The organism is Clostridium sp. 2218st1_F5_2218SCRN_220325 (assembly GCF_039062665.1).
Lineage (GTDB): Bacteria > Bacillota > Clostridia > Peptostreptococcales > Peptostreptococcaceae > Intestinibacter.
Genome location: NZ_JBCLNH010000017.1, coordinates 1 through 57671, shown reverse-complemented (window position 1 = coordinate 57671; position 57671 = coordinate 1). Strand labels below are relative to the sequence as shown.

The window sequence follows — 57671 nt, the reverse complement described above, 5'->3', positions numbered from 1 at the left end:
TTAAACTTATAAACTAAATAAAAATACATATAAAAAGTTTTAGAATTTATTAATTTTAAATAATAATTCTAAAATTATAGGAGGGTAATATGAGAGTTGGAATAGGATATGACGTTCACAAATTAGTTGAAAATAGAAAATTGATATTAGGTGGTGTAGAGATAGAGCATGATAAAGGTCTTTTAGGACATTCTGATGCTGATGTATTAGTACATGCAATGATGGATTCTATCTTAGGGGCACTAGCTTTAGGTGATATTGGTAAGCACTTTCCAGATACAGATCCAAAATATAAGGGAGCAGATAGTATAAAGTTATTAGAATTTGTAAATAATCTAATAGAAAGTAAAGGTTATAAAGTAAACAATATAGACAGTATAATTGTTGCACAAGCACCTAAAATGGCTCCACATATCTTAAAGATGAGAGAAAATGTATCAAAGGCTATGAATATAGATATTGACTGTGTAAGCATAAAGGCAACAACAGAAGAAGGCCTTGGTTTCACGGGGAACAAACAAGGAATATCATGCCAGTCAATCTGTTCTTTAATTAAAGTTGACAATAAATAATAAATAATATATTATAAAATAGATTATGAAAATCATTAAAATATAACAAAAGCAATGATTAAGAAATAGTAGAAAATTTGAGTCTTTACAGAGAGGGAGCGTTGGTGAGAGTTCCTATGATGATGTTTTTGAACCAGTCTTTTAGCATAAAAACGGTAAAAAGTTTTTACGGTAGGGACCGTTATATCCCCATGAGAGAGCTTCTTATTGTAAGCTAATTAGAGTGGTACCGCGGAAATATAACCTTTCGTCTCTTTTTATAGAGATGAAGGGTTTTTTTAATACAGAAAAAACTTAAGGAGGAATAATCAGAGATGAGAATGTCAAAAATGTTAATGCCAACATTAAAAGAAATACCATCTGATGCAGAGATAACAAGTCATCAGTTAATGCTTAGAGCTGGTATGATAAGAAAAATGGCATCAGGAATTTACAACCAATTACCAATGGGTATAAGAGTCTTCAGAAAAGTAGAAGATATAATAAGAGAAGAAATGAATGCTAAAGGGGCACAAGAAATATCATGTGCACTATTAGTTCCTGCTGAATTATGGCAAGAATCAGGAAGATGGGATGTTATGGGTCCTGAAATGTTCAGATTAAAAGACAGAAATGGTAGAGATTACTGTCTTGGACCAACACATGAAGAAACTTTCACACACATAGTAAGAAATGAAATAACTTCATACAAACAACTTCCTCTTAACTTATACCAAATCGAAACTAAATTCAGAGATGAAAGAAGACCAAGATTTGGTGTTATGAGAACTAGAAACTTCACAATGAAAGATGCTTACAGCTTTGATGCTGACCAAGAAGGATTAGATAAATCATACAACGATATGTTTGATGCATACACTAGAATATTTGCTAGATGTGAATTAGACAACAGTCCAGTTCAAGCAGACTCTGGTGCTATGGGTGGTTCTGCATCTGCAGAATTCATGGTTAAATCAGAAGTTGGTGAAGATGAAATAGTATTCTGTAGTGGATGCGATTATGCAGCAAATATAGAAAAAGCTACTTCAGTTAACCACGAAGCATCAACTGAAGAAATGAAAGAAATGAGTGAAATAGAAACTCCAAATGTTCACACAATAGAAGAATTACAAGACTTCTTCAAAATGGAAGCTGGACAATTTGCAAAAACATTAATATATTATGCAGACGGAAAAACAGTAGCAGTAGTTGTTAGAGGAGACAGAGATGTTAACGAAACTAAAGTTGCTAATGCTATAGGTGGAGCTGTTGAGTTTGAACTTGCAAGTGAAGACACAATAAAAACAGTTACTGGTGCAGAAGTTGGATTTGCTGGACCAATAGGAATAAAAACTGACTACTTATTCATAGACCAAGAAGTAGTTGATCAAAGAAATGTTATAATCGGTGCTAACAAAACTGGTTACCATATACAAAATGCTAACTTCGGTAGAGATTTCGAAGGGCAAGTTGGCGACTTCAGAAATGTTCAAGAAGGAGATAAATGTCCAAAATGTGGTGAATCTCTTGAAATAATGAGAGGTGTTGAAGTTGGACACATATTCAAATTAGGAACTAAATATTCTGAAGCTATGGGAGCTACTTTCTTAGACCAAAACGGTAAATCTCAACCAATGATAATGGGATGCTACGGAATAGGTGTTGAAAGAACTGTTGCAGCTGTAATAGAACAACATCATGACGAAAACGGAATAATATGGCCATTAGCATTAGCTCCATACCATGTAGTTGTTGTTCCAGTTAACGTTAAGAAAGAAGAACACTTAGAAAACGCTGAAAAAATATACAATGAATTACAAGCAGCTGGTGTAGAAGTATTATTAGACGACAGAAATGAAAGAGCTGGATTCAAATTTAAAGACTCTGATTTATTAGGTATACCAATGAGAATTACTGTTGGTAAAGATATAGTAGACGGAAAAGTTGAGTTCAAATTAAGAAAAGAAGCTGACAAAGAAATAATATCTGTTGATGAAGTATTAGACAGAGTAAAAGCTGAATTTGTTAAAAATAACGTAAAATTAGGATAAATTAATCTAAAAAATAAAGCTCAATTACTTTATAATATAGGGATTGAGCTTTATAATAGATAAAGTAGAAATTATAAATAATATTACTAAAAATGATAGTAGATCATAAAACTATTATCACTTAAAAATAGGAGGTAAAACATGAGTGAAGTAAGAGTAAGATTTGCTCCAAGTCCAACTGGATTTGTTCATATAGGTAGTTTAAGAACTGCTTTATACAACTACTTATTTGCTAAAAAAATGGGCGGAAAATATATATTAAGAGTAGAAGATACTGATAGAACTAGATTAGTTGATGGTGCTATAGAAAACATGCTAAATGCTATGAAATGGGCTGGCGTTAACCATGACGAAGGTGTTATGTTAGACGAAAACGGAAACGTAGTTCAAAAAGGTGAATATGGACCATACATACAATCAGAAAGATTAGATATATACCAACAATATATAAAAGAATTATTAGATAGCGGAAAAGCATACTACTGCTTCTGTACAAAAGAAAGATTAGACGAAGTAAGAGAAAAACAAAAAGAAGCTGGTGAAACTCCAAGATACGATGGTCACTGTAGAGATTTAACTCAAGAAGAAATAGACGCTAAAATAGCTGCTGGTGAACCATATGTAATAAGATTAAAATTACCAGAAAATCACGTAATAAGATTTACAGATTTAGTTAGAGGAGAAACTGAATTCAACACTAACGACTTAGATGATCAAGTATTAATAAAAACTGATGGATTCCCAACTTACCACTTTGCAGTTGTAGTTGATGACCATCTAATGAAAATAACTCACGTAATAAGAGGGGAAGAATGGGTTTCTTCAACTCCAAAACACGTTTACTTATACGAAGCATTCGGATGGGAAGCTCCAAAATTCGTTCACTTACCAAACATACTTAATAAAGAAAAGAAAAAATTAAGTAAGAGACATGGTGACGTTGCAGTAGAAGACTTCAAGAAAAAAGGATACTTACCAGAAGGATTAGTTAACTATGTTGCATTAGTTGGTTGGTCTCCAGAAGAAAACAAAGAAATATTCTCTATGGAAGAATTAGAACAAGCATTCTCTATAGAAAGAGTTTCAAAAAGTGGTGGAGTATTTGACACAGAAAAATTAAACTGGGTCAACCAACACTACATGAAAGATGGAGATGATGATGTTTTAACTAAATTAGCTATACCATTCATCGTTGAAGCTGGATATGTAACTGCTAAAGAATCTGAAGAAAAATACAACTTCTTAAAATCAATAGTATCTTTATTAAAAGAAAAATTACACTTTGTAAAAGAAATAACTGACCATATATCAATATTCTTTGGAGATAAAGTAGAAATTGAAACTGAAGAAGGTGCAGAATTCTTAAAAATGGAACACATACCTACTTTAGTTAATGCTTTAGAAGAAAAAATATCAGAAGTAGATGTTTTAACTGAAGAAACAGTACAAGCTATATTAAAATCTATCCAAAAAGAATACAAAATAAAAGGTAAAAACCTATACATGGGTACTAGAATACCTCTTACAGGGCAAATGCACGGTGGAGATTTAGCTAAAACTATGGTTATATTAGGTAAAGATATTTGCTTAAAAAGATTAGCATATGCTAAAGAAAATTTAATATAATTTATTTGTAAAAATAAATATTAATATAAAAAATCCAAATCAGATATTATATCGTAGATTTGGATTTTTTTATGTTTAAACTCGAAAACATAGTTAAATTAAATGATTTTATTTGTATAACTATATAATTTATTATTATATTCATGAGATTTTAAAATTTGTAAGTTCTACAAAAAAATATAACTATGAAAAAACAATTTAATTTGTTATCATATATTGTATGCATTAAATTATATAAAATTAGACAACAAAAAGGGAGAATATAGTTATGAAGAAATATGACATAGCAAAAGCTATAAAAGAGTATTTTATAGTGACAGTTGGTGTAATATTAGTTGCTTTTGGGCTTCAATATTTTTACTCACCTAACGATATAGCAGGAGGCGGGTTAAGTGGTTTATCATTAGTTATAAATCATTATGTACCAGCACTATCAATAGGAACTCTGGTATTTTTAGGTAATTTAATATTATTTGCAATAGCGTTTTTATTAATTGGTAGCGACTTTGGTGCAAAAACTATATACGCAAGTTTTGCATTATCATTTGTAATGGACTTTATGGAAAAAGTAATGCATAGTTATGCATTAACAACTAATTTAGCTTTAGCAGTTTTATGTGGGACTTTAATAATAGGAACAGGTCTTGCAATAGCATTTTCAATAAATGCATCTACGGGTGGAACTGATATATTAGCTAAAATATTAAATAAATATACAAACTTTAATATAGGTATAGCTTTATTAATGGTAGATTTATTTGTTGTTGTAGCTGGTGCATTTACTTTCGGACTAAACAAAGGATTCTATTCATTAATAGCTGTAATAGTAAATGGATTATTAGTAGATAGAGTAATAGATATGATAGCTAAACATAAAGAGAAAAAAGCTTTAGAAGAGTCAAATAAAGAGGAAACAGTAGCTTAATAATATATAATGTACACAGAATAGATTAAAAAAAAGAGAGTTTATTATAAAACTAAAAGAAAGGGAGTATTGCAAAATGGTTTTTATACTATTTTGCAACACTCCCTTTTTTATTAAAACTTTTATGCTAAAGCTTCGTATTCCTCTTTAGCAGCTAATTTTATTTCAGCTATTTTTTCTTGTACTTCTTTCATTTTTTCATCATCTAATTCATAGAATTTCATAGCTATTAGTGAAGCAATCCATCCTAACATTGGCATTCCTATGTATAATCCAACTGTCACCCAGAATACACCAGGAGTATAAGCATCTCCAACTTGAGGCATTGCAGAAGTATATCCTATATATGCAACAGCAAGACCAACTATAGTTGTACCAAAGGATGATATCATTTTATCAACGAATGAGAATAAAGTTCCCATCATACCAGGTACATATCTTCCTGTTAAATAAGTTTCATAATCTGCACAGTCAGCTATCATAGGTATAACTATACCACCAGATATTGAACCGAATCCTTTACCTAAGCACACTAAAGTTATCCATAAAACAGTCATCATTCCGAAGTTATCTAGAGAGATTTGAGTTGGATCTCCGAATACTAGTAAAGCAAATGCACCTATATAAGTTAAGATACATAACCATGTAAATCTAACTAATGCTTTTTTAGAACCAAATTTAGAAGCATATTTTGTTCCGATTAATATCATTATAAATGATGGAATCATTGTTATCATAGACATTTTACCATATAGTCCATAGTTACCCATTACTATACCATATAACATTACCATAACAGTTGAGTTATTACCTGCTTGTATTGCTAATTTATCAGTAGCTGCAGATACAACAAGCATTTGTAATGGACGATTTCCTTTTAAAACACTTACATAATCTCTAAATTTAACTTTAGGAGCTTTTTTACCAGTACCAAAGAACTCTATTCTATCTTTAGACCATATACCTGTAATTGCTAATGCAGTTAATACACCTGATATTAATATAAATGTTAGTGAGAATTCTTGCATTGCTTGGAATGTAAATCCACCATATTTAGGAGCTATATATCCAGATGCGTATTGAGCACCAGCTGCAAATATAAATAAGTTATAAATACTGTCGAATCTAGTGAATAAAGGTCTTTGAGATGGATCATTTGTTAAACAAGCTTGTCCAGCCTTAGTACAAGCTGTTTGGAACGTATATCCGATTATATATAGAGCGTAAAATACTATAAACCCAATCATTTTTAGATTTTCTGGGAATAAGTGTAGAGTATTATACATTGTCAATATACTTACTGCCATTATAGAATAACCTATAAGTATCATAGGTCTAAATTTACCAAATTTACCGTTTGTCTTATCAATTATAAATCCTATTATTGGGTCTGTGATAGCATCAAACATACGCATTGATGTTAGAAGTGATGATACTAATACTACTGATAATCCTACAACACCTGTTGCATAATAAGAAACATACCCCATTAAAAGCATTATTACATTTGTTGCTGTATTGTTGAATGCAAAGCACCCTATTTGCCATGTCTTGGCACGGTTATAGTTGATTTGTTTTGCTGTTTCCATTTTGTCCCCCTATTATTAAAGAATTGATAGTTTGTACTTTGTATGGATTGATTAATACTTAAATTAGTAAGATTTTAGAATTGGAATGATATAAAATTAACGATTGTGTATGAATAAAATATCCACTTCAATAACTTAAAAACGTTTTCTTGATATCGTTTAAAAAAAGTATTATATAATTAAGCTAAATTTTATTTTACACAATATAGAATGTGGATAAAAATTTAACATAAAAATATAAAAAAATATAACAATATATCTTTAATTCTAAAATTAACTTTTATTTAATTTATAAATTTAATTTCCATATCTTGTAATTAATAATAACATGTTTGTGACTTGCATGCAAGCGTTTTCTTAAAAATAAATTTTAGTTTAAAATATCAAATTAGAATATAAAAAAACTCCAGGCATTTTGCCTGGAGTTTATCTAATTGAATCAATAACTACAATTTGATTATGCAGCTAAATCATCACGATTATCTTTATTGTTTGATTTTTGTACAGCGTTGTATACAGGTAAACCTATTAATGTTATAACAACACCACCAAGTGATATCATTGTATTTGTTAAACCAGATAATAATAATTGGCTCACAACAACGAATAATCCACCAGCTATAGCCACCATTGGTATGAATGGATATAGAGGCACTTTATAAGGTCTCTCTAAGTTAGGTTGATCTTTTCTTAATTTGAACACACCTATGAATGTTAATACGTAGAATGACCATACAGCAAACATTGATAAGTCTGTTAATAAGTTGAATTGTCCTGTTAAAGCATATAATACAGATACTACACCCATTGTTAAAGTAGCGTTAGCAGGAACACCATTTTTGTTTATTTTTCCGAAGAAATCACTACATGGTAAAGATTTTTGTGCACCTAAAGTGAATAATATTCTTGGTCCAGTTAATAAGTATCCGTTTAAAGCACCGAATACAGATATTAATATACCAACAGTTATGAATTTACCACCGAATGGTCCAAATATAGCTTCTGCAACTGCTGATGCAGGAGAAGAATATTGAGCTAATTCGTTAGCAGGTAATACCCATAAGTAAGCAACGTTTATTAATAAATAAACAGCCATAACTAAAGATAAACCACCTACGATTGCTTTAGGTAAGTCTTTTCCTGGGTTTTTCATTTCACCAGCTATAGCACCAACGTTTATCCAACCATCATAAGCGAATAATATAGCAACTAATAAAGAACCGATAACACCACCAGTTGAAACACCTTCTCCAACCATTGGAGTTAATATAGCGTTATCCCCGCTTCCTTTAATAAATCCGAAAACTATTATTAAAGCAAGAGGTATTAATTTACCTATTGTTGCAAATGTTTGTATAAACCCACCAGTTTTAGAACCTAAAGAGTTTAAAACAGATATAAATAATATAACACCTATAGTTATAGGTAATACTAATGCATTATTTCCTATTAATCCTGCACTTTGTTGTCCAAACATAACAGCTAAAGCAGCTATAGTTGCAGGGAAGAATAAAACCGCTTGCATCCATCCTGTTAAGAATCCTAATTTTTTACTGTATATTTCTTCGATGTAAACCATCATACCACCAGTTTTTGGTATAGCCGCAGATATTTCAGCAGCAGTAAGACCAGCAGCTATTGTCATAACACCTGCTATAACCCAAGCTATCATACCTAATCCAGGTGCTCCACCAGTTAAAGTGTATACAGCTTGTGGTTTGAAGAATACACCACCACCGATTACCATACCAACAACAGTTGATAAAGCAGCAGCGAATCCTAAGTTCTTTTGTAACTTATTGTTTTCCATTTGTATAAATCCTTTCTTGTGTAAATATAAAATTTTAAATTTAAAAAGTCATCATTAATATAATATTACTTTTTTATAAAAAAAACACCACACAAAAAAAGGAAATTTTTGATGGAATTAGAATTAAATAAAAATAATCATTTTGCATAATAATGAAAAAGATAGGAATGAACCTATATACAGCCATGCTTTGGACGTTATAGGGGAAAACGTAAGCAAATGTATAAATAAATAAATTTTTATATTTGCAAAACCTTTCCAGTGTTTTGGCATAGTATCACACAATAAATGGCAAACAAAACACATCCCAATTATAAATAATAATGGACGTAGTATATTATTTAAAGGTGTTAATTCAAACATTATACATAGTTTTGAGGATATAAACACATAAATCAAAAATACAGGATTAAAAACTGAATGTGTAATAAAATTTCTATGACCCTTTGAACCACCAAATAAAAATGGAAATTGTTTCTCAAGAATATCTGCATTTCTATACATATAATCTAATAATTTTCTTAAAGATGGAATCCAACTTATAAATAATAAGAAGAAATCTATTAAATTTATTATAGCTGCAAATATATAATTTATAATAATTTCAATACTTTTAACTTTAAGTGTATTTGAATTTGGATTGCCATTAAACATATTTAATGAAGATGGCAAAAAAGATAATGTAAGTATATTTTTCTTTATTGGTTTAATGAAAAATATACTAGCTAATAAAAATATAGCGATAATATAAAAATTAATACTACCACCTCCTAAAATGAATTTATAAATTTTATTCTATAAATATATGACTTATTTTGTCAATATAAGCAGATAAATTGCGAATATATAAGAAAAAGATAATTAAAAATTTTTAGCAAAAAATCTAAATTAGACGACTAATTTAAAATAATGAACAATTTAAAAAAAATAAAATTAAAACTTCAGTTATACAAAAACTAAAGTTTAAAAAATTTGGTTTATAATATTGAAAAAAATTCGCCATAGTGCTAGAATTTTAGTAATTTTAATAAATGGAATATAGTGGAAAAATAATTCAAAAGAGGGATTATTTTAAGAGTGGTTTCATAAATATTTACTATTGAGTTGAGGAAGATAAGATTTGTAAAGTTTGATGAGAGGATTCTTTGAGATATATTTTAAAATTTATTAAAATTCGGCGGATAAACAAAAGGGGGAATTTTTTATGAAAAAAAGAATATCGTTATTATTAGTAATGGTAATGTCATTAGCAATGATGTTAACAGGATGTAGTTCATCAAATAATGCATCATCTAATGCTTCGAGTGGTTCATCTAGTTCAAACAGTGATGATGAATTTAGAGTAGGTATGGAATGTGGTTATGCTCCATTTAACTGGACTCAATCTGATGACTCAAATGGAGGGGTAAAAATCCAAGGAAATGATGAATATGCAGGTGGATATGATGTTCAAATAGCTCAAAAAATAGCTGATGGATTAGGAAAAAAATTAGTTATAGTTAAAACTGAATGGGATGGATTAGTTCCAGCAGTACAATCAGGAAAGATAGACGCAATAATTGCTGGTATGTCTCCAACTGCTGAACGTAAAAAAACTATAGATTTTACAGATGTATATTATACTTCTGACTTAGTTATGGTTGTAAAAAAAGGTGGAAAATATGAAAATGCAACAAAATTAAGTGATTTTAAAGGTGCTACTATAACAGGACAATTAAACACTTTCCACTATACGGTAATTGATCAAATTGAAGGTGCTAAAAAAGATACTGCTATGGATAATTTCCCAGCAATGAGGGTAGCATTAGAATCAGGAAAAATAGATGGATATGTATCTGAACGTCCAGAAGGTGTAAGCGCTACAGCAGCAAATGATAACTTTGCTATGGTTGAATTTGATAAAGGTCAAGGTTTTAAAACTTCTGCTGAAGATACAGCTATAGCTGTAGGTTTAGCAAAAGATAGTCCTTTAAAAGACAAAATAAATAAAATACTAGCAGGAATATCAGAAGATGAACGTAAAGATTTAATGGATCAAGCAATAAAAAATCAACCAGCATCAAAATAACTAGTAAAAATTTTAGTAAAGACCGGTTGTAGAAATGCAGTCGGTCTTTAGATGTGATTAAGGGGGAAAAATATGAGTTCGGAGTGGATTATACAAATTGCATCTCAAAACTGGAAAAGTTTTTTAACTGGTGCAGAAATGACATTATATATATCTTTAATAGGTACTGTGATAGGTTCTATAATTGGTATGTTGATAGGTGTTGTAAGAACTATACCAAAGGGAGACAAAGGGGCTAAAAAGGTATTTTTAACAATAATAAATGCAATATTAAATGCATATGTTGAATTTTTCAGAGGAACGCCAATGATAGTTCAAGCTATGGTTATTTATTATGGTTCTGATTTAGCTTTTGGAATTGATATGGATAGAACTTTCGCAGCAATATTTATAGTTTCTATAAATACAGGGGCATATATGGCAGAGATAGTTCGTGGAGGAATTATATCTATAGATAAGGGGCAATTTGAGGCTGCACAGGCTATTGGTATGAATCACATCCAAACAATGATAAATGTAGTATTACCTCAAGTTATAAGAAATATATTACCAGCTACAGGTAATGAATTTGTAATCAACATAAAAGATACATCAGTACTTAATGTTATAGGTGTAACAGAACTTTACTTTACAACAAAATCAATTGCAGGAAATAACTTCAGATATTTTGAATCATTCTTCATAACATGTATAGTTTATTTCATAATGACATTTACTATCACGAGAATATTACGTTTTGTAGAAAAGAAATTAGATGGACCTGAAAATTACAATATGACAGGAAATCAGATGCAAGTTCAAAAACCTGAAGATGCATTAAACAAAGCATAATAAATAGTGGAGGAAATAATATGGAAAATGTAATTGAAGTTAAACATTTAAATAAATCTTTTGGAACGCATGAAGTTTTAAAAGATATAGATTTTTCTGTTGAAAAAGGTGAAGTTGTTTGTATAATAGGTTCTTCTGGTTCAGGAAAATCAACACTTCTTCGTTGTATCAATTTATTAGAAATACCAAGTGGTGGAGAGATAATATATAACGGAGAAAATATATTAGACGAAAAACACGACATCTATAAATACCGTACAAAGTTAGGAATGGTATTCCAACAATTTAATTTATTTAATAATCATAATGTTTTAGGAAATTGCACTGTTGGACAAATTAAAGTATTAAAACGCTCAAAACAAGAAGCAGAAGAAGTAGCTATGAAATATTTAAAGATAGTTGGTATGGAGCAATTTATAAATGCTAAACCAAAGCAATTGTCAGGTGGACAAAAGCAACGTGTTGCCATTGCAAGAGCTTTATCTATGGAACCTGATGTTATACTATTTGATGAGCCGACTTCTGCGCTTGACCCAGAAATGGTAGGAGAAGTTTTAAAAGTAATGAAAGAATTAGCTGATTCGGGTCTTACAATGTTAGTTGTTACTCATGAAATGGGATTTGCAAAAGAGGTATCTGATAGAGTCGTATTTATGGATAAAGGAGTAATAGCTGAAGAAGGAAGTCCAGAACAAATATTTAATAATCCTGTGCAAGAGAGAACTCGTGAATTCTTAAAACGTACTTTAAACAAATAGTAATTTTAAATTTAGACTTATGCAATTATTCTATTAAGACTCGACTAGAAAAATGATTAGTAGTATTAAAGAAATAAATTAGATAAAATTTAATAGACTTGAAAAATAAAGATAAAATAGTATTAAGAAGGGCGTAAAATGTAGCGCCCTTTTTGCTATTTTTATATAAAAGTTAAATAAAAATAAATAACTATTTAAATGAATGTAAATTATAGTGAAAGAAATTGTGCATTTTTCTAAAAAAAATACACAGATAATTTTAATAATACAATAAAAATACTCCAATATATGGTATTATTAAAGTGGCGTTACTTTTAAACTCAATAAATTTTTATCCATAAGGGGGGAATAAAAAATGGAGTCAGTTTTAATTATGGGAGGAAGCGATTTTATTGGCAAATCACTTGCTAAATATTTTATAAAACATAGACATAAGGTTGATGTTTTGACAACTGGAAGTATTGATTATGAAGGTGTAAATAAACATTTATTGTGTGATAGAAAGAATTTAGATGAATTAGAAAATGCCTTAAATGGAAATGAATACACATATATTTATGATATGACAGCATTTTTTAAATCAGAAATAGAGGACTTATTTAAATTTGTAAATCGAAAAAACTTAAAAAAATATGTTGTACTGTCTTCTTCCGCAGTATATAAAAAATCAGAAAAATATATATCAGAAGATGATGAAAAAGGGATTAATCCTGCCTGGGGGCAGTATGGAATTGAAAAAGTACAAGCAGAAAGTTATATTATAAATAGTGATATACCTTACATAATAATAAGACCAACTCACATTTATGGACCAGAAAATAATTTATATAGGGAGACTTATTTTTTTGATAGAATAAGAGAAGGGAAGGCTATTCCAGTACCTAGTGATAAAAATGAACCTGTAGTAAATCAATTTATATATATAGATGATTTCGTAAGGATTTTATATAGTTTGATAAAAAATGATAAAGTTAGAGAAGTATATAATGTTGCAACTCCTCAACGTATCACGTGGAAGAAACTAATAGAAACATGTGGCGAAGTAGTCGGAAAAGAACCTATAATAAAATATGTAGATTCGGATAAAATAAAGATAAAAGAAAGAAGTTATTTTCCATTTAAAAATACTAGTTGCGTGCTAGAAATTGAAAAATTGATAGACCATGGTCTCTATATACCTAATATAATGCTAGAAAAGGGGCTCAGAAAAACATACGAATGGTATATCAAAAATAAACCTAAGATGGATGATAAAGAAATGCATGAAGTAGATCAGGTTTTAAAGATAGTGTAAATTAGTATTGAAATACCAGTTTTATTTACAAAAAATGGTAATTAATATATAATTTAAATATATTTGGATATTATAACGTCTAAAGAAAGTCTTTAGGCGTTTTTCTATATTAAAAACTATAAAAAAGGAGAGATTCAAATGGAAAAAGTAGAAAGTTTTAAATTAGATCATAATAAGGTAAAAGCACCTTTTGTGAGAAAATGCTGTGTATTAGAAGGTAAAATGGGGGATAAGGTAAGTAAATTTGATTTAAGATTTTTACAACCAAATAAAGAAGCTTTCGGAACAGCTGCTATGCATGGATTAGAACATTTATTAGCAACATATTTAAGAGAAGAATTAGATGATGTTATAGATTTATCTCCAATGGGATGCAGAACAGGTTTCTATTTAGTAATGTGGGGAGATGTCGATGCAAAAACAATAAAAGAAGGGCTAGAAAGAGCATTAGAAAAAGTTTTAAAAGCTGACAAGATGATAGCTGCGACTTCTGTTGAATGTGGAAACTATAGAGATTTATCATTATTTGGTGCAAAAGAATATGCTAAATATGTGTTAGAACAAGGATTCTCACTAAATATATATGGTGAATAATTAGAATATTTAAAATAAATAATACAAAGTTTGGAAAAAATATATCAATATGTATATGGAGAAATAAAAAATGATAGGAAGTCAAGAAAATATAATATCTAATGTATCATTAGACAAATTAGAGGTACTTAGATATTTAGGTCACAATGGTCAAGAAATTGATTCAGATTTAAATCTTAGAATAAATGAATGTATTAAAGAAACAAAAAAAGAGATTGATACAAAATATATTTATGAAATATATGATATAAAAAATGATTTAGATTTAAATACAATTGAATTTAAAAATACAAACTTAATATTAAAAAGTAAAGATGTAAGTGAATTGCTTAAGGATTGTGATAAATGTGTATTGATGTGTGCAACTCTTGGATTTAATATCGAAAAAAATATACGAAGATATAGCTATAATGACCTTACAAAAGGAATTATAGTAGATGCATGTGCTACGACTTCAATTGAAGAGATTTGTGATTTAATACAGGATAATATACTTCAACAAATGTCTAAGGAGGGGAAATCTCTTACTATGAGATATAGCCCTGGATATGGGGATTTAGATATAAGTGTTAATAAAGACATATTACAAGTATTAGATGCACATAAAAGAATTGGTGTAACAGTTACTAATACTGGAATAATGATTCCTAGAAAATCAGTAGTAGCATTAATTGGCATAACAAATAAAAAAATAGCAAAAGTTAAGCGAACATGTGAAAATTGTTCTAATAGATTTAACTGTGAATATAGAAGAAAGGCTGATGGTTGTGGAAGTAAGACAATATATACAAGATAATATATTAATATTTGACGGAGCAATGGGTACAATGCTTCAAAAAAAAGGCCTACAAGTAGGTGAAAATACTGAAGTATTTGGGTACGAAAATCCTGATATATTAGTTGATATACATAAAGAATATTATGAAGCAGGATCAAATGTTGCAACTACTAATACTTTTGGATGCAATGAGTTAAAGCTGCCACAAGGGTATGATTTAGAAAAAGTAATTGATTCAGCAGTAAAAGCTGCAAAAAAAGCGGCATCTTTAGTTAATAATGACAATGAAAAATATGTAGCTTTAGATATCGGTCCAATTGGTGAAATGTTAGAGCCTATGGGAACACTTAGTTTTGATAGAGCGTATGAAATATTTAAAAGACAAATGATTCAAGGGGAAAAATCAGGTGCAGATATAATTGTAATAGAAACTATGATGGATTTATATGAAATAAAGGCGGCTTTATTAGCAGCAAAAGAAAATACAAATCTACCTGTTTTCTGTACTATGACTTTTGATGAAAATGGAAGAAGTTTTACAGGATGTTTACCAGAAAGTATGGTAGTTACATTACAAGGATTAGGAGCAGATGCAGTAGGGGTTAACTGCTCACTAGGGCCAGATTTATTATTACCAATAGTAGAAAAAATACTTACAAGAGCAACTATACCAGTAATGGTACAAGCAAATGCAGGCTTACCATGTATCAAATGTGGTGAAGCTGTATATGATATGACGGCAGAACAATTTTTAAGCGGTGCATCTAAGTTTGTAAAAATGGGTGCAAAAATTATAGGTGGATGTTGTGGTACAAATCCTGAATTTATAAAAGCTTTATCACAAAATATAAAAAATGTAGAAGTCAAACCAATCGAAAAGAATTTAGAATGTGTGGTTTGCTCTCCATCAAAAATTGTTGAGATAACAGGACCAACAGTAATGGGAGAAAGATTAAATCCAACAGGAAGAAAACCGCTACAAGATGCATTAATAAGTGGAAATTTAGATTATGTTGTTAGTTTAGGTCTTGATCAAGTTGAGGAAGGCGCTGAAATATTAAACATGAATGTAGGTCTTCCTGAAATAGACGAAAAAGCTATGATGCCAAAAGTTATAAAGACGTTACAAGAGATTATAAACGTACCGATACAGATTGACTCATCTAACGCGGACGCATTAGAACAAGGACTTAGATATTATAACGGAAGAACAATTGTAAACTCAGTAAATGGCAAAGAAGAATCACTAAATAAAATACTTCCTCTTGCACAAAAATATGGAGCTGGCTTAGTAGGATTAACATTAGATGAAGCTGGAATACCTAAAACAGCAGAAGGAAGATTTGAAATAGCTAAAAAAATTGTTGAAAGAGCAGAAAGTTATGGAATAAGAAGACAAGATATATTTATAGACTGTTTATCTTTAACAGTATCAGCACAACAAGAAGAAGCTATGGAAACTATAAAAGCTATTAGAATGGTAAAAGAAAACCTAGGTTGTAAAACTATTTTAGGGGTTTCTAATATATCATTTGGAGTTCCAAATAGAAAAGCACTAAACTCAACATTTTTAAATTTAGCACTAGGTGCTGGGCTTGATTTAGCGATAATAAATACATCAGAACCTGTTATGATGGAATCTATGTATGCATATAGAGTGATAAACAATATAGACAAAGGTTGCGAAAAATATATAGAAAAATATATGGATAATACAACTATATCAATCAACAAAACATCTAACAATAACCAAAAAGATATGTCTTTAGATATGTTAGTTGAAAGAGGATTAAAAGAAGAAACGAAAGAATTAACATATAAGTTGCTTGAAGAATATGATGGACATTATATTTTAGACGAAATGTTAATACCTGCTCTTGATAAAATTGGAGTAAAATATGACAAAGGAGAAATATTCTTACCTCAAATGATTCAAGCAGCAGAAACAATAAAAGTAGCATTAAACATCATAAAAGATAAGTTAAATGCTAATATTGATAATACAAATGGAACAAAAGGTAAAATAATAATTGCTACAGTAAAAGGCGATATACATGATATCGGTAAAAATATCGTAAAAATCATGCTAGAAAATTATGGATATGAAGTTATCGATTTAGGAAAAGATGTTCCAATTGAGACAGTAGTAGAAACTGCTAAAAAACAAAACATAAAGCTAATCGGATTAAGCGCCCTAATGACAACAACTGTACAGAATATGAAGGATACAATACAAGCTATAAAAGATGCTGGCATTGATGCAAAGGTTATAGTTGGGGGTGCAGTTTTAACAGAAGAATATGCAAAAAAAATAAATGCAGACTACTATGCAAAAGACGCAAAAAGCTCTGTTGAGATAGCAAAACTCACTTTTTAAAAAATAATGTGGAAATCAAGTATAAAAGTATGTTAAAATATAAAAGATATTTAAGGGGAACAAATTTATTTTTTCCCCTTAAATAATGTAGCAAAATATGCTACTATATTGAATATAGGTCATTAATTTAGAAATTTATATAAATTTTAATTAATGATGTTAAATTAAAAATTTCTCGTCAACACAAAAAGAGGCTATATAATAGCCTCTTTTTGTTTTGCAAAAATTTAAAATGATAATAAAATACCAACTACTGCTGATAAAGCAATATATATAACTGGATGTTTATTTGTATATTTTATTAAGAAGAATAAAATAAATGCAAAAATAATTGATTTAAAGTTAAATAAATCGACAAATTTGGATGTAATATTATATTTATCTAAATAAAACATAGTTATTTCTACAACGCCCCAGCAAGCACCTACTATTAGACCAGTCGAAGTTGGTCTTATTGTATGAAAAACAGCCTCTACATATGGATTTTGTTTGAACTTCTTTAAGAATTTAGAAATAATAACTATAATAACTAATGCTGGACAAATTAATCCCAAAGTAGCAACTATTGATCCGACTACGCCTGATACTGAAAAACCTACATAAGTAGCCATATTTACTCCTAATGGTCCTGGAGTAGATTCTGATACAGCTATCATATTAGTTAAATCATTTTTTGAAAACCAACCAGTTGTTTCACTTATATTATATAAAAATGGCATTGTAGCAAGTCCGCCACCTACTGCGAAAAGACCTGTTTTAAAAAATTCGAAAAATAATCTCAAAAGTGTTAACATTCCTCTTTACCTCCCCTAAATTTATAAATTAGAGCTCCTATAAGACCAGAAATAATAATATAAATGATAGGAGATAGACTAGTTACTATTGATAATAGTGAAACTGCTATAAAAATTGCGAAAGTAAGTTTATCGACTACAGATTTTTTGCTAAGTTTAATTATGGCATTTAAGATTAATACACATACACAAACTCTAACACCATTAAATGCATGAATTACAATTGGTAAATCAGCAAAATTGCTTAAAAATGCAGCTATAAGAGTAATTATTACTACTGATGGTGTTACTACTCCTAAAGTTGCTATAACTCCTCCTATAAAACCAGCCATTTTATATCCTATAAAAGTAGCAACATTTACAGCTATAACACCAGGCGTACATTGACCGATAGCGTAATAGTCCATTAATTCTTCTTCTGTTGCCCACTTTTTATTTTCAGCAACTTCTCTTTGTAATATTGGTAACATTGCATAACCTCCACCAAATGTTAACCCTCCGATTCTGGCAAAGGTTAAAAATAAGTCGAGTAAAATATTCATACCTTAAAATCCCCTTCCTAAAGTTTATATGAAAATTTTAGCATAGTTATATATATATTAAAAATATATAATAGGTATATATAATATATTTTTTAAGTATAGATATAGAAATTTATATTTTATTTAGTTTTTGCATCGAATGTAAAAATATACTTATTAAAAAGAGGGGGATGGAGATGGATATAAAACAGCTTATAAATTTTATAACTATTGTTGAGGAAGGGAATATAACAAAAGCAGCTCAAAAACTACATATATCTCAACCACCTTTAAGTAATCAACTAAAAGCATTGGAAGAGGAGTTGGGAGTAAAATTAGTTGAGAGAGGGAGTAGAAAAGTTACACTTACTGATGTGGGAAACCTCTTATATAAAAGGGGAAAAGATATGGTAGATGTATTTGAATCTACATTAAATGAGATTGAAGATTTTAAATCGGGAATAGAAGGTGTATTAAAAATAGGTGCAGTGTCGACTTGTAATCAATTTATACCTAACAAGCTTATTTCACCGTATGCAAAACAATATCCAAAAGTAAAATTTGAATTATATGAAGGAAATACATATGAAGTTGTGGACATGATTGAAAGAGGAATTGTAGATATTGGAGTTGTTAGAACACCTTTTAATAGCCAAAACTTATGTTGTATAAATTTGAAAACAGAGCCAATGGTAGCAGTAGTAAAGAAAAATGATGATAAATTTAATTTTAATGAAAAAGACAAAATAAAGTTAAAAGATTTAGATAAAAAATCAATAATAATATATAGACGATATGAAAAACTAATTATGGAAACACTACATTCAAATAAAGTAAAAGCGAGTATATATTGCTTAAATGATGATTCTAGAACAACAGTTGCATGGGCAGAAGAAGGTCTGGGCATAGGTATTGTTCCAAAATCTATTATTGATAATTCAGATAAGAACATAGAATTTTATGAGCTAGATGAAGATGAATTAAAAACACAAATATCAATTGTTTGGATGAAAAATAAGTACTTACCTAGAAGTGCAAGAAACTTATTGGATATGATTAGAGATTACAAATTTTAAAAGTATTTATTATTTATAGAAAGTAATTTAAAAATATTTATTTAAAATAATCTATATTAGACAGATTTTTAGAAATTAAAAATAGCTAGACATATTGAAATAATCGAATGTCTAGCTATTTATATATATTTTAATTAAGTCAGCATTTTAGTTGTTTAGAAATAAATATTATTAATTAATAAGTATTACTAAAATGCCCAGTTTCCATCTTTGAATATTTGAATTTCTTCTCCATCATGAGTTATTCCGACGATATCTAAGTCAGCAGAACCAACCATAAAGTCGACATGAGTAAGACTATCATTTATTCCGTATTTATCGAAATCTTCTTCAGCGATATCATTTCCACCTTCTATACAAGATGAGTATGCAGAACCTATTGCAAAATGGCAAGATGCATTTTCATCATATAATGTATTATAAAATACTGTGTTAGTATCAGAAATTGGAGAAGAATATGGTACTAAGGCAATTTCTCCTAGATAGTGAGAACCTTCGTCAGTTTCAATTAAGTGTCTTAAAGTTTCTTCGCCTTCTTTAGCAGAAAAATCTACTATTCTACCTTTTTCAAATTTTAATACAAAGTCATTTATTATATTTCCACCATAAACAAGAGGTTTAGTACTAGCAAGTGTTCCATTAACTCCAAATTTATGAGGTAGGCAGAAAATTTCTTCTGTCGGCATATTTGGGTTAAATTCTATTCCATTTACATCTTTTTCGCTACCACTTTCCCAAATGTGACCTTCTGGCATTTCAACTGTTAAATCAGTTATTTTTGATTTATATTTTAAAGTTTTGAATTTTTTACTGTTTAAGAAATCTGTTTTTTCTTTAAGGTTGTTATTGTGTTCTTTCCAAGCTTGGATTGGATCTTCTGTAACTCTTGAACATTTGAAGATTAGTCCCCAAAGTTTGTCCATTGCTTCTTTTTCAGAGATATCTGGGAATATTTTTTTTGCCCAAGCAGCTGTAGGAATAGATACAATACTCCATCTACATTTATTTGTTAGAGTATATCCACGCCACTCTTTTAATGCTTGCCCTGATACTTTTTGGTATTCAGCAATTCTTTTTGGGTCAACATTTTTTAATAAATCAGGATCTTGTGCATATATTGTTAAGAAGGCACCACCTTCTTTTGCTATATCAAGATATTGCTCAGAAATCCATCTTGGGAATTCTTCAAAAGCCTCATCAGGTGCATTTAAATATTTTATTAAGTTGCATTTTTCGTCGGACCACTCAATATGGACATTTTTTGCTCCAGCTTTATAAGCTTCTTCAACAACGTATCTTACATATTCAGCACACTCAATAGGTGTTCTTACAAGTAGAGTTTGTCCAGGTTGTATATTTACTCCAGTTTTAACTGCTAATTCAGCGTATTTTTGTAATTTTGAATTAAAATCCATAAAAAAACTCCTTTCGATATTATGTATTTTTAAAGATATAATATTAAATTTAATTCTATAAATAATCACTCCTAAATTATACCATTGTATTTATACAAAATAATGGTTTTCTTGTTATTTATTTATTATTATATTTAATAAAAAATATATACGAAAACATGATATTTGAAAGAAAAAATATTTAGATAATTTAATATTTTGAACACTTTAATTTATGCATTAAAAAGCATATAATATTAACATATGACTTAGTTATAAATTGAATAATATAATACATTTAACAGGAGGTAATAGATGGAGTTATATGATGCTATTTTCTATAGAAAATCTATAGAGTTTTATTCAACAAAACCAATAACAGAATCTTTAATGAAAGAAGTAAAAAAATTATGCAGTAATATAACTTATCTAAATTCAAATTTAAATATAAAAGCTCATGTAATAGATAGAGGACATTTGATTAATTTTTCAACGAGAAATAAGATTCAAATAAAAGCTCCCCACTATATATTAATAACTAGTAATAAAGGGGAAAATTATCTAGAGAATATAGGCTATGCATTACAAAATGTCACGTTAGAAATGGCGTGCTTAGGTTTAGGAACGACATGGCTAAAATGTATGCTAACTAGAGATGAAGTAGAAGAATTTGTTAATTTAGATAAAATAAAAGATAAAGATGAATCTGAAATAGAATATCCGCAAGCAATAATAGCATTTGGATATCCACAAGAAGGGGAAGCATTATTTAGGTCGTCATCAGCAATACATGATAGACATAGAATGAAGCATATATGTAAAACATATGATGAAAAATGGTTTAATGCTTTAAATGCGCTAAGAGTTGCGCCATCAATCAATAACTGCCAACCATGGACATTAGAACAAAGAGAAAATGGATTTGATTTATTTGAAGACGAACATAAAAAAAGATTGGAATTAGATAAATACAGTAGAATAAGTATGGGTGTTGCATTAAGACATTTTGAAATTGCATGCAAACATGATGATATAGATATTGAATATAAAAAACTCGATGTAAAAGACAAAAGAAGAAAACTATATTTTCTAAGTGTTGTGGAAAAGGCTAAACAAGTCTAAAATATTATTCCATAAAAATCATATTTAAACAAAGGTTGACATATGGATAAATAAGTGTAATAATCTATATAAGCTATGCAAAACTTAAATAAAACTTTAAATTATTCCAGAGAGAATATAAAGTAATTTAGAATAGTATCGTATTAAGGGGACATATAGACAAACAAGGGCTAAGTGTACCTTTAAACATATATAATAAGATTATTTATACCTCTGGTTAATGACTAGAGGTTTTTTTATATATAAAATAAAAACATAATAAAGTCTTTTAAAATAGTCCAGAGAGGCTGATAAAGATACTTCATAGTTAACTCATTTAGTTTAGTTATTTATGTATACAAAGTCCTTATACCTCTATGGTGTAAGGGCTTTTTTTAAAGTAAGGCTTTATTAAGAAGGAGAGTATGAAATGATAAAAGGGAAAGAAAAGTTAATAGTAGCTATTGACACAGACGACTTTGATAAAGCTAAAGATTTAATTGATCAACTAGAAGATAGTGTAGACATATTTAAAGTAGGATTAGAACAATATGTTGCTACAAAGGGGAGAACAGTGGAATATCTAAAAGAAAAAGGTAAAAAAATATTCCTTGATTTAAAATTCCACGACATACCAAATACTATGAAAAGTGCAGTAAAGGCTGCGGTAAAAGATAATGTTTGGATGATGACGATACATGTTTCAGACTTTGAAGGAATGAGACAATGTGCAGAAATCGCAAAAGAAGAAGCAGAAAGATTAAATATAGAAAAACCAATAATAGTTGGAGTTACGGTTTTAACTTCATTAAGCAATGAAGATTTACAAGATATTGGTTGCAATATGACAACTGAAGAATTAGCTATAAAAAGAGCAAAATTAGCTGAAAAATCAGGCATAGATGGAGTTGTATGTTCGGCTAAGGAAGTAGATAAAATAGTAGAAGCTTGTGGAAAAGATTTCGTAACTGTATGCCCAGGAATAAGACCACAATCGGCAGCAGTAGGAGACCAAAAAAGAGTTGTTACTCCAGCTCAAGCAATACAAAATGGGGCGCATTACATGGTAGTTGGAAGACCAATAACACAAGCTGAAAATCCAAAACAATCAGCTATAGAAATAGTTAAAGAGATTGAGAACGCATAGGAGGTAAGTTATATGAAGGCAAGATTAATATTAGAAGATGGTACTGTTTTTAACGGTAAAGCATTTGGGTATTTAGAAGAATCTGTTGGAGAAGTAGTATTCAATACTTCTATGACTGGATATGGGGAAGTATTAACAGACCCTTCTTATTACGGACAAATAGTAACTATGACTTACCCATTAATAGGGAACTATGGAATCAACTTAGAAGATGTACAATCAAAAAATGTATGCGTCAAAGGATTCATCGTTAGAGAAAAAAGTGACACACCTAATAACTTTAGAAATGAAATGAGTTTAGATGTTTATTTAAAACAAAATAAAATAATTGGGCTTGAAGGAATAGATACAAGAGCATTAACAAAAATCCTTAGAAATGAAGGAACAATGAGAGGCATAATAACAATCGACGAAAATGCTACACTTGAAAGTGTTCAACCTAAATTAGATAAATTTGATAATACTTATGCAGTTTATGATGTTTCAAGAAAAGAAAAAGAATATTATCAAGGTAGTGGTGCAAAAGTTGCTGTTATGGATTACGGTGTAAAACAAAACATAATAGATAATTTTGTACAAAGAGGTTGTGATGTAACAGTATATCCAGCTACTACAACTGCAGAAGAAGTATTAAATGATGATCCAGATTTAATATTCTTATCAAATGGACCTGGGGACCCAGATGACTTAGATGAGATAGTAGAAAATGTTAAGAAGATGATAGGGAAAAAACCTATAGTTGGAATATGCTTAGGACACCAAATTTTAGCTAGGACATTCGGCGGAAAAACAGGAAAACTTAAATTTGGACACAGAGGTGGAAACCATCCAGTAAAAGATTTCGAAGAAAATAAAGTATTTATAACAGCACAAAACCACGGTTACTATGTGTGTGAAGTGCCAGAATGTATGGAAGTAACTCAAATCAACTTAAACGACAATACAGTTGAAGGAATGAGACATAAAGAATTACCGATATATAGTGTGCAATATCACCCAGAGGCTTGCCCGGGACCAAAAGACAGCGAGTATGTATTCGATAAATTCTTAGAGGTATTAAACAATAAATAATTAGAACGTTATAAGTATTTTGTGAAGGAGAAAAAATTATGCCTAAAATAGATAGTATCAAGAAAACATTAGTATTAGGGTCAGGACCGATAATCATAGGTCAAGCAGCGGAATTTGACTACTCAGGAACACAAGCTTGTGAAGCTTTAAAGGAAGAAGGAGTAGAAGTTGTATTAATAAACTCAAACCCAGCTACAATAATGACGGACAAAGAAGTAGCTCATAAAATTTATATAGAACCACTTACATTAGAGGCAATAGAAAAAGTAATAGAAAAAGAAAGACCAGATAGTTTACTTGCAGGTATGGGTGGTCAAACAGCTCTAAACTTAGCAGTAGAATTATCAGATGCTGGTATATTAGATAAATACGGGGTAAAAGTAATTGGTACTTCAATAGAATCAATCAAAAAAGGTGAAGACAGAGATGAATTCAGAGAAATGATGAGAAGTATCAATCAACCAGTAATCGAAAGTGATATAGTTACAAACTTAGAAGATGGTATTATATATGCTGAAAAAATAGGATATCCAGTTATAATAAGACCTGCTTATACACTAGGCGGAACTGGTGGTGGTATAGCTGAAAACAAAGAAGAATTAATTGAAATTCTTACTCATGGTTTACAACTTAGCCCAGTTACACAAGTTCTTATAGAGAAAAGTATAAAAGGTTGGAAAGAAATCGAATATGAAGTAATGAGAGACGGAAACGGAGACTGTATAACTGTTTGTAATATGGAAAATGTGGACCCAGTCGGTGTGCATACGGGAGATAGTATAGTTGTAGCTCCATCTCAAACTTTAAGCGATAAAGAGTACCAATTATTAAGAACAGCTTCAATTGAAATAATAAATGCAATAGAAGTAAAAGGTGGATGTAACGTACAAATAGCACTACATCCTCACAGATTAGAATATGCAATTATAGAAATAAACCCAAGAGTTAGTAGATCTTCAGCATTAGCATCAAAAGCAACTGGTTATCCAATAGCAAAAGTTGCAGCTAAAATAGCTTTAGGTTATACATTAGATGAAATAGAAAATGCAGTAACTAAGAAAACAAAGGCTTGTTTTGAACCAACGCTTGATTATGTTGTTGTAAAAATACCAAAATGGCCATTTGATAAATTTAAACAAGCGAACAGAAGACTTGGAACAAAAATGATGGCTACTGGAGAAATAATGAGTATAGGAAGCAACTTTGAAGCTGCTTTATTAAAAGGTATAAGATCTTTAGAAATAGGAAAATACTCATTAATACACAAACCATCTGAACAAAGAACAATAGAAGAATTAAAAGAAAGAGTAGTTATGCCAGATGACGAAAGACTATTCGACTTAGCAGAAATGATAAGAAGAGGATATAGTATCGACATGATAGAAAAAATCACTGGTGTAGATAAATGGTTCTTATATAGAATAGATTGGATAGTTAAACAAGAAGAAAAATTAAAAACTATGAAAATAGAAGATATAAGCAAGGATTATCTAAAAACTCTTAAGAAAAAAGGATTCTCAGATAAAGGTATAGCAGACTTAATGAAAATAAGCCCAGAAAAAGTTTATGAATTAAGATCTTTATATAACATACATGCAGCTTATAAAATGGTTGATACATGTGGTGGAGAATTTGATGCATTATCTCCATACTATTACTCAACTTATGAAGAGTATGATGAAGTTGTAGTAAGTGATAAGAGAAAAATAGTTGTTTTAGGTTCTGGTCCAATAAGAATAGGGCAAGGTATAGAATTTGACTACTGTTCAGTTCACTGTATAAAAGCCTTAAGAAAATTAGGAATAGAAACTATAATAGTAAACAACAACCCAGAAACAGTAAGCACAGACTTCGATACTTCTGACAAATTATACTTTGAACCATTAACAGAAGAAGAAGTATTAAATATAATAGAAAAAGAAAAACCAGAAGGTGTAATATTACAATTCGGTGGGCAAACAGCTATAAAATTAGCTAAATTCCTAGACGAAAAGAATATACCTATATTAGGAACTGACTTCAACGATATAGATGCAGCAGAAGACAGAGAAAAATTTGATGAATTACTAGAAAAATTAAATATAAATAGACCAAAAGGTATAGCTGTATGGTCTACAGAAGAAGGTGTAAAACACGCTAGCGAAATAGGATATCCAGTTTTAGTTAGACCTTCTTATGTACTTGGTGGTCAAGGTATGGAAATAACTTATAACGAAGCTAAATTAAAAGCTTACCTTGATAGTGCATTTGAAAGGGATAGTAAAAACCCAGTACTTATAGACAAATATTTAGTTGGTAGAGAAATAGAAGTAGACGCTATATGCGATAAAGAAGATGTATTAATACCAGGAATAATGGAACATTTAGAAAGAGCAGGAGTTCACTCTGGAGACTCTATAACAATGTATCCAAGCCAAAATATATCTGATGATATAAAAGAAAAAATCTTAGACTATACTAAGAAAATAGCATTAGAACTTAATGTTTTAGGTATGGTTAATATACAATTTATCGAATTTAAGGGTGAATTATACATCATAGAAGTTAACCCAAGAGCAAGTAGAACAGTACCATATATAAGTAAAGTTAGTGGGGTGCCAATAGTAGATTTAGCTACAAAATGTATGTTAGGTGCAAAATTAAAAGATCTTGGATATGGAACAGGAATCTACAAAACACCAGACTTAATAGCAGTAAAAGTACCTGTATTCTCAATGTCAAAACTTGCTAGAGTTGATGTAAGTCTTGGACCAGAAATGAAATCAACTGGAGAAGTTTTAGGTGTTGGTGAGACATTAGAAGAAGCATTATACAAAGGATTTACAGCAGCAGGTAAGAAAATGTCAAATGATAGAGGCGTGGTACTTGCAACAGTAAATGACCAAGATAAAGAAGAGTTCTTAGAAATAGCAAAAGACATGAAACGTGTAGGATATACTTTCATGGCGACAGAAGGAACAGCATCACTTCTAAAATCTAATGGAATAGACGCTATAATAGTTAACAAAATAGGAGAAGTTAGACCAAATATACTTGATGTTATAACTAACAACCAAGTTGATATGGTTATAAATACTCCAACAAAAGGTAACGATGCTACTAGAGATGGTTTTAGAATAAGAAGATTAGCAACTGAATACTCTATAGATGTTATGACTTCATTAGATACATTAAAAGCATTAGTAAAAGTAAATCAAAAACACATTAAAAAAGAACAATTAAAAGTATATAACTTAGCTGATTAATTATATACTGTTAAATAAAAAGGTTACTGTAACTAGTATTAAATTAGTTTACAGTAACTTTTTTTGTAAAGATAATAAAGCTAAGGTTAATTTAAGGTTTTGGAGTTATTATAATATCAACAGATAGGTAATAAAACTTATTTATACCCAAATAACTAGAAATTAGAATAATTTTTTTGATGATTTTTTTAGTAATAACTCCCTAAAAAAAGAATGTGGCGGCGCATTCTTTTTTTATTTTGCTTATATTTATTTTTACATTTACATTTATCTTCTTCTTTTTCTTCTAAGAAGATTTTCAGGATTACAATAAAATCTAGGATTTATATACTCGCCAAATTGTTCGAATGAAATTAAGAATTTTGGAACACCAGCTGATTCTTGTGCTATTTCATCAACTTCAAAATACAAAACAATACCTTTATCAGTTATGTAAAAAGCTTGAGAGTCAGGAATGTCTACAACAGTATTTTCATAAAATAGCTCTGGAGTTTTCGCTATTTCATCATTTACATATTGTGATAATAATGGTAGATAATCAACACCTTCATTAAACAAATCTTTTAAAGTAAGTGAATTTCCATTAAGTAAATCTATATTAAAATGGTATACGTCTTCGTATAGAGGGCCATAATTATCACTAATAGAATCTAAATTTAATACAAAACTTAAAATGTGATTTTTACTAAATGTAATATCAAAAGAAGTACTTACTTGATAAACTCTTTTAGGAAGGGCATTTTCTGCGGCTGTTTTATTATATTGGGCCATTTCTTCATAAAGACCATCTCTAAAAGTATTTATATTAGAATAAACGGTTTTATTTAAATTATCTAAAATTTGTTTGTCTACTTGAAAATATCCGTTTTTTACGTTGTAAAAGACAGGATACGCCAAATCATAATAGAAATATTCTTCTCTACCAAAAATCTCATTATATTGAATATATAGTAGATTATAAATACAGCTTGTGAAATTTGGATTTATTTGATTCATTATAATCCGTTGCAAAAAATCTATTTTAGATTGACTGCAACAATTCACCTCCTAATTAAATAAATTACTAATATTTATGATTATTTTTATAAAAAAAGAACATTTTAATTTAGCTGTATTATTAATTTATATAAAAGCTGATAGAAATAGTAAATAAAGTATATAAACTGGTGAAAATACCTAAAATAAAGCTAGTTAATATGATATAATACATAAGATTAGTAAGAAATTATAGGAGGTAATAACGTGTTATTATTAGCGGATCAATGGAAAGATTATGAACTTATAGACATGGGAAATGGAGAAAAACTAGAAAGATGGGGGAACTATGTACTTAGAAGACCGGACCCTCAAGTAGTTTGGCCAATGGAGGCAGAATGGTCTCTATGGAAAAATCCTCATGGACACTACCACAGAAGTAACAAAGGTGGAGGTCAATGGGAACACAAAAAGAAATACCCAGAACAATGGACTATAAGCTATAAAGACTTAAAATTCCACATAAAACCAACTGGATTTAAACATACTGGATTATTCCCAGAACAAGCGGCAAACTGGGAGTGGTCAATGGATAAAATAAGAAATGCAAAAAGACCGATAAAAGTATTAAACTTATTTGCTTATACTGGTGGAGCAACTGTTGCTTGTGCTGCAGCTGGAGCAGAAGTATGTCACGTAGATGCTTCTAAAGGTATGACTACTCAAGCAAAAGATAATATAAAATTATCAGGATTAGAAGATAGAAAAGTAAGGTTTATAGTAGACGACGTTGTAAAATTCGTTGAAAGAGAAATAAGAAGAGGAAATAAATACGATGCAATAATAATGGACCCACCTTCTTATGGAAGAGGACCAAAAGGTGAAGTATGGCAAATAGAAGAAAAACTTTTCGACTTTGTTAACTTATGTATGAAAGTATTATCAGATAAGCCATTATTCTTCTTAATAAACTCATATACAACAGGATTCTCACCAATAGTATTAGAAAATGTACTTCAAACTACTATAGGTAAAAAAGTAAAAGGCGGAAAAATATACGGAGGAGAATTAGGAATACCAGCTTCAAGAGACGGAAAAATTCTTCCATGTGGTATATTTGGTAGATGGGAGTCTAAATAATGCTTAACGTAATATTTGAAGACAATCATTTATTAGTAGTTGAAAAGCCTGTAAATATATTATCTCAAGGTGACAATACCAATGACGATGATATGGTAAATTTACTAAAAAAATATTTAAAAGAAAAATACAACAAACCAGGAAATGTCTTTGTTGGACTTGTCCATAGATTAGATAGACCAGTTGGAGGGATTATGGTATTTGCCAAAACTTCAAAAGCTGCATCTAGATTATCTGAGCAAGTTAGAAACAAAACGTTTAAGAAGACTTATAAAGCTGTTATACATGGCGATATGAAAAAGAGAGAAGACAACTTAAGCGATTATCTATATAAAGATAAAAAGACAAATATGGTAAGTGTAGTAAATAAAAATCACAAAGATGCTAAAGATGCTAAATTAAGCTATAAAACATTAGCATCAAATAATGGATTTAGTCTTGTAGAAATTGATTTACAAACAGGTAGACCACACCAAATTAGAGTTCAATTTTCAAGTAGAAATCACCCACTTTATGGGGACCAAAGATACGGAAAGAACGTAAATAAAAAAGGGCAACAAATTGCACTGTGGTCATACAAAATAGAAATAGAACATCCAACTAAAAAAGAAAAAATGGAATTTATTTGTGAACCACCGAATAAATATCCATGGAATATGTTTTAGTATTTTTAAGGAGAAAACATGGAGAGATATGTAGGTTTTTATATTGAAGAACCATTAGGAAACAATATATTTTCTTATGATGAAAGAACAAACAAGAAAATATTTGTACCTAAATTAATAAAGGGAACTTTAGATGATGTATCTTTAGGTGAAAATATAGTTTTTAACGAAATTGACGAAGATACAGAAATAAAAGCAATAGGACTTAAAAATTTAGTTCAATACGAAGTAGATGGAAAAGTCGTCTATATATTTGATAACCATAACCATGCCTTTTATTTCTGGATGAAAAGTTTACAACAGAGATTATTTAATAAAGGTTGTAAATTAATTCATGTAGATCAACATAAAGACATGAGAGAGCCCGATGATTATACAGTAGACTTAGAAAATTTAGACGATGTTTTTAGATATACCAATAAAGTTTTAAATGTAGGTAACTTCATACAGCCTGCACTTAAAAAAGGTGTATTCTGTGGTGTAGATATAATAGACAGTTCTTATGGATTTGATTTGAATGTAGAAGGCGAATATGTTTTAGACATAGACTTAGATATATTCTCTAAAGATATGGATTATATTCCATATGATTTTAGATTAAACAAAATCAAAGAGCTAATAAAGGGTGCAAAAGTGATTACAATAGCTTCGAGTCCTTATTTTATAGACCAAGAGTATGCCATAAAGGTATTAAAAGAATTGTTTAATTATGATATAATATAGAATTGTTAATAATAAGAAAAAACTTAGAATAAATATTAATTAGGAGGAACTTATAATGAGTTTATATGCAGAGTGGAGAAACCTTTGTGATAACCACGCAAACAATGATGAAGAAATAAAATTCTGGGAAAATTACTTAAAATCAGAAGCAGGAATATACAATGAAATATTAAACAACAAAACTGATGTTGTTGAAGGAACAGTTGCTGAATTAGCTGCTAAATACGGAGTATCTAATGAATTATTCATGGGATTCTTAGATGGAATAAGCGAAAGTGTTAAAGAAGAGTTAGACTTAGAAGCTATAGAAGCTGATACTAACGTTTCTATAAAAATAGACTGGGAAAAATTATACTACAATATGTTAGGTGCTGAAGCTCACTGGTTATATGAATTAGAAGGATGGAATGGAATATTATCTCCTGAAACTAGAAAAGCTATAACTAAAGATTACAACAGATCTAGAATAGTAGTTAAAGAAGATAAAGTTGGAAGAAATGATCCATGCCCATGCGGAAGCGGTAAAAAATACAAAAAATGTTGTGGAAAATAATATTTTTTAAATAAAATAAAGCATTTGAAAAACACAGTAAAAGTGTTATTTCAAATGCTTTTTTATTTGTAAAAATTTGTATAATTAAATAATGTTATTGACTTAGAGTCAACTCTAAGTGATATTGTATAAGAAAGTTAAATATATGTTTGAAATTTATATCATAATATTAACAATAAAATTAATAATTGTGATGTAAAATTTGAATTTAAAATGCTGACAATAAATATTGTAAGCATAAGTATATTTTTAACTAAAAAAATGGTATTAGGTAAAAATAGGAGGAACAATGTTAGACATTTTAAATAAGATAAATCAGCCAGAGGATTTAAGAAATATAGAAATTAATGATTTAGAAAAATTATCAGAAGAAATAAGAGAAGTATTATTACAAAAGCTAAGTAAAAATGGAGGACATTTTGGTCCAAACTTTGGTATGGTAGAAGCGATAATTGCAATGCATTATGTTTTTGATTCACCAAAAGATAAATTTGTATTTGATGTTTCTCACCAAAGTTATGCGCATAAGATTTTAACAGGAAGAAAAGAAGGATTTATAGATGAAAATTCTTATAGAACTGTTTCAGGATATACAAATCCAGATGAAAGTGAACATGACTTCTTTAATGTTGGACATACTTCAACATCAATAAGTTTAGCATCAGGATTAGCAAAAGCTAGAGATTTAAAGAAAGAAGATTATAATATAGTTGCTGTAATAGGTGACGGTTCATTAAGTGGTGGAGAAGCATTAGAAGGATTAAACTTCGCAGGTTCAGAACTAAACTCTAACTTTATAATAATCGTAAATGACAACCAACAATCTATAGCAGAAAACCACGGTGGTTTATATAAAAATCTAGATGAATTAAGAGAGACAAATGGTCAAGCATCAAATAATTTATTTAAAGCTATGGGATTAGATTATATATATGAAGCTGATGGAAATAATATCGAAAAAATGATTGAGTTATTCCAAAAAATTAAAGATATAGATCATCCTATAGTAGTTCATATAAACACTATAAAAGGTAAAGGATACAAACTTGCAGAAGAAAATAGAGAAGCATGGCACTGGTCATTACCATTTGATATTGAGACAGGAAATATAACAATAGATTTTGGTGATGCTGAAGATTATGGAGATTTAACAGCGAAATTCTTATTAGATAAAATGAAAAAAGACAATACTGTTGTTGCAGTAACTCCAGCAATGCCAATGACAATTGGATTTAATATTGAAAGAAGAAAAGAAGCAGGAGAACAATTTGTAGATGTAGGTATAGCGGAAGAACATGCTGTTGCCTTAGTTTCAGGAATTGCAAAAAATGGAGGAAAACCAGTACTTGGGACAAATGCAACATTCATTCAAAGAAGTTATGACCAAATCTCACAAGATTTATGTATAAATGGTAATCCAGCGACAATAGTTTTAAATTATACATCAGTAGCAGGATTAACAGATGTTACACATTTAGGTATATTCACAATTGCAGAGTTCTCTAATATACCAAACTTAGTTTTATTAGCACCAACAAATAAAGCAGAATACTTCGCAATGTTAGATTGGTCTATAGAACAACAAGAACATCCAGTAATGATTTTAATGCCTGGTAATGGAGCTATAGATGATGGTAGAGTAGCAGAAAAAGATTATTCTAACATTATAAATAAATTTAAAGTAGAAGAAAAAGGTTCTAAGGTTGCTATTTTAGGACTAGGTGATTTCTATCAAATAGGTGAAGAAGTATCAAAAATGGTAGAAGAAAAACTAGGATTTAAACCAACATTAGTAAACCCAAGATTCGCATCAGGCGTGGATAAAGAGTTACTAAACGATTTAAAACAAGACCATGATTTAGTTATAACATTAGAAGATGGAATACTACGTGGAGGATTTGGAGAATCTATTGCAAGTTTCTATGGAGATTCTGATATAAAAGTTAAAAATTATGGATTAGAAAAAAAATTCTATGATAGATATAATCCAAGCCAATTATTAGACGAATTAGGTATTACACCTGAAAAAATAGTAAAATATATTGAAAGTATGATGAAATAGTCAGTATAGAAAATTATATAAAATAATAACTATATTAACTTAAAATAATTTTTCAATTTAATATAAAATATAAAAAGTCCACTCTTGCTAACTTAAAACAGATAAACAAGAGTGGACTTTTTATATTAATTTTGCATAAATTAGTCTTGTATTATATAAGCATTAACGATTTCACCGTAGTATGCAGTGTGGTAGTCTTTGTTTGCACCATGGAATGAGCTATCAACATCAGCAGGATAGCAAGATTCAACTATATCATATGGAATTGCATTTCTATCTTGTTCTTGTTGATATAAAACTTTACATTCAAGAGTTAATGGTAATTCCTTAATTCCTGGAACAGAAATTTTTTCTGATTCTTCTAATGTTAATCCTATTTCTTTTATTTTATCCATATCGTGTCCAGACTTTGTCCCAGCTAATCCTAAGATTTTTTTATTAAATTCGCCAACAGGAATATTTATTGTAAATTCAGGATTTTTATCTAATTGAGATTTTGTAAATCTATTTTCTCTCACAAAAACAGTGAATATAGTTTTACCCCATTCTATACCAAGAGTTCCCCAAGAAATAGTCATAGTATTTACTTTATCATCTGCTTTAGTTGTAAGTAAAACACCAGTTTTTACAGCTTTTAAAATATCATTAGCATAATCAAATACTTCTATTTGTTTTTTCATTTTTTCATCTCCTTGTTATTAATTATAAGTTTATGATAGACTAAAATAAAACAAAAAGTAAGTACGTACTTTTTTGACAGATACTATCAAAAAGGAGAGTATAAATGAGTATAGAAAATAATAATACACCAGAAAAATGTAAAGAAGTCAATTCAAAACCATTTATGTACGCCATGTCTCTAATAGATGGAAAATGGAAAATGCATATACTGTTTTGGCTTTGGAAAAATGAAGTTTTACGTTATGGAGAACTAAAAAGAGCATTAGGAGAAGTTACTCACAAAATGCTTAGTAAACAGTTAAAAGAATTAGAAGCAGATGATTTAATAATAAGAACTGAATATCCTCAAGTTCCACCAAAAGTAGAGTATAGATTGTCTGAAAGAGGTGAATCACTTATGCCTGTATTAAAGGCACTTTGTAACTGGGGGAAGGAGCATATAGATGATTAATATAATAAAAAGAATATTATTAAACCCAATTTATTAATAATATTCTTTTTATTTATTTCAAATATTCTAGTATGAATTTCAATATTAAATTTTCATAAATTTATTTAGCTTTTTGTGGAGCATTTATAGCTTTTTTAATTGCATCTATTATGAGATTTTCAAATATATTGATATCAACAGGTTCAACCTCAACAGGAACTTGAATTTTTTCATATAAATCAAATATCATCTCATCAGTTATTTTAATAACGCCTGTATCTCCTATTATTGCATTTTCATACATACCAAATTGATTTAATCTATCGTAATTATCAACTGAATTACTAAATTCATTTAATTCATCAAATTTTTCTACCCAGCCTGAAGTCAAATATATATCTTTTCCTTCAACATAAGACTCAACCACCTTGTCCCCTATAATTGCCTCTAAACAGTTTGCTGGCTTGATTGTAATTATATTATTGTATTTTTTTAAGAACTCAAAGAATCTATAGTGACATTTAGATCCGTAAAGTATGATTACTTGGTCGTATTCTAGTGTTAATTTATCAAGAGATGCTGTAACATCTTTTTCTAATTTATCTAAATTTGTATGCAGACCAAAATGAAGATAAGTTACTTCTATATTATCTTTAAAAAGCTGTTTAATTTTTATATCTTGTAAAACTTTTTCTAGTTCTGGCTCAAAAACTGAACATGCTAAAATTCCTATTCTCATTAATATTCCCCCTTATAAAAATCAATTAAATTATAACTAAATTATATAATAAATATCACATTTAGTTAAACAATGTTAAAAAATATAACTTATGGAACAAATATAGCTAAAAAACATAATATAAACTAAGTTGAAGTAATAGGGGGATTATTATGAAAGTTGGAGATATTGTTGCTAGAAAATCTTACAACAAAGATATAGTTTTTAAAATTACTGATATTATTGATCAAAATGGTAAAAAAATAGCTATATTGAAGGGGGTTGCATTTAGAATAATAGCGGACGCAGAACTAAGTGACCTAGAATTATTGAAACCTCCAGATATAAGAAATATATTAATGGATAAGAATGTAGAAAATATTTTATATAGAACATTGAAAAAGGCTAAAGAAAGAGAAAGAAGAGGTACGCGTGGACTACCTAAATCTGCTCAACAGCCAACTGCAAATGTTTATGGAGTACCAGGGAAGGTTCTTCAAATAGATGGAGATAAAGAGTATTTAAAGATATGTTTAGACGTATATTCCCAATTGGGGATTCCAGCAGTTGGAGTTGCTATACCAGAAGCAAATCAATATAAAGAAGTCAAAAATCTATTAGAAAAACATAAACCAGATATCTTAGTTATAACTGGACATGATGCACTACATGTTAAAAATGGAGATTTAAAAAATATAAATAACTATAGAAATTCAAATAATTTTTTAAAAGCGGTAAAAGAAGCTAGAAAATGGCAGCCAGATTTAGATACATTAGTTATATTTGCTGGAGCTTGCCAATCAAATTATGAAGCATTGATGAAAGGTGGAGCAAATTATGCAAGTTCACCGGGAAGAATAATGATACATGCATTGGATCCTGTTTTTATCGTAGAAAAAATAGCATGTTCGAGAATTGATGTAGTAGTTCCAATAGAAGAAATATTAGACCAAACAATAACTGGGGTAAAAGGAATTGGAGGTTTTGAAACTAGAGGTAAATTTAGATGGGCAATGCCAAAACCTTTGTTGTAAGAGGATTTAATCTAATAAGTTTGAACTGTAGTAACGGCTATTTATGCATAAATTTTAAAAATAATACTGTATTCTTATAAAATACTATTGACAAGAGCATAAGAAATATATAAAATTATTAGTTTATGCATTTGACAAAAATCCAAAATTATGATATTATGTAAACATATAATAAAATGGAGAAGGTGATCTCGTGGCTACTGTTCAAACTTTGGATAAAATCAGAACTACACTAAAACAACATTTAGGTAAGACGATAGTATTAAAAGCAAACAAAGGGAGAAAGCAGATTGTTACAAAGGTTGGAGTACTAGAAAATGTATATCCAAGTGTTTTTGTAGTAAAATTAGACGGAACATCAGATGGAAATCAAAGAGTATCTTATAGTTACTCAGATTTATTGACAGCAAATGTGAAATTACAGATTTGTAAAAATAAAGAGAATAAATTAAGCGCAAGTTAAATTATACCTATCAAATAGGTGTAATTTTTTTTTGTCTCCTTAAATATAATTTAATAGTTAGATTATATGGGAGGGATAGTCGTGGAGTTGATAAAAGATATTATTAAAATAGACAATAGGATGGATTTTGGGAAATTCCAAACATTTATAGAGTCAGAAAATGTTGTTCCAGACAAGAAGTTAGATGTGTACGATATTGTGGATACTATGGGATACATAGTCCTTAGAAAAGTTGAAATATTAGAAGGTAAAATAACTTGTAGAGGTAGTTTTAACTACAATGTTATTTATATTGCAGACGATAAGAGTACAGTATCAAATATAAGTGGAAAAATTGAAATTAATGAAGTAATAGAAAGAGATAATATAACTTCTGACATGGAATATATGTTGTTCCCAGAAGTAGAACACGTTGATTGTACTATAATGAATGAAAGAAAGATCAAAGTAGGCGCATTAATCAATGTAAGAGGAAGTCTTTTTGAAAAACAAAGATTAGATATAGTAAAAGATGTTTCACAAGTAGAAGGAATACAAAAACACAGAAAAGAAATATCATTCCAAGATATAGTTGGAATTGAAAAATCAGAAAACGTAGTTAGAGATACAATAACAGTAAATATAGAAGAAATAGAAGATATTATAAATATAAATCCAGTTGTAAGAGTAAAAGAAAGTAGAATAACAGATAATAAAGTTATAATAGGAGGAGTTTTAGAAATAAATCCTTTAGCTTGCACTTATGACTCAGATATTGTTGAGTTAGAAAGAGTAGGTATTGATTTTACTCAGTTTATAGAAGTACCTGGCGCATTTGATGGTATGGATGAAGAAATACTAATGAATATAGGTGATTTTAATTATGAATTCAAGAGAAATGAAGATAATAATACAGGACTTTTAGAAGTTGAATGCACAGTATTTTCAAAGGTAAAAGTAAGCGAAGAAGTTACTAGAGAGGTTTTACAAGATGCATATTCACCTCAAAAAATAATTAAATTTGAACACAGACTTATTCATCTAAATAAAACTTTATTCACATCAAATGATACATTTTTAGTTAGAGAAAGTATAAATTATGACAATGAGGATATTCAAATAAAAGACATTGTAAATGTATGCTGTAATGCATCAATAGAAAATAGTTATATTGAAGGTTCTAATTGTGTAATTCAAGGTATAATAAAAATCGACATACTTTTCATTCCGATTGAAGGATTAAAAATGATTTACAAAATAAACGAAGAAATACCTTTTGAACATGAGTTAGAAATAAACAAATTATCAGATACATGCTCAGTATTTAATACAATTTGTATAGAAAGAATAGAAGTAGATTTAAATAGAAATCAAATTGATTTAAATATAAGAATAAATAGATTTGTAGAAGCTATCGACAAAAAGGCTGAAAGTTTTATCATCAAGGGAGAAGATAAAGGTGAATATGATTTATCTACTGCACCAAGTATAATTGTATATATTTGCAAAGAAGATGATAATTTATGGGATATAGCTAAAAAATACAATACAACAGAAGAAGAAATTGCGCAGACGAACGAAATTAATTTAGAGGATGATTTGCAACCAGGTAAATGTTTGATTCTCGAAAAAAAAGTCGCACAAACTGAATAAAAAACTTAATAATATTTGTCAAAAAGATAAATAATAGGGGATAGTATCCCCTATTATTTTATTTTTGTAGTATAATTATAGTTAGTAATGCATTATACGATATACAAAAACAATTATCAAGGAGGCTAAAATGAATTCAATAAAATTAAAAAGTAGAGCAAAAGTAAATTTATCTATAGACGTATTAGGGAAGAGACAAGATGGATATCATTTAGTCGAAATGATAATGCAAACAATTGATTTATACGATTTAATTGAAATTAAAGAAAAAGAAGAAAATCAAATTACAATTAAGAGTGCTAGTGAAGAAATTCCACTAGATTGCAACAATCTTGTATATAAAGCGGCTGACTTAATCAAGAAAACATTTAACTTAACTAAAGGGGTAGAAATTTATATCCAAAAAAATATACCTGTAGCAGCAGGAATGGCAGGTGGAAGTTCAAATGCAGCAGCTATACTTGTAGGTTTAAACAAACTTTGGAATTTAAATTTAAGTGATCAAACATTAGAGGAATTGGGATTAAAACTAGGCGCAGATGTTCCATTTTGTATAAATGGTGGAGCTGTATTAGCTTCGGGGATTGGAGAAGAATTAACTCCAATAAAAGGATTATCTAAAGATGTCTGTATTGTGGTCTGTAAACCAGACCTATTTGTATCAACAAAAGAAGTCTATGAATCTCTGGATTCAAAACACATCGACAAAAGACCAAATAACCAGCTTCTAATTGATTGCTTAAAAAACGAAGATACTAGACAATTAGCAGAAAATATGTTTAATGTTCTTGAGGGGGTTACTGTAGAAATGCATCCAGTAATTCAACAAATTAAAGATATAATGATAACAAACAAGGCATTAGGAGCTATGATGAGTGGAAGTGGTCCTACAGTTTTTGGTTTATATGAAAATAAAGAAGATGCATATATGTGCAAATCTATATTAGAAAATCAATTTAAACAAACATTTGTCGTAGCGTGTGAAGAAAAGGGGGTTGAGGTTAATGGATAGTTTAACTAAATTAAATTTAGATAATTATAAGCCATTAAGAGATGTTGTTTTTGAAAATTTGAGAAGTGCTATTTTAGAAGGGAAATTAAAATCTGGACAAAGACTAATGGAAGTTCAATTAGCAGAACAATTAGGGGTTAGTAGAACTCCAGTTAGAGAAGCTATAAGAAAATTAGAACTTGAAGGACTAGTTGTTATGTTACCTAGAAAGGGTGCATATGTAGCTAATATCTCTGTTAAAGATTTAATGGATGTATTAGAAATTAGAGCCAGCCTAGAAGGATTAGGCGCATCTTTAGCCGCAGAAAGAAGAACAGAAGAAGATATAAAGAATTTAGAAGAAATAGAAGAAGAATTTGAACAAGCTGTAATAACACAAGATATAGATATGTTATTAAAAAAAGATATAGAATTCCATGAATGTATATTTAAAGCTGCAAATAACAAAAAACTAGAAAAAATGATAAATTCTTTATGGGAACAAGTACAAAGATTTAGAATAACTTATGTATCAGATTCAAATGCATCATTAAGTTTGATAGATGAACATAGAATTATTTTAAATGCTATAAAAGAAGGTAATGTAGCAGATGGGAAAAAGGCTGCTATTGAACATATAGAAAAAGCAGAACAATTTATGTTAGATCATTGTACTAAATAAGTAAATTATAAAATTATATATAAAATGATATTTAAGCGAGTAATTATAAAAAGGGAAGAATGGTCTTCTAGAAAAAATATTTATAAAAGAAAAATTATTTTAATTATCAATAATTCTTCTTTTATAAATATTTAGCTAGAGGACCATTTTTTAATTTTAAGGAAATTATATATTATAAGGTTTTGGATAGAGCTATGAATAAAGGGAATTTTTTTGTTGATTTTTTTATGTATAAAATAAAATAACTTGGAAATAATCTCATTATATCGGAGTGAAATATAAGTTTTTTAAAATATGATGATTTATATATAAAAAGTGGGGATGAGATTATGAAAAATAATATAAAAAATAAATTAAACATAAATAAAAATATAAAATTTAGAATAACATTATGTACTATATTACTTGTTGGAATCTTAGGAATAATGGCAACTTACGCATATGCACAAATATCTAAAATAGATAGATTTTCAGATGATTATAAAGATAATTTAATAAGATTTCACGTATTAGCAAATAGCGACTCTGATGAAGACCAAAATCTTAAATTAAAAGTAAGAGACGAAGTTATAAGTTATTTACAACCAAAGCTAAAAGACTCAAAGTCAATACAAGAGAGTGAAAAAATAATACTTAATGAAGAAGACAAGTTAATGGATATATGCAAAGAAACAATAAAAGAAAATGGGTATGATTATGATGTAAGTATAAACTTAGGATATAGCAAGTTTCCAACAAAACAATATTCAAGCGTAGTACTTCCTGCCGGTGAATATAAAGCATTAAAAATAGTAATAGGCAAGGGCCAAGGTAGAAATTGGTGGTGTGTTATGTTTCCTCCACTTTGTTTTGTAGATGAACAAAACAACGTAATAGATAAAGAAACTGATGAAAAATTAAAATCAGTTTTAACAAAAGATGAGTATGAATTGATAGTTGAAAAAGATAATAAAAAGGTAAATGATTTACAAATAAAATTTAAAATAGTAGAAGTTTTTCAAAAAATATTGGATTTAAAACAAGATGATTGTCAGATATAAATAATTAATTTATTTATATAGATATTAAATTTTATTTTTATAAAGGAGAGTTATTTATGGGAAGGTATTATAAAATAATACTATCATTGTGTATAGCAATTTTTTTAGTTACAAGCACGATATCTGCATATGAGAGTAATGATATAAATTTAATGAGTATTACTAATTTACTTCAAGAAACACACAATAAAAAATCTAAAGAATCAAATTTATGGAACTTAAAAAACAATAAAGAGGGTTACATTAATTTGTGTGTCCAGGATACTGCAACATCGGATACTAAATCTATAGAGAATGAGGATGTTGCTGATGAAGAAACACAAGCAGTTATGAGTTTAAGTGATGAACAATTAAATTTATTATCAAAATTAGTAGCAGCTGAAGCAAGAGGAGAAAGCTATGAAGGACAAGTTGCTGTAGCAGCGGTAGTTTTAAACAGAGTAAAAGATTCAAGATTTCCTGATTCTATAGAAGGTGTAATATATCAAAAGAATGCATTTTCTGTTGTTAGGGATGGGTATATAAATGCTCAACCAACAGAAGAATCATATAAAGCAGCCAAAGATGCTCTATATGGTAATGATCCAACAAATGATGCAATTTATTTTTGGAATCCAGATATATCAACATGCAACTGGATAAATACACTAAATCCACACTTGAGAATAGGAAATCATGTATTTGCAAGATAATTATGAATAAAGATGCCCGTTTTACATAGATATATATTTAATATATGTCTTTGTAGGAGGGGCATATTTTAATTGATAATACAGATTATAACTGATATAATTTTTTTGATATAATTTCAATAATAAAATACATATTTAATAAATGTATAAGGTTTATATTACTTTGACAGATTTGAAAGTGTATAGCTTAGGAGGTAATTATGGATATTAATATAAATATACAGACAACACAGTTTAATGAATTAGGTGAAAAAAATATTATAAAAACTAATTCAGATGGAACTTTATATCAAAAGAAAGACCATAAATATATAATTTATAAACAAGTTGAAGATGGAGAAGAGATAACAACATCTATAAAAATAGAAGAAAATATGGTAACTATAAAGAGATTTGGTGCATTAAATTCAACACTAAGATTTAAAGCAGGTCATGTTGATGTATCAAATTATCTTACTCCACAAGGTGCTTTTATTATAGAAAACCATACAAAGGAATTAGATATATTTGAAGGAGAAAATATATCTATACTTATTGATTACGATATAAAAATAATGGACATGTTTACGGGAAGAAATATAATTAACATAGATATAAAGAAAAAATAATAAGTCTAATAAATAGAAAAATAGATATAATATTAAAGATAGATTTATTTTCATAAATCATATAAAAGAATATTTTATAAAGGTAGTTTAAAATACTACCTTTTGTTTAATTTATTTGTTATTATATGTATTATAGTTAATTTTATTTAATCTGCAAAAACATACAAGGACTTAATATTTTTTTATAGAAAATATATAAACAATTGTAAGTTTAAATTTTGCTTGAAAGGATTTAAAAATAGTTTTTAATATATTTATTAAATTAAACATGAAAATAAATTAAGAATTATTTAAAAGGGATAGAATATGATATTTGAAAAGGTACTCGATACAATAAATAGACATAATCTTATTGAAAAAGGAGATAAAATTGTATTAGGGATTTCTGGCGGCCCAGACTCAGTTTGTCTTCTACATATATTAAATCGATTAAAAGAAACATTAGATATAGAAATTTATGCTGCTCATTTAAACCATCAAATTAGAGGTCTTGAGGCACAAAAAGACGCATTATATGTAACACAATTGTGTGAAGAGATGGGTATAAAGTATTTTGTTAAATCAATTGATGTTCCAAAATACTGCAAAGAAAATAAATTATCTATTGAAGATGGTGCCAGAAAATTAAGATATGAGATGTTTTATGAAATCATGACTAGAACTCATGCTAATAAAATAGCAATAGCTCATAATGAAAATGACCAAGCGGAAACAATACTTATGAGAATTATGAGAGGGACTGGTCTTCAAGGATTAAGAGGAATTGAGTATATAAGAGATAACGTTATAATAAGACCAATATTAGACATAGAAAGAAGCGAAATTGAAGATTACTGTGAACAATATAATCTAAATCCAAGAATAGACCAAACCAATCTAGATCCAATCTATACAAGAAATAAAATTAGATTAAAACTAATCCCATATATGCAAGAAAACTTTAATTCAAATGTAATAAAGTCTATAGTAAGAATGACTAGTAGCATAAAAGAAGATAGTGACTATATTGAATCAAATGCACTTATGAAATTTGAAGAAATATGTTCTATATCAGATGAAAGCATAGAAATACCAGTAGATTTATTTGTAGACTTACATAATTCAATAAAATATAGAGTTCTTAGATATGCGATTAAATATGTTTTAGGAGATACTAATTTTATAGACCAAAAACATATCTTGGAGATTATTGAACTGGAACCAGAAAAAAAAGTAGGGAAAAAATTAAATCTTCCAAGAGGTTTGTTTGTATATAGAAAGAAAAATAGTATAATAATTACTATAAAAGAAATAATTAGTGAAGAAATTGAATTCTGTTACAAAGTCCCTAAGAATGGATTTGTAAAAATAAAAGAATTGGGAACACTTGTAGAAACAGAAACAATGAGTATTGAAAAATACAACATCACTAAAGGAGAAAACAAAGATAATAAATGGTTTGATGCAGACAAAATAAAGGGGGACTTAAATGTAAGAACTAGAAAAGCAGGGGATAAGATAAATATTTCTGTAGGAAATAAAAAACTAAAAACTTTATTTATCGATATGAAAATTCCAAAAGAAGAAAGATGTAGAATACCTATATTAGTAGATGAAGAAGATGTACTAAGTGTAGGAACTTACAGAGTAAGTGAGAAGTTTAAAGTTGACGAAAGCACAAGAGAAGTACTGAAAGTATGCTTTAAAACGCTTTAAAATAAAACAACATATGAAGGGAGGGCTTCTGTTGAACAAATTCTTAAAAGGCGCAGGTTTTTATTTGTTACTTTTAATTATAATCGTGACAATAGTAGAATTTGCAGGTACACCGACAGAAACAGTAAAAGAATTAAACTTTTCTCAAGTATATAAATATTTAACAGAAGAAAATATATCAGAAATACGTTTTGTAGATTCAACTTCAGTAGAAGGTACAATAAAAGATTCAAAAGAAAAATTTACATCTTATATGCCAAGAGAAGTCATGAGTGATGAGTTTGCAAATGAGGTATTAGAGCAATCTAAAGAAGGAAAATTAGTATTTAGTGGTAAACCAAAACCAACTGAACCTTGGTATATACAAATGCTACCAACATTATTATTAATATTCTTTATGGTAATAATGTGGTTCTTATTTATGAATCAGTCTCAAGGTGGAGGCGGAAAAGTTATGAACTTTGGAAAATCAAAAGCTAGAGTTCATAAAGATGATGAAAAGACTAGAGTTACATTTAAAGATGTAGCAGGTCTTCAAGAAGAAAAAGAAGATTTAAGCGAAGTTGTTGACTTCCTTAAAAATCCAAAGAGATATATTGAATTAGGAGCAAGAATACCTAAAGGGATACTTATGGTAGGACCTCCTGGTACAGGTAAAACTTATTTATCAAGAGCAGTTGCTGGTGAAGCAGGAGTTCCATTCTTCACTATAAGTGGTTCTGATTTTGTTGAGATGTTTGTTGGGGTTGGTGCTTCAAGAGTAAGAGATTTATTTGAACAAGCTAAGAAAAATGCTCCAGCGATAATATTCATAGATGAAATCGATGCTGTTGGTAGAAAAAGAGGAGCTGGCCTTGGCGGTGGACACGATGAAAGAGAACAAACATTAAACCAACTTCTAGTTGAAATGGATGGTTTCGGTGTTAACCAAGGTATAATTATAATGGCAGCAACAAATAGACCAGATATACTAGACCCTGCGCTACTTAGACCAGGTAGATTTGACAGAGAGATAGTAGTAGGAGCGCCTGATGTAAAAGGTAGAGAAGCTATATTTAAAGTTCACTCAAAAAATAAACCTCTTGCAAAAGACGTAAAAGTAGATGTATTAGCTAAGAGAACTCCAGGATTTACTCCTGCAGATATAGAAAACATAATGAATGAAGCTGCAATACTTACAGCTAGAAAGAAAGAAAAACAAATTCATATGGAAACTATAGAAGAAGCTATAACAAAAGTTATGGTAGGGGTTGCTAAGAAATCAAGAGTTATAAGTGCAAAAGATAGAAAACTCACAGCTTACCACGAAGCTGGTCATGCTATATGTATGCATGTATTAGAACATGTAAGCCCAGTTCACCAAGTAACAATAATACCAAGAGGTAGAGCTGGAGGATTTACAGAACCTCTTCCACAAGAAGATCAAATGTATGGAACTAAGAATGAAATGAAAGAAACTATCATAATGGCATTAGGTGGTAGAGTCGCTGAAGAATTAATAATGGACGATATATCTACAGGTGCATCTAATGACTTAGAGAGAGTTACTTCAATAGCAAGAGCTATGGTTACTAAATACGGTATGAGTGAAAAACTTGGACCAATGGTATATGGCGATAGTGATGAAGAAGTATTCCTAGGAAATTCAATTTCAACTAAGAAAAATTACTCTGAAGAAATAGCTTATGAAATAGATAAAGAAGTAAGAGATATAGTTGAAGTTGCATATGCAAAATGTAGAAAAATATTAACTGACTATTCTGCGGAGCTTGATTATGTAGCTAAAGGCTTATTAGCATATGAAACTTTAGATGCAGAACAATTTATAAAAGCATTTAATCAAGAACTTCCTTTAGATAAAGGAGATTTAGTTGAAAAATCTGATACTGACAATTCAACTACAGAAGAAGTTAAAGTTGATATAACTAAAAAAACAGAAACTACTCAAGTAGAAAACAAAATAGAAGACACTGTTGTAGAATTAAATAAAAAAGATTTAGATAATGAAAAATAATCTTGAATATTAGATAAAAAGGCTGTTACATTAATTGTGTAACAGCCTTTATTTTTTTTTGATAAATTTTCCTAAAAATTGTATTTTATATATAAACAGTTAACAATATAATGTAAAATAAGATATAAATTGATAATAAGAAATTAATACATAGTTTTAAAGGGGTGTATTTATGAGAGAAAAGATAATAAGAGCTATTTTAGATAGCGGAGATAGCTTTATATCTGGAGAACAATTATCTAAGGCATTAGGAATTTCTAGAACAGCAATATGGAAACATATAAATGCACTTAGAGAAGAAGGATATAATATAGAATCTGTAAATAAAAAGGGATACAGATTAGCAGAAAGACCACATGATATATTATCACTAGAAAATATATCGCATAATCTTAGCACTGAATTTATAGGCAAAAATATAATACATTTGGATACTGTAGGTTCTACAAATGATTATGCTAAAGAAATTGGAAATAAAGTTAATGGGGGAACCTTAATAATAAGTGAACAACAAACTAAAGGTAAAGGAAGATTGGGCAGAAGTTGGAAGTCAAAATCAGGAGATGGAATTTGGATGAGCTTAATTATAAAGCCTAAAATTGAGCCATATAAGACGCCGTTTTTAACTTTAGTAGCAGGTGCAAGTATTATTAAAGCATTAGATAATTTAGGTGTTAATGTATCGATAAAATGGCCAAATGATATCATATTAAATCATAAGAAAATTTGCGGTATATTAACTGAATTATCAGCCGAAATGGAAAGAGTAAATTATATTGTTATGGGAATTGGTATAAATGTAAAAACACTTGAATTCCCAGAAGAAATAAAAGAGAAAGCTACTTCTCTTTATAAAGAAGGATATAAGTTATCTAGAGTTGATATCGTTAGACAATTTTGTATAGAGTTTGAAAAATTATATAAAGCTTATATACTAGATGGAAACAAAGATAGCACTTTAGAAATATGTAAAAAATATTCGGCAATAATAGGGAATCATGTATATCTTATAAAGAATAACAAAAAAGAGTTAGTTGAATGTATAGATATAAATGAAAATGGAAATTTAATTATAAAAGAAAATAATGGTGAAATAAAAGAAATACTATCAGGAGAGGTTTCTATAAGAGGAGTAAAAGGATATGTATAATAACATACTAGATGTTAAAGGATTAAAAGTAGGACAAGCACAAAATGAAGAAGCTCTTACAGGATGCACAGTAGTTATATGCGAAGAAGGCGCAGCATGCGGTGTAGATGTTAGAGGAGCTGCCCCTGGAACAAGAGAAACAGATTTACTTGATCCAGTAAATACAATTCAAAAAGTACACGCTGTTGTTTTATCTGGTGGGTCAGCATTTGGTTTAGAAAGTACATGTGGAGTTAGCCAATACTTAGAAGAAAAAAACATAGGATTTGAAGCAGGGCCTTGTAAAGTGCCAATAGTTGTTGGTGCGGTATTATTCGACTTAGCAATAGGAAATCATAAAATAAGACCAGACAAACAAATGGGATACGAAGCTTGTTTAAATGCTAGTGAAACAGTTTTAGAACAAGGAAACTATGGTGCTGGATGTGGAGCAAGTGTCGGAAAAATAAGAGGACCAGAATTTGTAACAAAAAGTGGTATAGGAAGTCATTCTACAAAATTAGACAATGGAATAGTAGTATCAGCTTTAGTTGCAGTAAATGCATTAGGAGATGTGTATGAAGATGGAAAGGTAATAGCAGGAGCATTAAATAATGATAAAACTAGCTGTCTAAATAGTTACGAACTTATGAAACAAGGGGTAACAAAAGGCGGATTTAGTATAGATAATACTACAATAGGAATTATTGCTACTAATGCTAAATTAGATAAAGCACAATGTAAAAAAATATCACAAATGGCCCATGATGGATACGCGAGAGCTATATTCCCTATACATACTCCTCATGATGGAGACACAATATTTACGATGGCAACAGGTGAAATAGAAACAGGAGCAGATTTAACATTATTAGGTTCTTTAGCAGTTGAAGTTATGGAAAAAAGTATAATAAATGCTGTTAAAAATGCTAAAGGAGTAAAACAAATACCATCATATAATGAATTAAAACAACAATTATTAGTAAAATAGATATTTAATAAAATTGATTAAAATAATCCAAAAATATACTAAAAAGGCATGTTTTTGATTATAAGAAAAAACTAACAAAAAAATGTGAGAATATTGACAACGCAAGTGTCGACTGCTAAAATTTATTTTGTTACAGCGGGCATTCTTAAAAAAGAAGTCTGACTATAGGGTAAAATATGTAACAAAATAATATTAAAAGTCCGGCATCCAATGGAGCTGGAACGGAGGTTATATTATGATGAACGCAGGAGCACAAGCATCAACTCAAAAACGATTAAACGTTAGAAGAATGGCAGTAATCTCAGTACTGTCAGCAATATCAATTGTATTATCTATGATTCCTTTTGTTGGTTATATACCACTAGGACCAGTTAAAGCAACTATTATGCATGTACCAGTTATAATAGGAGCAGTAATAGAAGGTCCAGTTGTTGGAGCAGCAGTAGGTTTAATATTCGGATTAACAAGTCTATTTAAAGCATTTACAGAACCTACAATTACATCATTCTGTTTTATGAATCCAATTATATCAGTATTACCAAGAATATTAATTGGTGTAGTGGCATACTATGTATATGCAGGAATACACAAATTAACTAAAAGAGTTTATTTATCAGGATTCATTGCAGGAGTAGTTGGATCTCTAACAAATACAATAGGAGTTATGGGATTAATTTACGTATTATATGCGGATAGATATATGAAAGCAATAGGTCAAGCAGGAAATGCAGGTAAATATATTCTTGCAATATGTACAGCTAATGGTATACCAGAAGCAATAGTAGCAGGTGTATTAGTATCAGCAGTTGCAGTGGCTATGATTAGAAAAAGCAAAAAATAGAAAGAGGGTTTATATAAATGCTATTAGTATTTGACGTTGGAAATACCAATATGGTTTTAGGCATCTATGAAGGAGATACATTAACTAACAGTTGGAGAATAAACACTGATCATCAAAAAAGTTCAGATGAATATGGTATATTAATAAATAACTTATTTGAATACCATAGAATCAATATGAGAGATGTTAAGAATATAATTATATCATCAGTGGTTCCAGATGTTATGCATTCTCTTGAAAACTTCTGTATAAAATACTGTGGAGTTGAGCCATTAATAGTAGGACCAGGAATAAAAACTGGCTTAAACATAAAATATGATAATCCAAAACAAGTTGGGGCTGATAGAATAGTAAATGCAGTAGCAGCTATCGAAAAATACGGATACCCATCAATAATAGTTGATTTTGGAACAGCAACTACATTCTGTGCAATATCAGATAAAGGAGAATACTTAGGCGGTTCAATTTGTCCAGGAATTAAGATATCAAGTGAAGCATTATTCCATGAAGCATCTAAATTACCTAGAGTTGAATTAGTAAAACCAGGTATGACAATTTGTAAAAATACAGTATCAGCAATGCAAGCTGGTATAATATATGGTTATGCAGGAATGGTTGAAAGATTAATTAACATGATTAAAGAAGAGTTAGGTAATGATGATGTAAAAGTTATTGCAACAGGTGGACTTTCAACACTTATAGATTCAGAAACTGATAGCATAGATTATATCGACAAAGACTTAACACTAGAAGGTTTAAAACTTATCTACGAAAAAAATAAAGAATAAATAATCGATTAATAAAACATATTTTTTGATTAATAAATAGAAAAGCAAAGACTGTCTCGAAAATAATAGAGACAGTCTTTTTTAGGCATAAAATATACGTATTTTTGAAAAATAAATGGTTAAGTAAATGTAAAAAAATAAAATTTATCAAAAATCATATAGTATATTTTAATTTTTTGTAATAATATATTAGAAGTGGTCAATAATGAATTGATATAGTCCACAAAAACTTTTTAAATAAAAAGGAGAACAATAATGAACATAGGAAATGTAAGTCTTGACAACAGAGTTTTTTTATCTCCTATGGCAGGTGTAACTGACCTTCCTTTTAGATTAATATGTAAACAAAAAGGTTGTGGGATGCTTTATACAGAAATGATAAATGCAAAAGCCCTTTGCTATAATGATGAAAATACTAAAAAAATGACTAAAATAGAAGATGAGGAACACCCAATTGCAATCCAAATTTTTGGTTCTGAACCTGAATATATGGGAAGAGCTGCTGAAATATTGAACTCTCATCCAAATGAAATTTTAGATATAAATATGGGTTGTCCAGCTCCTAAAGTAATAAAAAATGGTGATGGATCAGCTTTAATGAAAAATCCTAAATTAGCAGAAGAAGTTATGAGAGCTGTAGTAGAAAATTCTACAAAGCCAGTAACACTTAAGATAAGAAAAGGATGGGATGATAATAGTGTAAATGCTGTTGAAATAGCTAAAATAGCTGAACAAGCTGGAATTAGTGCTGTAGCAATACACGGTAGAACTAGAGAACAATATTATTCTGGAAAAGCAGACTGGGATATAATAAAAGAGATAAAAGAATCTATATCAATACCTGTAATAGGTAATGGAGATGTATTTGAAATAGATGATGCAATAAATATGTTAGAAAAAACAAACTGCGATGCTATAATGATAGGTAGGGGTGCGCAAGGAAACCCATGGATATTCAAAAGAATAAACCACTATATGCAAACTGGTGAAATACTACCTAACCCAACTGCAGAAGAAAAAATAAATACAGCTATAGAGCATATGAAACTTGCAGTTGCTGAACATGGAGAATATGTAGCAGTTCGTGAAATGAGAAAACATATTGGTTGGTATATAAAAGGATTAAAAAATTCAGCTAGATTTAGAGATGAAATCAATAAATTAACTGATTGTGAATCTGTAGTAATGAAGCTGAATGAGTTGTCCTTGACACAATCAGAATAGTGACTTATAATAAAGCGCATAAATTAGTTAGAACGTAAAATTATAATGAATAATATAAAGAAAGTTATAATTTATAAAATATAGAGTGTAAAAGGAGTTGTTAAGTTATGGTAGAAAAACAAGAGTTACTTACTCAAGATGGTTACAATAAACTTGAAGAAGAGTTAGAATACTTAAAAACAGTAAAAAGAAAAGAAGTTGCAGAAAGATTAAAAGTAGCTATATCATTTGGGGATTTATCAGAAAATGCTGAGTACGATGAAGCTAAAAATGAACAAGCTAAATTAGAAGAACAAATATTAAAACTTGATGAAAAATTAAGAAAAGCAGTTATCATAGATGAAAGTCAAATAGACCTTGATATAGTAATGGTAGGTTCTATAGTTAAGTTATATGACTTTGATTTCGATGAAGAAATTGAATATTCAATAGTAGGTTCTGCAGAAGCTGATCCATTCGAAGGAAAAATATCTAATGAATCACCAGTAGGAAAAGCTCTATTAGGTGCTAGAGTTGGTGAAGTTGTAGAAGTACAAGTTCCAGATGGAGCAAATAAATTCAAAGTATTAGATATAAGAAGATAGAAGGGGAGGAACAAATGAGTAAAAACCAACATCAAAATGTAGAAACACATGAAGAACTTAGTGAAGTGTTAAAAGTTAGAAGAGAAAAATTACAAAATCTTATAGATATGGGAAGAAACCCATTCGAGCAAACAAAATATGATGTAACTGATTATTCTATGCAAATCAAAGACAACTTTGAAGCTAAAGAAGGCGAAACTGTTAAAATAGCAGGTCGTATAATGAGCAAAAGAATCCAAGGTAAAGCTGGATTTATAGATATACAAGATTCTGAAGGTAGAATACAATGTTACGTTAGAAAAGATGCTATAGGTGAAGAAGAATACCCTGTGTTCAAAACATATGATATAGGTGATATCATAGGTGTTGAAGGTACTGTATTCAAAACTAAAAAAGAAGAAATATCAGTAAAAGCAACTAGCGTAGTATTATTATCTAAATCATTACAAGTATTACCAGAAAAATACCATGGATTAAAAGACGTAGATTTAAGATACAGACAAAGATATGTTGACTTAATAGTTAATCCAGAAGTAAAACAAGCATTCTTAACAAGAACTAAAGCTTTAAAAGCATTAAGAAGTTACTTAGATGATAGAGGATTCTTAGAAGTTGAAACACCAATATTAAATACAATAGCTGGTGGAGCAAATGCTAGACCATTCATAACTCATCACAATACATTAGATATACCAATGTACTTAAGAATAGCTAACGAATTATACTTAAAAAGATTAATAGTAGGTGGATTCGATAAAGTATACGAAATGGGAAGAATGTTCAGAAACGAAGGTATGGATGTTAACCACAACCCAGAATACACTGCTATAGAAATGTACCAAGCATATGCTGACTTCAACGATATGATGGAATTAACTGAAAATGTTATAGCTCATATGGCAGAAGTTGCTACAGGAAGCACAGTTGTTAACTTCCAAGGAACTGAAATAGACTTCAAACCACCATGGAAAAGAATGACTATGATAGAATGTGTTAAAGAATACGCTGGTGTAGACTTTGATACTATAAACACTGATGAAGAAGCTTTAGCAGTAGCTAGAGAAAAAGGAATAGAAATAACTCCTGGAATGAGAAGAGGAGAAGTTATAAATGCATTCTTCGAAGAATTCGGTGAAGATAAATTAATCCAACCAACATTCATAACTCATCATCCAGTTGAAGTTTCTCCACTTGCTAAGAGAAATGCTGAAGACCCAAGAAAAACTGATAGATTCGAAGCTTTCGCAAATAAATGGGAATTAGCTAATGCATTCTCTGAACTTAATGACCCAATCGATCAAAAAGAAAGATTTATGGACCAATTAAGAAAGAAAGAATTAGGTGACGACGAAGCATGTGATATGGACGAAGATTTCATAAATGCTTTAGAAGTTGGTCTACCTCCAACAGGTGGATTAGGAATAGGTATAGATAGAGTTATGATGTTACTTACTAACTCTGCATCAATAAGAGACGTAATACTATTCCCAACTATGAAACCAATAACTCATAAAAATACTGAAGACGAAGAACAATAAGATTTATTAAATCTTAATATAATATAGAGGGGTGTCCTACTTTGGACATCCTTTTATTTTTATGTATAAAACTATATAGAAAAGTTTGACATATCTATATCCTAGGTATATAATAAATAACTGAAAATGAAATAGGGAATCAGTTTCTATTTAAGTAAACTGATATTATTTTTGGTGAATAAATGATAATGAGAATCGATTTAATCAAAATATATATAAATATATTTTGATTATGTTTTTTATGAAAGTGAGGAGTATACAATTGAACAATAATAATAGAGGAAAATATAAAACTAAACAAAGGGAATTAATATTAGATTATTTGGTAGATAATAAAGATAGACATGTAACAGTAGACGAGATAATAGATTATACAAAAGAATTTGGTTCTCCAGTTGGAAAAACTACTGCATACAGATATATCGACGAATTAGAACAAAAGGGCATAATCCGTAAGTATACAATAGAAAAAGGCATATGTGCTTGTTATCAATACATAGATAAAGAAGAAAAATGCTACAATCATTTTCATTTTAAATGCAAAGTATGTGGGGAACTATATCATTTAGATTGCAACTTTTTAAATACAGTAAAAGAACATTTATGTGCTCATCATGGATTTGAAATAGATAGTTCAAAAACTGTATTCTATGGAACATGTAAAAAATGCTTAAATAAAATAGGAGATAGAGATGAATAAGAAGAAAATAGGAATTATTGTATTAATTATCGTAATGTTATCTGGAGTTATGATGATTTTTGCAAATGGAATAAAGAATAAACAAGTAGTTGAGAAACATGATGGAAAACTACAAATAGTCGTTACTTCATTCCCACAATATGATTTTGCTAGGGCAGTTGCTGGAGATAACGCGGATATACAAATGCTTATTAAACCTGGTGTAGAAACACACTCATACGAACCAACGCCAGATGATATAAGAAAAATCCAAAACTCAGATTTATTTATTTACAATGGTGGAGAAAATGATAAATGGGTAGATGGAATTTTAGATTCTATCGATATGAGTAAAACAAAAACTTTAAAATTAGAGGATTGTGTAAATTTAATTGAAGAAGATGAAACAGTAGGTCTTGAAGGTGTAGCAACTCATTCGCATGATCACGATCATAGCCATGAAGATGGAGAAGACCACGACCACGAAGATGCAGAAGGTCATGAAGGACATGAACACAGCACAACAGACATAGAGTACGATGAACATGTTTGGACATCACCTATAAATGCTATAAAAATCGTTAAAGAAATAAACACAGTTTTAAATCAATTAGATGAAAAAGATGCAGATAAATTTGATGCAAATGCTAAACAATATATATCTGAAATAGAAGATATAGATTCACAAATTAGAGATATAGTAAAAAATGCGAAAAGAAAAACTTTAGTATTTGGGGATAGATTCCCATTCAAATACTTTGTAGAAGAGTATGGTCTTGATTATAAAGCTGCATTCCCTGGATGTAGTGATGAGATGGAACCATCAGCAGAAACTGTTTCTTATTTAGTTAATTTCATTAGACAAGAAAATATACCAGTAGTATTATATGTTGAACTTAGCAGCCAAAAAGTAGCTAATACTTTAGCAAATGAAACAGGAGTAAAAACTATGTGTTTAAATTCTGCTCATAATCTTAGTCAACAAGACTTTGAAAATGGTGCAACTTATGTGTCTATTATGAAAGAAAACATAAAAACACTTAAAGCAGCACTACAGTAAAATATGAATTGGAAAGGAATATTTTAAATGAGTCAAATAGAATGTAAAGATGTTAGTGTAAAATATGAAAATCAAGTAGTATTAGAAGATATTTCTTTTTCTATAGAACAAGGTGATTACTTATGTATAGTTGGAGAGAATGGTTCGGGAAAAAGTACCTTAGTAAAAACTATATTAGGTTTAGAAAACTCTAAATTAGGTCAAATTGTATTTGGAGAAGGCTTAAATAAAAATGAAATAGGATATTTACCACAACAAACTCAAGCTCAAAAAGATTTTCCAGCATCAGTATATGAAGTTGTATTATCAGGATGCTTGAATTCAAAAGGATTTAGTCCATTTTACTCTATGAAAGATAAAAAATTAGCTAATGAGATGATTAAATCTCTTGGCATAGAAAATATAAAAAGAAAATCATTTAGAGAATTATCAGGGGGGCAACAACAAAGAGTATTGTTAGCAAGAGCACTTTGTGCAACTAAAAAGATAATAATACTTGATGAGCCTATAACAGGCTTAGACCCAACTGTAACACGTGAGATGTATAGTTTAATAAAAGAAATAAATAAAAAAGGGATTACGATTATAATGGTATCTCATGATATAAATTTTGCTGTTAATAATGCAAGTAAAATACTTCATTTAAAAAAGAACATCAAATTCTTCGGAAATACAGAAGATTATGCTAACAGTGAAGTAGGAAGAAGATTTATAGGAGGTGCCCAAATTGATTAGTGTATTAAGTGATATGATGTCATATACATTTATAGTTAGAGCAATGATAGTAGGTGGCTTAGTTGCTTTATGTTCTGCCTTATTAGGAGTTAGTTTAGTTTTAAAAAGGTACTCAATGATAGGTGATGGGTTATCACACGTGGCATTCGCTGCTCTTACAATAGCTGTTGCTATGAATGTAGCGCCACTATATATATCAACACCAATAGTTACAGTAGCTGCTATTATACTACTTAGATTAAGTGAAAATAGCAAGATAAAAGGTGACTCAGCAATTGCCTTAATATCTACAGTATCTATTGCTATAGGGGTTGTTGTAACGGCATTAACAAAAGGAATGAATACAGATGTATATAGCTATATGTTCGGTAGTATATTAGCAATGTCTGAATCAGATGTATATATGAGTATTGCTTTATCTGTAGTAGTTATTATATTATTTGTATTTTTCTACAATAAAATATTTGCAGTTACTTTTGATGAGTCATTTGCAAAAGCTACAGGAACAAAAGCCGATGCTTATAATATGATAATTGCTGTTTTAACAGCTATAACAATAGTTGTTGGTATGAGAATAATGGGTACAATGCTTATATCAAGCTTAATAATATTCCCAGCATTAATATCAATGAGAAACTTTAAAACATTTAAAAGTGTAATAATATGTTCTGCAATAGTATCAGTAGTATGTTTCTTTTTAGGAATAGTATTATCGTATTTATATTCAATACCTACAGGAGCAAGTATCGTTCTTGTTAATACTGTAGCGCTTATATTATCGTATTTAATAGGAGAATTGAGAAATTAATCAATTCTCTTTTTTAATTCTACGGAAATTATATATTATCTGGTTTGTGGATAATGTATAATTTCCAACTTATTAACTAAAGCAACGGACGAAGTCGTTGGCGATATGAACGAAGTGAATTTTTTTATTAAAGAAATTTAGGCTAAATTATTATTAAAAATAACATCTAAATATAAAATAACAATATAAACCTAAAAAAATATACTTAGAAAATGGAATAAAATATATCAATATATATTAATATGTGATAATTAGAAGAAATTTTTGTAAAGGAAATAGGAATATTTTTTTAGAATTATAATAGAGCTATCAAGAGTTTAATTAACAAATTAATAAAAATTATATAGGGGGATTTTATAATGTTACAAATTTTAAATTGGTTATGCCTTATAAGTGTGTGTTTTCTATCAATTCAAGTATTCTTATATATGTGTAAAGATACAATAAGACTTTACAAAAGTATGGTTAGAACTAAAAAAGTTCATTCTCAAAAGCCAGTTATTCCAACAGTTGCAGAAGAATTATTAAATAAAATTGCAAAATAATAAAAAAAGTGTTGACGGATATGTTTTATAGTGGTATAGTATTACTTGTCCTTAAGAGAGGCGCAAGAGATTCGACGAAATCTCGGTAAGAAGTAGAAGTTGATTTTAATAAATTTAAAACAACATCTAAGTAACTTATTTATTGAATTGGTTTTTAAAAATAAGTTAAAAAACTTCTTAAAAAAGTGGTTGACAAATAAATAAAGATTTGTTAAACTAAAGAAGCTGAAACGAACGAAACAAAATAAGTTAAGTGAGTTAAGTAAATGAAATAATGAACTTTGAAAATTAAACAGTAGGTTAATTAATAAACTTTAATTCACACGAATTAAAACCAACAACAAACCAAG

Annotated in this window: 52 protein-coding genes and 1 other annotated feature; of the genes, 44 read left to right on the top strand and 8 right to left on the bottom strand. The window is 29.2% G+C overall.

What is annotated here, in order from left to right:
• The first annotated feature begins 89 nt into the window (after positions 1-89).
• The 4 genes from ispF (at position 90) to ABCM86_RS10600 (ending at position 5153) form a co-directional block, all read left to right on the top strand.
• Entirely contained in the window at positions 90-572 is a 483-nt protein-coding gene (gene ispF, locus ABCM86_RS10615) for a 2-C-methyl-D-erythritol 2,4-cyclodiphosphate synthase (protein ID WP_195931432.1), read from the top strand.
• 45 nt (positions 573-617) lie between these two features.
• Positions 618-830 (top strand) — a binding site (T-box leader).
• Positions 831-886: 56 nt separating this feature from the next.
• Entirely contained in the window at positions 887-2602 is a 1716-nt protein-coding gene (locus ABCM86_RS10610; protein ID WP_295733831.1) for a proline--tRNA ligase, read from the top strand.
• A gap of 141 nt (positions 2603-2743) precedes the next feature.
• On the top strand, positions 2744-4228 hold the full coding sequence (gene gltX, locus ABCM86_RS10605) for a glutamate--tRNA ligase (protein WP_343003974.1): 1485 nt from the start codon (positions 2744-2746) through the stop codon (positions 4226-4228).
• Between the two features lie 268 nt (positions 4229-4496).
• Positions 4497-5153 (top strand): YitT family protein, encoded by a 657-nt coding sequence (locus ABCM86_RS10600; RefSeq protein ID WP_195931429.1) that lies wholly within the window; start codon positions 4497-4499, stop codon positions 5151-5153.
• 122 nt (positions 5154-5275) lie between these two features.
• On the opposite strand, the gene ABCM86_RS10595 is transcribed toward ABCM86_RS10600, so the two are convergent.
• Both ABCM86_RS10595 and ABCM86_RS10590 read right to left on the bottom strand, forming a co-directional pair.
• The gene (locus tag ABCM86_RS10595) at positions 5276-6742 is read right to left on the bottom strand and encodes an MFS transporter (RefSeq protein WP_295763771.1); all 1467 of its coding nucleotides are present in this window, start codon (positions 6740-6742) and stop codon (positions 5276-5278) included.
• 457 nt (positions 6743-7199) lie between these two features.
• Positions 7200-8552, bottom strand: coding sequence for an amino acid permease (locus ABCM86_RS10590; protein WP_195931862.1), 1353 nt, complete (start codon positions 8550-8552; stop codon positions 7200-7202).
• Positions 8553-9756: 1204 nt separating this feature from the next.
• Here ABCM86_RS10590 and ABCM86_RS10585 point away from each other — a divergent pair.
• From ABCM86_RS10585 to ABCM86_RS10555, 7 genes are all read left to right on the top strand, one after another.
• Positions 9757-10620: a transporter substrate-binding domain-containing protein gene (locus tag ABCM86_RS10585; RefSeq protein WP_343003972.1), complete on the top strand. Its 864-nt coding sequence runs from the start codon at positions 9757-9759 to the stop codon at positions 10618-10620.
• 72 nt (positions 10621-10692) lie between these two features.
• The gene (locus ABCM86_RS10580) at positions 10693-11451 is read left to right on the top strand and encodes an amino acid ABC transporter permease (protein WP_195931344.1); all 759 of its coding nucleotides are present in this window, start codon (positions 10693-10695) and stop codon (positions 11449-11451) included.
• Between the two features lie 20 nt (positions 11452-11471).
• Positions 11472-12209, top strand: coding sequence for an amino acid ABC transporter ATP-binding protein (locus tag ABCM86_RS10575; protein WP_195931343.1), 738 nt, complete (start codon positions 11472-11474; stop codon positions 12207-12209).
• Positions 12210-12564: 355 nt separating this feature from the next.
• Entirely contained in the window at positions 12565-13503 is a 939-nt protein-coding gene (locus tag ABCM86_RS10570; protein WP_295677167.1) for an NAD-dependent epimerase/dehydratase family protein, read from the top strand.
• A gap of 138 nt (positions 13504-13641) precedes the next feature.
• Positions 13642-14097 carry an S-ribosylhomocysteine lyase gene (locus tag ABCM86_RS10565; protein WP_195931341.1) on the top strand — a complete coding sequence of 152 codons (456 nt, stop codon included), beginning with the start codon at positions 13642-13644 and terminating at the stop codon, positions 14095-14097.
• 70 nt (positions 14098-14167) lie between these two features.
• A complete protein-coding gene (locus ABCM86_RS10560) occupies positions 14168-14893 on the top strand; it encodes a vitamin B12 dependent-methionine synthase activation domain-containing protein (RefSeq protein ID WP_343003969.1) in 726 nt (241 codons plus the stop codon).
• Positions 14865-17252, top strand: coding sequence for a homocysteine S-methyltransferase family protein (locus ABCM86_RS10555; RefSeq protein ID WP_343003979.1), 2388 nt, complete (start codon positions 14865-14867; stop codon positions 17250-17252). Before ABCM86_RS10560 ends, ABCM86_RS10555 begins: the two co-directional genes overlap by 29 nt.
• 227 nt (positions 17253-17479) lie before the next feature.
• Here ABCM86_RS10555 and ABCM86_RS10550 read toward each other — a convergent pair whose 3' ends face one another.
• Positions 17480-18046, bottom strand: coding sequence for a chromate transporter (locus ABCM86_RS10550; RefSeq protein WP_195931338.1), 567 nt, complete (start codon positions 18044-18046; stop codon positions 17480-17482).
• Positions 18040-18588, bottom strand: coding sequence for a chromate transporter (locus tag ABCM86_RS10545; protein WP_195931337.1), 549 nt, complete (start codon positions 18586-18588; stop codon positions 18040-18042). Before ABCM86_RS10545 ends, ABCM86_RS10550 begins: the two co-directional genes overlap by 7 nt.
• A gap of 176 nt (positions 18589-18764) precedes the next feature.
• Here ABCM86_RS10545 and ABCM86_RS10540 point away from each other — a divergent pair, with 176 nt between their 5' ends.
• A complete protein-coding gene (locus ABCM86_RS10540) occupies positions 18765-19643 on the top strand; it encodes a LysR family transcriptional regulator (RefSeq protein WP_195929976.1) in 879 nt (292 codons plus the stop codon).
• Positions 19644-19831: 188 nt separating this feature from the next.
• Here the strand turns inward: ABCM86_RS10540 and ABCM86_RS10535 are convergent, their stop codons facing one another.
• On the bottom strand, positions 19832-21058 hold the full coding sequence (locus ABCM86_RS10535) for an aminopeptidase (protein WP_343003968.1): 1227 nt from the start codon (positions 21056-21058) through the stop codon (positions 19832-19834).
• A 294-nt stretch (positions 21059-21352) separates the two neighbouring features.
• Here ABCM86_RS10535 and ABCM86_RS10530 point away from each other — a divergent pair, with 294 nt between their 5' ends.
• From ABCM86_RS10530 to carB, 4 genes are all read left to right on the top strand, one after another.
• Complete coding sequence (locus ABCM86_RS10530) at positions 21353-22159, top strand: nitroreductase family protein (RefSeq protein ID WP_295763763.1); 807 nt, start codon at positions 21353-21355, stop codon at positions 22157-22159.
• A 409-nt stretch (positions 22160-22568) separates the two neighbouring features.
• Entirely contained in the window at positions 22569-23285 is a 717-nt protein-coding gene (gene pyrF / locus ABCM86_RS10525; RefSeq protein WP_195929973.1) for an orotidine-5'-phosphate decarboxylase, read from the top strand.
• 12 nt (positions 23286-23297) lie between these two features.
• Entirely contained in the window at positions 23298-24356 is a 1059-nt protein-coding gene (locus tag ABCM86_RS10520; protein WP_195929972.1) for a carbamoyl phosphate synthase small subunit, read from the top strand.
• 38 nt (positions 24357-24394) lie between these two features.
• Complete coding sequence (gene carB / locus ABCM86_RS10515; protein ID WP_195929971.1) at positions 24395-27601, top strand: carbamoyl-phosphate synthase large subunit; 3207 nt, start codon at positions 24395-24397, stop codon at positions 27599-27601.
• Between the two features lie 267 nt (positions 27602-27868).
• On the opposite strand, the gene ABCM86_RS10510 is transcribed toward carB, so the two are convergent.
• A complete protein-coding gene (locus ABCM86_RS10510; RefSeq protein WP_243269563.1) occupies positions 27869-28597 on the bottom strand; it encodes an RsiV family protein in 729 nt (242 codons plus the stop codon).
• Between the two features lie 291 nt (positions 28598-28888).
• Between ABCM86_RS10510 and ABCM86_RS10505 the strand changes: the two genes are divergently transcribed.
• The 5 genes from ABCM86_RS10505 to ABCM86_RS10485 all read left to right on the top strand — a co-directional run bounded on the left by ABCM86_RS10505 (position 28889) and on the right by ABCM86_RS10485 (position 33719).
• Positions 28889-29716, top strand: coding sequence for a class I SAM-dependent methyltransferase (locus ABCM86_RS10505; RefSeq protein WP_343003978.1), 828 nt, complete (start codon positions 28889-28891; stop codon positions 29714-29716).
• The gene (locus ABCM86_RS10500) at positions 29716-30381 is read left to right on the top strand and encodes an RluA family pseudouridine synthase (RefSeq protein ID WP_195929968.1); all 666 of its coding nucleotides are present in this window, start codon (positions 29716-29718) and stop codon (positions 30379-30381) included. The genes ABCM86_RS10505 and ABCM86_RS10500 overlap by 1 nt, the downstream gene beginning before the upstream one ends.
• An 18-nt stretch (positions 30382-30399) precedes the next feature.
• A complete protein-coding gene (locus ABCM86_RS10495) occupies positions 30400-31104 on the top strand; it encodes a UPF0489 family protein (RefSeq protein WP_195929967.1) in 705 nt (234 codons plus the stop codon).
• 55 nt (positions 31105-31159) lie between these two features.
• Positions 31160-31657 carry an SEC-C metal-binding domain-containing protein gene (locus tag ABCM86_RS10490; protein ID WP_195929966.1) on the top strand — a complete coding sequence of 166 codons (498 nt, stop codon included), beginning with the start codon at positions 31160-31162 and terminating at the stop codon, positions 31655-31657.
• A gap of 289 nt (positions 31658-31946) precedes the next feature.
• Complete coding sequence (locus ABCM86_RS10485) at positions 31947-33719, top strand: 1-deoxy-D-xylulose-5-phosphate synthase (protein WP_343003966.1); 1773 nt, start codon at positions 31947-31949, stop codon at positions 33717-33719.
• A gap of 140 nt (positions 33720-33859) precedes the next feature.
• Here ABCM86_RS10485 and ABCM86_RS10480 read toward each other — a convergent pair whose 3' ends face one another.
• The gene (locus ABCM86_RS10480; protein ID WP_295676899.1) at positions 33860-34399 is read right to left on the bottom strand and encodes a flavin reductase family protein; all 540 of its coding nucleotides are present in this window, start codon (positions 34397-34399) and stop codon (positions 33860-33862) included.
• A 104-nt stretch (positions 34400-34503) separates the two neighbouring features.
• Here ABCM86_RS10480 and ABCM86_RS10475 point away from each other — a divergent pair, with 104 nt between their 5' ends.
• Positions 34504-34851 carry a helix-turn-helix domain-containing protein gene (locus tag ABCM86_RS10475; RefSeq protein WP_295733905.1) on the top strand — a complete coding sequence of 116 codons (348 nt, stop codon included), beginning with the start codon at positions 34504-34506 and terminating at the stop codon, positions 34849-34851.
• A gap of 100 nt (positions 34852-34951) precedes the next feature.
• On the opposite strand, the gene ABCM86_RS10470 is transcribed toward ABCM86_RS10475, so the two are convergent.
• Positions 34952-35569: a DUF1638 domain-containing protein gene (locus tag ABCM86_RS10470; RefSeq protein WP_195929962.1), complete on the bottom strand. Its 618-nt coding sequence runs from the start codon at positions 35567-35569 to the stop codon at positions 34952-34954.
• Positions 35570-35721: 152 nt separating this feature from the next.
• Between ABCM86_RS10470 and yabG the strand changes: the two genes are divergently transcribed.
• From yabG to ABCM86_RS10360, 22 genes are all read left to right on the top strand, one after another.
• Entirely contained in the window at positions 35722-36582 is an 861-nt protein-coding gene (gene yabG, locus ABCM86_RS10465; RefSeq protein ID WP_195929961.1) for a sporulation peptidase YabG, read from the top strand.
• 193 nt (positions 36583-36775) lie between these two features.
• Complete coding sequence (locus tag ABCM86_RS10460; RefSeq protein WP_195929960.1) at positions 36776-37045, top strand: Veg family protein; 270 nt, start codon at positions 36776-36778, stop codon at positions 37043-37045.
• Between the two features lie 81 nt (positions 37046-37126).
• Entirely contained in the window at positions 37127-38677 is a 1551-nt protein-coding gene (locus ABCM86_RS10455; protein ID WP_295676903.1) for an SPOCS domain-containing protein, read from the top strand.
• 130 nt (positions 38678-38807) lie between these two features.
• Positions 38808-39689, top strand: coding sequence for a 4-(cytidine 5'-diphospho)-2-C-methyl-D-erythritol kinase (ispE, locus tag ABCM86_RS10450; protein WP_295676904.1), 882 nt, complete (start codon positions 38808-38810; stop codon positions 39687-39689).
• Positions 39682-40350: a GntR family transcriptional regulator gene (locus tag ABCM86_RS10445; protein ID WP_195929957.1), complete on the top strand. Its 669-nt coding sequence runs from the start codon at positions 39682-39684 to the stop codon at positions 40348-40350. Before ispE ends, ABCM86_RS10445 begins: the two co-directional genes overlap by 8 nt.
• A 329-nt stretch (positions 40351-40679) precedes the next feature.
• Complete coding sequence (gene spoIIR, locus ABCM86_RS10440) at positions 40680-41390, top strand: stage II sporulation protein R (RefSeq protein ID WP_195930614.1); 711 nt, start codon at positions 40680-40682, stop codon at positions 41388-41390.
• A gap of 56 nt (positions 41391-41446) precedes the next feature.
• Positions 41447-42082, top strand: coding sequence for a cell wall hydrolase (locus ABCM86_RS10435; RefSeq protein ID WP_243269580.1), 636 nt, complete (start codon positions 41447-41449; stop codon positions 42080-42082).
• A 200-nt stretch (positions 42083-42282) separates the two neighbouring features.
• Complete coding sequence (locus ABCM86_RS10430; RefSeq protein WP_295779045.1) at positions 42283-42690, top strand: DUF1934 domain-containing protein; 408 nt, start codon at positions 42283-42285, stop codon at positions 42688-42690.
• Positions 42691-42996: 306 nt separating this feature from the next.
• Positions 42997-44385, top strand: a complete 1389-nt coding sequence (tilS, locus tag ABCM86_RS10425) for a tRNA lysidine(34) synthetase TilS (RefSeq protein WP_195930609.1) — start codon at positions 42997-42999, stop codon at positions 44383-44385.
• Positions 44386-44416: 31 nt separating this feature from the next.
• A complete protein-coding gene (ftsH, locus tag ABCM86_RS10420; RefSeq protein WP_279325555.1) occupies positions 44417-46399 on the top strand; it encodes an ATP-dependent zinc metalloprotease FtsH in 1983 nt (660 codons plus the stop codon).
• A gap of 172 nt (positions 46400-46571) precedes the next feature.
• On the top strand, positions 46572-47549 hold the full coding sequence (locus ABCM86_RS10415; RefSeq protein ID WP_343003964.1) for a biotin--[acetyl-CoA-carboxylase] ligase: 978 nt from the start codon (positions 46572-46574) through the stop codon (positions 47547-47549).
• Positions 47542-48519: a P1 family peptidase gene (locus ABCM86_RS10410; protein WP_343003963.1), complete on the top strand. Its 978-nt coding sequence runs from the start codon at positions 47542-47544 to the stop codon at positions 48517-48519. Before ABCM86_RS10415 ends, ABCM86_RS10410 begins: the two co-directional genes overlap by 8 nt.
• A 235-nt stretch (positions 48520-48754) precedes the next feature.
• Positions 48755-49360: an ECF transporter S component gene (locus ABCM86_RS10405; RefSeq protein WP_195930570.1), complete on the top strand. Its 606-nt coding sequence runs from the start codon at positions 48755-48757 to the stop codon at positions 49358-49360.
• Between the two features lie 17 nt (positions 49361-49377).
• Positions 49378-50148, top strand: a complete 771-nt coding sequence (locus ABCM86_RS10400; protein WP_195930567.1) for a type III pantothenate kinase — start codon at positions 49378-49380, stop codon at positions 50146-50148.
• A gap of 255 nt (positions 50149-50403) precedes the next feature.
• Entirely contained in the window at positions 50404-51372 is a 969-nt protein-coding gene (gene dusB / locus ABCM86_RS10395) for a tRNA dihydrouridine synthase DusB (protein ID WP_195930564.1), read from the top strand.
• Between the two features lie 107 nt (positions 51373-51479).
• Positions 51480-51956 (top strand): transcription elongation factor GreA, encoded by a 477-nt coding sequence (greA, locus tag ABCM86_RS10390; RefSeq protein WP_195930551.1) that lies wholly within the window; start codon positions 51480-51482, stop codon positions 51954-51956.
• Positions 51957-51970: 14 nt separating this feature from the next.
• Positions 51971-53494: a lysine--tRNA ligase gene (gene lysS, locus ABCM86_RS10385; protein ID WP_195930548.1), complete on the top strand. Its 1524-nt coding sequence runs from the start codon at positions 51971-51973 to the stop codon at positions 53492-53494.
• A 262-nt stretch (positions 53495-53756) separates the two neighbouring features.
• Complete coding sequence (locus ABCM86_RS10380) at positions 53757-54194, top strand: transcriptional repressor (RefSeq protein ID WP_195930546.1); 438 nt, start codon at positions 53757-53759, stop codon at positions 54192-54194.
• Positions 54187-55233: a metal ABC transporter substrate-binding protein gene (locus ABCM86_RS10375; RefSeq protein ID WP_343003962.1), complete on the top strand. Its 1047-nt coding sequence runs from the start codon at positions 54187-54189 to the stop codon at positions 55231-55233. Before ABCM86_RS10380 ends, ABCM86_RS10375 begins: the two co-directional genes overlap by 8 nt.
• Positions 55234-55260: 27 nt before the next feature.
• A complete protein-coding gene (locus tag ABCM86_RS10370) occupies positions 55261-55968 on the top strand; it encodes a metal ABC transporter ATP-binding protein (RefSeq protein WP_195930542.1) in 708 nt (235 codons plus the stop codon).
• The gene (locus ABCM86_RS10365) at positions 55964-56776 is read left to right on the top strand and encodes a metal ABC transporter permease (protein ID WP_343003977.1); all 813 of its coding nucleotides are present in this window, start codon (positions 55964-55966) and stop codon (positions 56774-56776) included. The genes ABCM86_RS10370 and ABCM86_RS10365 overlap by 5 nt, the downstream gene beginning before the upstream one ends.
• A gap of 359 nt (positions 56777-57135) precedes the next feature.
• Positions 57136-57321: a hypothetical protein gene (locus ABCM86_RS10360; protein ID WP_295572085.1), complete on the top strand. Its 186-nt coding sequence runs from the start codon at positions 57136-57138 to the stop codon at positions 57319-57321.
• The last annotated feature ends 350 nt before the right edge of the window (positions 57322-57671 follow it).

What these genes read in the sequence shown, in the direction of transcription:
- ispF (WP_195931432.1), top strand. Translation starts at nt 90, where the DNA reads ATGAGAGTTGGAATAGGATATGACGTTCACAAATTAGTTGAAAATAGA.
- ABCM86_RS10610 (WP_295733831.1), top strand. Translation starts at nt 887, where the DNA reads ATGAGAATGTCAAAAATGTTAATGCCAACATTAAAAGAAATACCATCT.
- gltX (WP_343003974.1), top strand. Translation starts at nt 2,744, where the DNA reads ATGAGTGAAGTAAGAGTAAGATTTGCTCCAAGTCCAACTGGATTTGTT.
- ABCM86_RS10600 (WP_195931429.1), top strand. Translation starts at nt 4,497, where the DNA reads ATGAAGAAATATGACATAGCAAAAGCTATAAAAGAGTATTTTATAGTG.
- ABCM86_RS10595 (WP_295763771.1), bottom strand. Translation starts at nt 6,742, where the DNA reads ATGGAAACAGCAAAACAAATCAACTATAACCGTGCCAAGACATGGCAA.
- ABCM86_RS10590 (WP_195931862.1), bottom strand. Translation starts at nt 8,552, where the DNA reads ATGGAAAACAATAAGTTACAAAAGAACTTAGGATTCGCTGCTGCTTTA.
- ABCM86_RS10585 (WP_343003972.1), top strand. Translation starts at nt 9,757, where the DNA reads ATGAAAAAAAGAATATCGTTATTATTAGTAATGGTAATGTCATTAGCA.
- ABCM86_RS10580 (WP_195931344.1), top strand. Translation starts at nt 10,693, where the DNA reads ATGAGTTCGGAGTGGATTATACAAATTGCATCTCAAAACTGGAAAAGT.
- ABCM86_RS10575 (WP_195931343.1), top strand. Translation starts at nt 11,472, where the DNA reads ATGGAAAATGTAATTGAAGTTAAACATTTAAATAAATCTTTTGGAACG.
- ABCM86_RS10570 (WP_295677167.1), top strand. Translation starts at nt 12,565, where the DNA reads ATGGAGTCAGTTTTAATTATGGGAGGAAGCGATTTTATTGGCAAATCA.
- ABCM86_RS10565 (WP_195931341.1), top strand. Translation starts at nt 13,642, where the DNA reads ATGGAAAAAGTAGAAAGTTTTAAATTAGATCATAATAAGGTAAAAGCA.
- ABCM86_RS10560 (WP_343003969.1), top strand. Translation starts at nt 14,168, where the DNA reads ATGATAGGAAGTCAAGAAAATATAATATCTAATGTATCATTAGACAAA.
- ABCM86_RS10550 (WP_195931338.1), bottom strand. Translation starts at nt 18,046, where the DNA reads ATGTTAACACTTTTGAGATTATTTTTCGAATTTTTTAAAACAGGTCTT.
- ABCM86_RS10545 (WP_195931337.1), bottom strand. Translation starts at nt 18,588, where the DNA reads ATGAATATTTTACTCGACTTATTTTTAACCTTTGCCAGAATCGGAGGG.
- ABCM86_RS10540 (WP_195929976.1), top strand. Translation starts at nt 18,765, where the DNA reads ATGGATATAAAACAGCTTATAAATTTTATAACTATTGTTGAGGAAGGG.
- ABCM86_RS10535 (WP_343003968.1), bottom strand. Translation starts at nt 21,058, where the DNA reads ATGGATTTTAATTCAAAATTACAAAAATACGCTGAATTAGCAGTTAAA.
- ABCM86_RS10530 (WP_295763763.1), top strand. Translation starts at nt 21,353, where the DNA reads ATGGAGTTATATGATGCTATTTTCTATAGAAAATCTATAGAGTTTTAT.
- pyrF (WP_195929973.1), top strand. Translation starts at nt 22,569, where the DNA reads ATGATAAAAGGGAAAGAAAAGTTAATAGTAGCTATTGACACAGACGAC.
- ABCM86_RS10520 (WP_195929972.1), top strand. Translation starts at nt 23,298, where the DNA reads ATGAAGGCAAGATTAATATTAGAAGATGGTACTGTTTTTAACGGTAAA.
- carB (WP_195929971.1), top strand. Translation starts at nt 24,395, where the DNA reads ATGCCTAAAATAGATAGTATCAAGAAAACATTAGTATTAGGGTCAGGA.
- ABCM86_RS10510 (WP_243269563.1), bottom strand. Translation starts at nt 28,597, where the DNA reads ATGAATCAAATAAATCCAAATTTCACAAGCTGTATTTATAATCTACTA.
- ABCM86_RS10505 (WP_343003978.1), top strand. Translation starts at nt 28,889, where the DNA reads ATGGGAAATGGAGAAAAACTAGAAAGATGGGGGAACTATGTACTTAGA.
- ABCM86_RS10500 (WP_195929968.1), top strand. Translation starts at nt 29,716, where the DNA reads ATGCTTAACGTAATATTTGAAGACAATCATTTATTAGTAGTTGAAAAG.
- ABCM86_RS10495 (WP_195929967.1), top strand. Translation starts at nt 30,400, where the DNA reads ATGGAGAGATATGTAGGTTTTTATATTGAAGAACCATTAGGAAACAAT.
- ABCM86_RS10490 (WP_195929966.1), top strand. Translation starts at nt 31,160, where the DNA reads ATGAGTTTATATGCAGAGTGGAGAAACCTTTGTGATAACCACGCAAAC.
- ABCM86_RS10485 (WP_343003966.1), top strand. Translation starts at nt 31,947, where the DNA reads ATGTTAGACATTTTAAATAAGATAAATCAGCCAGAGGATTTAAGAAAT.
- ABCM86_RS10480 (WP_295676899.1), bottom strand. Translation starts at nt 34,399, where the DNA reads ATGAAAAAACAAATAGAAGTATTTGATTATGCTAATGATATTTTAAAA.
- ABCM86_RS10475 (WP_295733905.1), top strand. Translation starts at nt 34,504, where the DNA reads ATGAGTATAGAAAATAATAATACACCAGAAAAATGTAAAGAAGTCAAT.
- ABCM86_RS10470 (WP_195929962.1), bottom strand. Translation starts at nt 35,569, where the DNA reads ATGAGAATAGGAATTTTAGCATGTTCAGTTTTTGAGCCAGAACTAGAA.
- yabG (WP_195929961.1), top strand. Translation starts at nt 35,722, where the DNA reads ATGAAAGTTGGAGATATTGTTGCTAGAAAATCTTACAACAAAGATATA.
- ispE (WP_295676904.1), top strand. Translation starts at nt 38,808, where the DNA reads ATGAATTCAATAAAATTAAAAAGTAGAGCAAAAGTAAATTTATCTATA.
- ABCM86_RS10445 (WP_195929957.1), top strand. Translation starts at nt 39,682, where the DNA reads ATGGATAGTTTAACTAAATTAAATTTAGATAATTATAAGCCATTAAGA.
- spoIIR (WP_195930614.1), top strand. Translation starts at nt 40,680, where the DNA reads ATGAAAAATAATATAAAAAATAAATTAAACATAAATAAAAATATAAAA.
- ABCM86_RS10435 (WP_243269580.1), top strand. Translation starts at nt 41,447, where the DNA reads ATGGGAAGGTATTATAAAATAATACTATCATTGTGTATAGCAATTTTT.
- ABCM86_RS10430 (WP_295779045.1), top strand. Translation starts at nt 42,283, where the DNA reads ATGGATATTAATATAAATATACAGACAACACAGTTTAATGAATTAGGT.
- tilS (WP_195930609.1), top strand. Translation starts at nt 42,997, where the DNA reads ATGATATTTGAAAAGGTACTCGATACAATAAATAGACATAATCTTATT.
- ABCM86_RS10415 (WP_343003964.1), top strand. Translation starts at nt 46,572, where the DNA reads ATGAGAGAAAAGATAATAAGAGCTATTTTAGATAGCGGAGATAGCTTT.
- ABCM86_RS10410 (WP_343003963.1), top strand. Translation starts at nt 47,542, where the DNA reads ATGTATAATAACATACTAGATGTTAAAGGATTAAAAGTAGGACAAGCA.
- ABCM86_RS10405 (WP_195930570.1), top strand. Translation starts at nt 48,755, where the DNA reads ATGATGAACGCAGGAGCACAAGCATCAACTCAAAAACGATTAAACGTT.
- ABCM86_RS10400 (WP_195930567.1), top strand. Translation starts at nt 49,378, where the DNA reads ATGCTATTAGTATTTGACGTTGGAAATACCAATATGGTTTTAGGCATC.
- dusB (WP_195930564.1), top strand. Translation starts at nt 50,404, where the DNA reads ATGAACATAGGAAATGTAAGTCTTGACAACAGAGTTTTTTTATCTCCT.
- greA (WP_195930551.1), top strand. Translation starts at nt 51,480, where the DNA reads ATGGTAGAAAAACAAGAGTTACTTACTCAAGATGGTTACAATAAACTT.
- lysS (WP_195930548.1), top strand. Translation starts at nt 51,971, where the DNA reads ATGAGTAAAAACCAACATCAAAATGTAGAAACACATGAAGAACTTAGT.
- ABCM86_RS10375 (WP_343003962.1), top strand. Translation starts at nt 54,187, where the DNA reads ATGAATAAGAAGAAAATAGGAATTATTGTATTAATTATCGTAATGTTA.
- ABCM86_RS10370 (WP_195930542.1), top strand. Translation starts at nt 55,261, where the DNA reads ATGAGTCAAATAGAATGTAAAGATGTTAGTGTAAAATATGAAAATCAA.
- ABCM86_RS10360 (WP_295572085.1), top strand. Translation starts at nt 57,136, where the DNA reads ATGTTACAAATTTTAAATTGGTTATGCCTTATAAGTGTGTGTTTTCTA.